42 protein-coding genes, 2 tRNA genes and 2 pseudogenes (1 of these 46 running past the window's edge) are annotated in these 57,671 nt (G+C 41.8%); 21 read left to right on the plus strand and 25 right to left on the minus strand.

What is annotated here, in order from left to right; translation table 11 throughout:
- Nucleotides 1-68: 68 nt before the first annotated feature.
- From PUQ00_RS12065 to PUQ00_RS12075, 3 genes are all read right to left on the minus strand, one after another.
- A complete protein-coding gene (locus PUQ00_RS12065; protein ID WP_300416409.1) occupies nt 69-2,282 on the minus strand; it encodes a polysaccharide biosynthesis tyrosine autokinase in 2,214 nt (737 codons plus the stop codon).
- A 624-nt stretch (nt 2,283-2,906) separates the two neighbouring features.
- Nucleotides 2,907-3,866, minus strand: a complete 960-nt coding sequence (locus PUQ00_RS12070; protein ID WP_300416411.1) for a ribonuclease Z — start codon at nt 3,864-3,866, stop codon at nt 2,907-2,909.
- A 254-nt stretch (nt 3,867-4,120) separates the two neighbouring features.
- A complete protein-coding gene (locus PUQ00_RS12075; protein ID WP_300416487.1) occupies nt 4,121-5,689 on the minus strand; it encodes a glycosyltransferase family 39 protein in 1,569 nt (522 codons plus the stop codon).
- 543 nt (nt 5,690-6,232) lie between these two features.
- Between PUQ00_RS12075 and PUQ00_RS12080 the strand changes: the two genes are divergently transcribed.
- Nucleotides 6,233-7,972 carry a hypothetical protein gene (locus PUQ00_RS12080; protein ID WP_300416413.1) on the plus strand — a complete coding sequence of 580 codons (1,740 nt, stop codon included), beginning with the start codon at nt 6,233-6,235 and terminating at the stop codon, nt 7,970-7,972.
- 194 nt (nt 7,973-8,166) lie between these two features.
- Nucleotides 8,167-8,835 (plus strand): class I SAM-dependent methyltransferase, encoded by a 669-nt coding sequence (locus PUQ00_RS12085; RefSeq protein ID WP_300416415.1) that lies wholly within the window; start codon nt 8,167-8,169, stop codon nt 8,833-8,835.
- A 696-nt stretch (nt 8,836-9,531) separates the two neighbouring features.
- On the opposite strand, the gene PUQ00_RS12090 is transcribed toward PUQ00_RS12085, so the two are convergent.
- The 3 genes from PUQ00_RS12090 to PUQ00_RS12100 all read right to left on the minus strand — a co-directional run bounded on the left by PUQ00_RS12090 (nt 9,532) and on the right by PUQ00_RS12100 (nt 13,644).
- On the minus strand, nt 9,532-10,356 hold the full coding sequence (locus tag PUQ00_RS12090) for a M90 family metallopeptidase (protein ID WP_300416417.1): 825 nt from the start codon (nt 10,354-10,356) through the stop codon (nt 9,532-9,534).
- Between the two features lie 442 nt (nt 10,357-10,798).
- Nucleotides 10,799-12,721, minus strand: a complete 1,923-nt coding sequence (locus PUQ00_RS12095) for an Hsp70 family protein (RefSeq protein WP_300416419.1) — start codon at nt 12,719-12,721, stop codon at nt 10,799-10,801.
- Between the two features lie 14 nt (nt 12,722-12,735).
- Nucleotides 12,736-13,644: a hypothetical protein gene (locus PUQ00_RS12100; protein WP_300416421.1), complete on the minus strand. Its 909-nt coding sequence runs from the start codon at nt 13,642-13,644 to the stop codon at nt 12,736-12,738.
- A gap of 191 nt (nt 13,645-13,835) precedes the next feature.
- Between PUQ00_RS12100 and PUQ00_RS12105 the strand changes: the two genes are divergently transcribed.
- Entirely contained in the window at nt 13,836-14,627 is a 792-nt protein-coding gene (locus tag PUQ00_RS12105; RefSeq protein ID WP_300416423.1) for an SAM-dependent chlorinase/fluorinase, read from the plus strand.
- Nucleotides 14,628-14,700: 73 nt separating this feature from the next.
- On the opposite strand, the pseudogene PUQ00_RS12110 reads toward PUQ00_RS12105, so the two are convergent.
- Nucleotides 14,701-14,835, minus strand: a pseudogene (locus PUQ00_RS12110) (SDR family oxidoreductase); the annotation flags it as partial.
- 350 nt (nt 14,836-15,185) lie between these two features.
- On the minus strand, nt 15,186-16,538 hold the full coding sequence (locus tag PUQ00_RS12115; protein WP_300416425.1) for a selenium-binding family protein: 1,353 nt from the start codon (nt 16,536-16,538) through the stop codon (nt 15,186-15,188).
- Nucleotides 16,539-16,626: 88 nt separating this feature from the next.
- On the opposite strand from PUQ00_RS12115, the gene PUQ00_RS12120 reads away from it, so the two are divergent.
- Nucleotides 16,627-16,806 (plus strand): hypothetical protein, encoded by a 180-nt coding sequence (locus PUQ00_RS12120; RefSeq protein ID WP_300416427.1) that lies wholly within the window; start codon nt 16,627-16,629, stop codon nt 16,804-16,806.
- 59 nt (nt 16,807-16,865) lie between these two features.
- Here the strand turns inward: PUQ00_RS12120 and PUQ00_RS12125 are convergent, their stop codons facing one another.
- Nucleotides 16,866-17,609 (minus strand): response regulator transcription factor, encoded by a 744-nt coding sequence (locus PUQ00_RS12125; protein ID WP_292836460.1) that lies wholly within the window; start codon nt 17,607-17,609, stop codon nt 16,866-16,868.
- 157 nt (nt 17,610-17,766) lie between these two features.
- Here PUQ00_RS12125 and PUQ00_RS12130 point away from each other — a divergent pair, with 157 nt between their 5' ends.
- Nucleotides 17,767-18,831 carry an alpha/beta fold hydrolase gene (locus PUQ00_RS12130; RefSeq protein ID WP_300416430.1) on the plus strand — a complete coding sequence of 355 codons (1,065 nt, stop codon included), beginning with the start codon at nt 17,767-17,769 and terminating at the stop codon, nt 18,829-18,831.
- A 74-nt stretch (nt 18,832-18,905) separates the two neighbouring features.
- Here PUQ00_RS12130 and PUQ00_RS12135 read toward each other — a convergent pair whose 3' ends face one another.
- From PUQ00_RS12135 to PUQ00_RS12145, 3 genes are all read right to left on the minus strand, one after another.
- A complete protein-coding gene (locus PUQ00_RS12135) occupies nt 18,906-20,177 on the minus strand; it encodes an ATP-grasp domain-containing protein (RefSeq protein WP_300416432.1) in 1,272 nt (423 codons plus the stop codon).
- A gap of 149 nt (nt 20,178-20,326) precedes the next feature.
- Nucleotides 20,327-21,430, minus strand: a complete 1,104-nt coding sequence (gene galK / locus PUQ00_RS12140) for a galactokinase (RefSeq protein WP_300416434.1) — start codon at nt 21,428-21,430, stop codon at nt 20,327-20,329.
- 102 nt (nt 21,431-21,532) lie between these two features.
- Nucleotides 21,533-21,700 carry a hypothetical protein gene (locus PUQ00_RS12145; RefSeq protein ID WP_300416436.1) on the minus strand — a complete coding sequence of 56 codons (168 nt, stop codon included), beginning with the start codon at nt 21,698-21,700 and terminating at the stop codon, nt 21,533-21,535.
- 254 nt (nt 21,701-21,954) lie between these two features.
- Here PUQ00_RS12145 and PUQ00_RS12150 point away from each other — a divergent pair, with 254 nt between their 5' ends.
- A complete protein-coding gene (locus PUQ00_RS12150; RefSeq protein ID WP_300416438.1) occupies nt 21,955-22,950 on the plus strand; it encodes an aldo/keto reductase in 996 nt (331 codons plus the stop codon).
- A 100-nt stretch (nt 22,951-23,050) separates the two neighbouring features.
- A complete protein-coding gene (locus PUQ00_RS12155; protein ID WP_300416440.1) occupies nt 23,051-23,635 on the plus strand; it encodes a TetR family transcriptional regulator in 585 nt (194 codons plus the stop codon).
- Between the two features lie 10 nt (nt 23,636-23,645).
- Here the strand turns inward: PUQ00_RS12155 and PUQ00_RS12160 are convergent, their stop codons facing one another.
- Together PUQ00_RS12160 and PUQ00_RS12165 are read right to left on the minus strand one after the other, a co-directional pair.
- Nucleotides 23,646-25,073 carry an MlaD family protein gene (locus PUQ00_RS12160; protein ID WP_300416442.1) on the minus strand — a complete coding sequence of 476 codons (1,428 nt, stop codon included), beginning with the start codon at nt 25,071-25,073 and terminating at the stop codon, nt 23,646-23,648.
- A gap of 222 nt (nt 25,074-25,295) precedes the next feature.
- On the minus strand, nt 25,296-26,078 hold the full coding sequence (locus tag PUQ00_RS12165) for an ABC transporter ATP-binding protein (protein ID WP_300416444.1): 783 nt from the start codon (nt 26,076-26,078) through the stop codon (nt 25,296-25,298).
- Between the two features lie 610 nt (nt 26,079-26,688).
- On the opposite strand from PUQ00_RS12165, the gene PUQ00_RS12170 reads away from it, so the two are divergent.
- On the plus strand, nt 26,689-27,735 hold the full coding sequence (locus PUQ00_RS12170; protein ID WP_300416446.1) for a low specificity L-threonine aldolase: 1,047 nt from the start codon (nt 26,689-26,691) through the stop codon (nt 27,733-27,735).
- Nucleotides 27,736-27,830: 95 nt separating this feature from the next.
- On the opposite strand, the gene PUQ00_RS12175 is transcribed toward PUQ00_RS12170, so the two are convergent.
- The 3 genes from PUQ00_RS12175 to PUQ00_RS12185 form a co-directional block, all read right to left on the minus strand.
- Nucleotides 27,831-28,268 (minus strand): thermonuclease family protein, encoded by a 438-nt coding sequence (locus PUQ00_RS12175; RefSeq protein WP_300416448.1) that lies wholly within the window; start codon nt 28,266-28,268, stop codon nt 27,831-27,833.
- A gap of 303 nt (nt 28,269-28,571) precedes the next feature.
- The gene (locus tag PUQ00_RS12180) at nt 28,572-29,840 is read right to left on the minus strand and encodes a GAF domain-containing sensor histidine kinase (RefSeq protein ID WP_300416450.1); all 1,269 of its coding nucleotides are present in this window, start codon (nt 29,838-29,840) and stop codon (nt 28,572-28,574) included.
- A complete protein-coding gene (locus PUQ00_RS12185; RefSeq protein WP_300416452.1) occupies nt 29,837-30,265 on the minus strand; it encodes a hypothetical protein in 429 nt (142 codons plus the stop codon). Before PUQ00_RS12185 ends, PUQ00_RS12180 begins: the two co-directional genes overlap by 4 nt.
- A gap of 379 nt (nt 30,266-30,644) precedes the next feature.
- Between PUQ00_RS12185 and PUQ00_RS12190 the strand changes: the two genes are divergently transcribed.
- From PUQ00_RS12190 to PUQ00_RS12205, 4 genes are all read left to right on the plus strand, one after another.
- Nucleotides 30,645-32,654 carry an amylo-alpha-1,6-glucosidase gene (locus PUQ00_RS12190; RefSeq protein ID WP_300416454.1) on the plus strand — a complete coding sequence of 670 codons (2,010 nt, stop codon included), beginning with the start codon at nt 30,645-30,647 and terminating at the stop codon, nt 32,652-32,654.
- A 199-nt stretch (nt 32,655-32,853) separates the two neighbouring features.
- On the plus strand, nt 32,854-35,562 hold the full coding sequence (locus tag PUQ00_RS12195; protein WP_300416456.1) for a glucosidase: 2,709 nt from the start codon (nt 32,854-32,856) through the stop codon (nt 35,560-35,562).
- Between the two features lie 907 nt (nt 35,563-36,469).
- Nucleotides 36,470-37,903 carry an ATP-binding protein gene (locus PUQ00_RS12200; RefSeq protein ID WP_300416458.1) on the plus strand — a complete coding sequence of 478 codons (1,434 nt, stop codon included), beginning with the start codon at nt 36,470-36,472 and terminating at the stop codon, nt 37,901-37,903.
- A 25-nt stretch (nt 37,904-37,928) separates the two neighbouring features.
- Nucleotides 37,929-38,603 (plus strand): response regulator transcription factor, encoded by a 675-nt coding sequence (locus PUQ00_RS12205; protein WP_300416460.1) that lies wholly within the window; start codon nt 37,929-37,931, stop codon nt 38,601-38,603.
- 3 nt (nt 38,604-38,606) lie between these two features.
- Here PUQ00_RS12205 and PUQ00_RS12210 read toward each other — a convergent pair whose 3' ends face one another.
- From PUQ00_RS12210 to PUQ00_RS12220, 3 genes are all read right to left on the minus strand, one after another.
- Complete coding sequence (locus PUQ00_RS12210) at nt 38,607-39,617, minus strand: phosphonate dehydrogenase (RefSeq protein ID WP_300416462.1); 1,011 nt, start codon at nt 39,615-39,617, stop codon at nt 38,607-38,609.
- A 432-nt stretch (nt 39,618-40,049) separates the two neighbouring features.
- Complete coding sequence (locus PUQ00_RS12215) at nt 40,050-40,364, minus strand: RNA-binding protein (protein ID WP_300416464.1); 315 nt, start codon at nt 40,362-40,364, stop codon at nt 40,050-40,052.
- 264 nt (nt 40,365-40,628) lie between these two features.
- Nucleotides 40,629-41,168: a phycobiliprotein lyase gene (locus PUQ00_RS12220; protein WP_300416466.1), complete on the minus strand. Its 540-nt coding sequence runs from the start codon at nt 41,166-41,168 to the stop codon at nt 40,629-40,631.
- 684 nt (nt 41,169-41,852) lie between these two features.
- On the opposite strand from PUQ00_RS12220, the gene PUQ00_RS12225 reads away from it, so the two are divergent.
- From PUQ00_RS12225 to PUQ00_RS12240, 4 genes and pseudogenes are all read left to right on the plus strand, one after another.
- Nucleotides 41,853-43,118 (plus strand): efflux RND transporter periplasmic adaptor subunit, encoded by a 1,266-nt coding sequence (locus PUQ00_RS12225; RefSeq protein WP_300416468.1) that lies wholly within the window; start codon nt 41,853-41,855, stop codon nt 43,116-43,118.
- Nucleotides 43,119-43,281: 163 nt separating this feature from the next.
- Nucleotides 43,282-43,503, plus strand: a pseudogene (locus PUQ00_RS12230) (efflux transporter periplasmic adaptor subunit); the annotation flags it as partial.
- Nucleotides 43,504-43,551: 48 nt separating this feature from the next.
- Nucleotides 43,552-46,869 carry an efflux RND transporter permease subunit gene (locus tag PUQ00_RS12235; protein WP_300416469.1) on the plus strand — a complete coding sequence of 1,106 codons (3,318 nt, stop codon included), beginning with the start codon at nt 43,552-43,554 and terminating at the stop codon, nt 46,867-46,869.
- 713 nt (nt 46,870-47,582) lie between these two features.
- Entirely contained in the window at nt 47,583-47,999 is a 417-nt protein-coding gene (locus tag PUQ00_RS12240; RefSeq protein WP_300416470.1) for a hypothetical protein, read from the plus strand.
- 78 nt (nt 48,000-48,077) lie between these two features.
- Here PUQ00_RS12240 and PUQ00_RS12245 read toward each other — a convergent pair whose 3' ends face one another.
- Complete coding sequence (locus PUQ00_RS12245) at nt 48,078-49,136, minus strand: glycosyltransferase (RefSeq protein WP_300416471.1); 1,059 nt, start codon at nt 49,134-49,136, stop codon at nt 48,078-48,080.
- Between the two features lie 1,351 nt (nt 49,137-50,487).
- Here PUQ00_RS12245 and PUQ00_RS12255 point away from each other — a divergent pair.
- Nucleotides 50,488-51,192: a mobilization protein gene (locus PUQ00_RS12255; RefSeq protein ID WP_300416489.1), complete on the plus strand. Its 705-nt coding sequence runs from the start codon at nt 50,488-50,490 to the stop codon at nt 51,190-51,192.
- A 186-nt stretch (nt 51,193-51,378) separates the two neighbouring features.
- Here the strand turns inward: PUQ00_RS12255 and PUQ00_RS12260 are convergent, their stop codons facing one another.
- Together PUQ00_RS12260 and PUQ00_RS12265 are read right to left on the minus strand one after the other, a co-directional pair.
- The gene (locus PUQ00_RS12260) at nt 51,379-53,436 is read right to left on the minus strand and encodes a potassium channel protein (RefSeq protein WP_300416473.1); all 2,058 of its coding nucleotides are present in this window, start codon (nt 53,434-53,436) and stop codon (nt 51,379-51,381) included.
- Between the two features lie 58 nt (nt 53,437-53,494).
- The gene (locus tag PUQ00_RS12265) at nt 53,495-54,268 is read right to left on the minus strand and encodes a glucosamine-6-phosphate deaminase (RefSeq protein WP_300416475.1); all 774 of its coding nucleotides are present in this window, start codon (nt 54,266-54,268) and stop codon (nt 53,495-53,497) included.
- Nucleotides 54,269-54,509: 241 nt separating this feature from the next.
- Here PUQ00_RS12265 and PUQ00_RS12270 point away from each other — a divergent pair, with 241 nt between their 5' ends.
- The 3 genes from PUQ00_RS12270 to PUQ00_RS12280 all read left to right on the plus strand — a co-directional run bounded on the left by PUQ00_RS12270 (nt 54,510) and on the right by PUQ00_RS12280 (nt 55,668).
- Nucleotides 54,510-55,208, plus strand: a complete 699-nt coding sequence (locus PUQ00_RS12270; protein WP_300416477.1) for an HAD-IA family hydrolase — start codon at nt 54,510-54,512, stop codon at nt 55,206-55,208.
- Between the two features lie 251 nt (nt 55,209-55,459).
- Nucleotides 55,460-55,531, plus strand: a tRNA-Thr gene (locus PUQ00_RS12275).
- A 65-nt stretch (nt 55,532-55,596) separates the two neighbouring features.
- Nucleotides 55,597-55,668, plus strand: a tRNA-Thr gene (locus PUQ00_RS12280).
- Nucleotides 55,669-55,726: 58 nt separating this feature from the next.
- Here PUQ00_RS12280 and PUQ00_RS12285 read toward each other — a convergent pair.
- Both PUQ00_RS12285 and pyrE read right to left on the minus strand, forming a co-directional pair.
- Nucleotides 55,727-56,206, minus strand: coding sequence for a response regulator (locus tag PUQ00_RS12285; protein WP_300416479.1), 480 nt, complete (start codon nt 56,204-56,206; stop codon nt 55,727-55,729).
- Nucleotides 56,207-56,809: 603 nt separating this feature from the next.
- A complete protein-coding gene (pyrE, locus tag PUQ00_RS12290) occupies nt 56,810-57,433 on the minus strand; it encodes an orotate phosphoribosyltransferase (protein WP_300416481.1) in 624 nt (207 codons plus the stop codon).
- A gap of 100 nt (nt 57,434-57,533) precedes the next feature.
- Between pyrE and PUQ00_RS12295 the strand changes: the two genes are divergently transcribed.
- Nucleotides 57,534-57,671 carry the 5' portion of a hypothetical protein gene (locus PUQ00_RS12295; RefSeq protein ID WP_300416483.1) on the plus strand. 297 nt of this gene lie beyond the right edge of the window, so 138 of the gene's 435 nt are visible here — the first part of the coding sequence; its start codon is at nt 57,534-57,536; its stop codon lies off the right edge, out of view.

Here is a 57,671-nt window from a genome sequence, read left to right on the forward strand (position 1 = left end):
TGCCCAATGCCCAATGCCCAATGCCCAATGCCCAATGCCCAATGCCCAATGCCCCCGACTTCTTCAGTCTACGATGCCAATACCTTTTGAGAATTACTCACTTCATTAGCGATAATTCCAATTAAATTCAACTTACTCAAAATTTCTGTAGCTTGGGTCAGTTCAGTTCGAGTCACTTTACCCATGCGCTCTACCATTACAATACCATTACAAAAAGATGCCACAATCCTGGCATCAACCGTGCCTAAAATAGGTGGAGAATCTATCAATACTAGGTCATAACTTTGCTCAAACAACTCTATTAGTTCTTTCATCCGTTGAGAACTGAGCAACTTCACCGTGTCTTCTGCTTGCGGCCCAGCAGTCAAAATATCAATAGAGGGGTGAATGGGCTGGATGTAATCTTGAAAATGAGTAGTTGTCTCATCAACTAATAATAGAGATAGTCCCCAGTCATTGGATAGTTCCAAGATTTTGTGCAGGCTAGGATTCTGCAAATTAGCATCAATAACTAATACCCGTCGATGCATCCGGGTAGCGCTAGCCACAAGCCCTAATACTAAGGTTGTCTTTCCTTCTTTTGGTAGTGCTGAAGTCAACATCAGCGACTTTAAGGGTAAGGGATATTTTAATATTTGAATATTTTGATAGATCATGTCCAGGGTTTCATGGACGGGTAATCTAGTATTGGCTTCCATTACAGAAGAATTTGAGCTTCGCCCCCCATTCCAAGGCAGTTCCAGCCGCCGCTTTTTCACATCATGCAACAGTAGTTTTGGTACTGACCCTAGTACACGTAAGTTCGTCAGTTTCTTTAAATCTGCCGCACAATAAATAGCGTCATTAAACTTTTCCAAAATCAGGGCTGCTAAGATACCTAAAATCGGCCCAATTACCGCTCCCCCAACCAAAAGTAATAATCTGTTGCTCCCCATATAAGTACCCAAAGCCGGTTCTGCCAAAACTTGCCAGTTATATCCTTCCTGAGCAATTTTCAGTCCCAAGGACTGTTGCGCCTGAAGTAGTTGTTCAAGGGTTTTGCGACTACTTTCTACCTTTGGTAGCAGACGGTTATACTCTGCTATTAAACTTGGGTATTTATTTACTTCAGAGCGTAGTCGCTGTTCTGACTCGGCTAGATTTTTTTCATTGGCAGTTAGTCCTAAGACAGTTGTTTGCACCAGAATAAACTCGTCTAATAGCGTTGGCTCAACCCCTACCATTTGCCCTTTGAAGAGCGGTTCTCCCTTATTGCTATTAGTAATAGCTTTTACCTCTTCTCGTAATAGCGACAATTGACTTTGGCGTTGCTGCTTTAGCTTTTCTACCGATGGGTAATCGTCTGTATAACGCAGCCGTTCCTTAGCCAAAGCTAGTTCAGTCTTTTGAATTTCACTCAATAGTACTTGGTAGCGGCTTGACTGATTTAAACGAGAAGAAATTAGTTCATTCTGTTGGGAAGAGGATGCTATTTGTTGCTCTAGATTATCGTAGCGAGCGTTTGCATCTTGAAGGTTGGCACGAGTGCTTTGTAGCTGTTGTTGAATATCGGCTAGAGATTCTAGCAGGATTTTACTTTGGACTTCGGGATCGAGTAATTTATGTTTCTTACGAAACTGTTCTAAATTTTTCTCAGCTTTACTCACCTCTTTTTTTATCTCAGGTAGGCGAGCATTTACAAAAGCCAGTCCCTGATTCAGACGTTCTTGTTGTTGTTCTTTGTTGTAGTTTTGATAGACTTTCTGTAGAGCTTGAAGTACTCTTTGTGCTTTAACTGGATCGTCATTATTGAAGGAAACTTTAAATACTTGACTAAAAACTTTATTAGCTCCTATGCCTCCCTCTTCTGGAGTCACTTCTAAAGATGCTTTTTTGTTCTTTTCTGTTTGACTATTGATATCTTCTAAGGTAATATCAGAATAATCAGAATGAAGTAGAGCTACGGCTTTCTGGAGTAGCTTAGAACTCAGCATGAGTTTCATCTGAGTAGTGGAATCAAAAACTTGAGAATTGGAATTAGTAACCTGAGTATCTGCCCCAACTGGGATATTATTTGACTGTGCCCCTTGAGATAAATTAGAACTCACCAATATCTGCATATTGCTCTGGTAAGTAGGTTTGGCAATGACAGCCAACAGGCTAGCAGCCGACATAACTAGACAGGAAACCCCCAAGATTAGAAAGCGTCGGCGAAACAAAATAGTAGATAGTTGTCTGATGTCAACTCCGCCTTGTGCTGAAGTAGTAACCTGTTGCTCTTGATTCAGACTAGTCTTAGCCACTATCAAACTCCTCTAATATCGAAACACTATATTTATTTGGAAGATTTATGAGAAATGTGAAATGATTTTTTTACACCTAATAGCCGCAACAATATACTTGATTATTCTTCCAACGATGACAAGCTCACTTGGCACAATATTATGCCAAGTGGTGCTTTCATGTTCATCAATTCAGGCATATAAATTCTTAATCAGTGTTGGAAGAATAAATTTTCAATAAATATTTTATTTCAGCAAGAAAAATCTTGACGAAAAATTAATTATTTTCCTCAGAATTTAAGTAAAAAATTCTTTGAGTCACAACATACTTAGATATTAAAGTTATTTTGATAACTTATAATCTAAAAAAAATATTGACATAAATATATAAATCATAGTACTTATACATCATTGATACATTTAGTTAACCGTAAATTCTTGGTTAACTAGTTGACTTACTCGTAAAACTAAACTGCTATCTATTTGCTGGATGTTATAAATTGGGCTACTAAACTCCAAGACAGAGGCAGGTTAATTTTAGATTAGAAGGGGTTCAATTTAAAATCTAAAATCGTTCGACTGAGCGTAGCCGTACTCCTTTGGAGAAGCAAGCTACGCGTAGCGTTCCGCAGGAAAGTCCAAAATTTAAACGCCTACCTTAGTTAACTCTACTTCCCGTCGCCTGGGTACTTCATGAATCATGAAATCGTAAGCCATATCAGTACGGGGAAAAATAGCACGGGCTTCCTTGAGGAGATCCTTTAACTCCAAGGTATTTCCAGGAGCATAGCGGGGACTAAAATGACTCATAATCAGCCGATGTGCCCCAGCAGCTAAAGCTGTTTGCGCTGCCATTGTGGTTGTGGAATGCAATCGCTGAAAAGCCATATCTGCATCTTGATGGGCGTAGGTTGCTTCGTGAATTAACACATCTGCATCATGAGCTAATTCCACTGCACCATCACAATAAATTGTGTCTGTACAATAGGCAATCTTTCGGCCAATTTCTGTAGGGCCACATAATTGAGTGCCATCAATCACCCGTCCGTCGGCAAGGGTAACAGTTTCACCGCGCTTGAGTTGACCGTAAATCTGACCAGGAGGAATTTGTAACGCCTTGGCTTTTTCCACATCAAAGCGTCCTGAGCGGTCTTTTTCGGCTACGCGGTAGCCGAAAGCTGTAATGCGGTGATACAAATTACCGCAGCTAACGGTGAAGTCATCGTCTTCATAAATTACCCCTGGACGGATGGCGTGAACTTTGATCGGGTAAGAAAAGTGTGTGTAAGAGTAACGTGAGGCGGCTTGAATGTAATCATTTAATCCTGGTGGGCCATATATATCAATTCGTTGTACATTGCCAGCCAAGCCGCAGGTAGCAAGAAGTCCCATCAAGCCAAAGATGTGGTCGCCATGCATATGAGTGATAAAAATTCGGGAGAGTTGACTGATTTTCAGTTCACTCCGTATAATTTGATGCTGAGTACCTTCGCCACAGTCGAATAACCACAGTTCTGCCCTTTGGGGTAATCTCAGAGCGACACTGGAAACATTGCGCGATCGCGTGGGTACACCGGAACTCGTCCCTAAGAATGTTATCTGCACAGTGTTCTTTAATCTTCCTATTGCTCAATTTGCAGCTGTATTTTCTATAGTGACACGGTTCATGAGTAAAATACTTTTAAGAGGAAGTCGCCTTTTTGAACCCAACACCCAACAAGCATTAGTTGGAAAGTGGTGTCTAAGACAGTACTTTTTCTAAGTCACAGATTATCGTTGAAATCTAAAAAGTAAAACTACCCCCCCACAAAGGTTTCAGCGTCAACTTGAGCGTTGCCAAAAAATCGATAAAGTCGAGCTTAGGGAAGGATTTGAATCAACTGGTACTCTTTTTCTGTACCAATAATGCGGTAAGGTCTAGATAATTTATAAGACTGGTCAGTATAGATAAAAACATAGCTCAAAGCGGGTAGTTGGGAAATAGAGACTACTGGTTGGGGACGAGTAGAAAAATAAAAATTCAGCAGCACTTTGGTTTTAGCGTCTATTTCCACAAAGTAGATCGGATGAGTTTGGATAATTGAGGCGATCGCACTTTGTTGTAAAAAAGTTCTCAAAACAGGGTTATAGTCACTTAACAGACCCATGCTACCCATCGTCGCCAAAGCCAGCCAGCAGGGAATTAACCAACCTGCAATCCAGTAACGAGCTGTGAGAAACTTTTTGCCAAAGTGGTAACGACTAATCCACACCACAGGCAAGATTAACCAACCCAAGCCCATAGCCAAGCCAATAATTGCATACTTGCGGATGTCAGAATCACCCCAACTAAGAACGCCAATACTCGCTATTACAAGTAAAACACCTAACCCACCAAAGCCATAACTCAGATTTCGAGGAAGATTCTTCCTTGCAAAAAGGGTTAATATATTTTTTTTATTTTTTTGAAGAGGTAATTGTGGGGGAATTGCTATTTGATAAATATTGCCTAGCCAGTTTAAACCCACAGATGCAAACCAAGCGATAAACGGATAAAGGCAAAGACTATAGTGAGGTAAACGAGTGGTAAAAATACTAAGTTCTACAAATAGGACAAGTGGAAATCCAACTAATATCAAATGGTAACGAGGAATAGGACGGTGGAGAGTTAAAAATAAACCTAAAAGTCCGAAAAAAGCCCAAGGAAATGCTTTTAAAGGAATATTCCATACATAGAATAGTGGCCCATTATTATCCTGAGCCTCAGAACCTAGCCGCATAACAAACTTAAATAACTCCTCAAAACTCTGATTTCCGTAGTGCAGCCAGCTGAACCATAGCCAAACACAGGTAGGTATTAAACCGACAAAAAAGCCTAAATATAAAATTGGGTTAGTAAGATGACGATGACGGCGATGTTCCCAAATTAAATAAGGCAATAAAGCTATAATTGGCAAAAAAATCATAAAGCTTCTGATTAAGAAACCCAAACCTAAACTTAACCCAGCTATAAAACTCCAAAAATAGCGATATTTAGGATGTAATTCCGTTTTTATTAAAGACCAAATAGCTAAAAGCACCAAAAAAATCATTGGCACATCAGGTGAGCTTAAGCGACAGTATTGCAGCCAGAGAAATTCCACACTTAAAATTGCAGTAGCTAGCCAAGCTAATTTTTTGCCTAGCATAATTTTGCCGATTTCATACACTAGCCAGAAGCTAAAAATGCCAGCAATCATACTAGGAAGACGCGCACTAGTATCACTGATACCAAACAGCTTGTAGAAACTGGCAATTAACCAATAAGGCCCAGGAGTTTTATGATGTGCCTTTTCCCAAGGAGCTATCCAATTACCAGAATCAAACATCAGACGTGCACGCGAAGCGTAAAGCCCTTCATCATGTGCTATCAGACTATTGTGCCCAGAATTAAATAGTAACAAGGGCAGTATCCAAATTAACAAAGTAAAATAAGTAAATCGCAAAGTTTTTCTTAAGGGCGATCGTGAACCAGAATCTAAGTATAAACAAATAGCACAAGCTAATAATTATATAATATCAACTTATGACTGATTACAAAACCTACAAAAAATGAAAAAATAAAAAATAATTTTATTTTTACTCAAAACCCAGCACTTTGCACAAGTTATAAGTAAGTTGGCTCAAATAAACCTAACTATGTAACTAAATCTAAAATGCTCTAAACCCTTGTGATTGCTTGACTTCGCTTTGCTACGCTCGCAATGACATAGTTATAAATTTTCCCACTCCCCTACTTAGCTGAAATCTTACACTGGCAAGGAACACCCCATTCTTTTAACCCAGATAGTTAGGCTTTGATTACCTTTTGTTCTGAGTATAAAACATAGTGCTGCTAAAATTCTTGAGTTTATAAATGGCGTTTACTACTTGAAGATTATACAATCAGAAAAATTCAAGAAAGCTTTTGATTTTACTAATTAACACGATTTATTCAGACATAGACGGGCACAATGCTAATTCCAAAATTACAAAAACTTTTAACAACACCTATTACTCAAAAAAATAGACAAAATCAATCTAGATTGAGTATCATATTTTGGTACAGTCTAAGTATAATTTTTGCTTTTGGTTATATTCTTATGGGGCTGCGACAAGCGTTCAGCAGTAAATATATAATCAGTGACGACGCACGAGAATATATCTCTTGGATGTATCGTTACCTTAACCCAGATTTATTTCCTGGGGATTTAATCGCTGATTATTTTCAGTCGGTGACGCCAATTGGATATGGTCTTCTTTATAAAATCATTGCGGCTTTAGATATCGATCTAATTTTATTTAGCAAAATTTTTCCAATAGTACTGGGACTCATTACAACTAGCTATTGCTTTCTAGTCTGTATAGAGATATTACCAGTACCAATGGTGGGGTTTATCGCATCTTTACTTTTAAATCAAAGTCTTTGTATGCATGATGACCTATTTTCGGCTACTCCGAGAGATTTTATTTATCCTTTGTTTTTAGCTTTTATATATTATTTAATCCGGTCTTTTTGTTTAGGTATATTAAACATTGTACTTGCACTCCAATGTTTAATATACCCTTTAATAAATTTTGTCGATTTATTAATTTTAGCTCTGAGATTATTTCACTGGCAGAATGGGCAAATAACTATTTCTCAGAACCGCAAAGATTTTATTTTATTTGCAGCAGCTATGATGATTGTTGGTATTGTAATTTTACCTTATGCTATTCAATCATCAAAATTTGGCCCGGCAATTACTGCTGCCGTGGCGAGAACTATGCCGGACTACTGGCATGGAGGAAGAGTCAGCTATTTTAGTCATAATATTATTAATTATTGGCTTTTTGGTAGAGATAGCGGTTTTCTTGCTTTAATTTCACCTCCTCAACTATTATTAGGTTTATTATTACCAATTATCCTGAAATTTCAGTCTCACTTTCTCCTAACCAAGCAGCTAAAGGATGAAGTAAAACTATTACTACAGGTAGTAGTAGCTAGTTTAATAATGTTTTTTATTGCCCATGCCTTAGCTTTTCAACTGCACTGGCCTAGTCGTTATACCCATCATACTTTTAAGATGGTACTTGCTCTTGCAGCAGCAATCTCTATTACCTTGATTTTAGATGCTACATTTCGATGGTCGAGACAAAATGGGAGACAAATTTTAATCCTGGGGACTATTATGATCCTTGGTACAGGACTCATTTTGTACCCTAGCAGCTTCAGCTTAAAAGTTTTTCCCAAAACCTCCTATGTAGAGGGTAAAGTCCCAACATTATATAGTTTTTTGCAAAAGCAACCGCAAAATATTGTCATAGCCTGTACTTCTGAAGAAGCAAATAACATACCTATCTTTGCTCAAAGAACAATTTTGGTAGGTAAAGAATATGCTTTACCGATCCAGACAAAATATTACGCTCAATTTCGTCAAAGGATGGTTGACCTTATTAATGCCCAATATACTGAAGATATTAACCAGATTAAAGACTTTATCCAAAAATACCACGTAACTTTTTGGCTATTAGAACGTTCTGCATTCATTCCAGAATATATAACTAAAAACACTTGGCTACAACAATATCAGCCAGCAGCACAACAAGCAAACGCAAAGTTACATAAGGCTCTACCTGTGTTAGCGACATTAATTAACTCTTGTGCAGTTTTGGAGACTGATAATTTAGTCCTTCTCAAAACAGAATGTATCAAGGTCGTAACCAAGACTTGAAGACAATGCCCAATTATAATCAAAGCTATCTGATTTAAATAGCAATGCTGCTGAACTACTTGACTTAACAAAAAAAAGGTTCTTCAGTAGTAATTATAGTTAGTATTGAAGAACCAAATATATTACATCGTGATTGTGAAAAAATACCTGAAATTGCCGCAATTTTCCGAAAAAGTTCTCCAAAACAGAGATTTATGCAGTTAAGACCGAATCAACGCCTGAAATTAGACGACACAGACGATAAGCTATTCTATACCTCTCCCCGCTTTGTCACCCATGTCGATGAAGGATTTATTCAACAGCTAACGGATTTATATCGCGATCGCCTGAAACCCATACTTCAGCTACGCTCAGGACAAGACACCCGCATTTTTGATATGATGAGCAGCTGGGTATCTCATCTGCCAGAAGAGATGCAGTTTTCTCATGTGGAAGGACACGGACTTAACGCCCAGGAACTAGCACGAAATCCCCGTTTAAATCATTACTTTGTCCAAAATCTTAACGAAAATCCGCAGATACCTTTACCAGATGAAGATTTTGATGCTGTTCTCAATTGCGTATCTGTGCAGTATGTGCAATATCCAGAAGCAGTATTTTCCGAAATTTACCGCATCCTGAAACCCGGTGGTGTGGCAATTATCAGCTTTTCTAACCGGATGTTTTTTGAAAAGGCAATTCAAGCTTGGCGAGAGGCTTCAGAAGCAGAACGAGTGGAATTAGTCAAAGCCTACTTCGCCTCAGTTCCAGGATTTACAACCGCAGAAGTTATAGCTAATAAGTCAACATTACCAAATTTCTTGCAGTGGTTGGGTGCAGCTGGAGGAGACCCGTTTTATGCCGTTATAGCTTACCGCAATTAAATTCACTGGCACATCGGGCGCGTAAATCCAGCTACCATCTCAAAGACAAGGGGCAAAATCCCCTTGTTAAAGACCCTTGTTATTTGCATATACATAATTTATTTAAATGAATTATTGGCTAATGAAATCAGAACTAGAAGTTGAAGGTTAAGAGCGATCGCCTCTGGTTGTTAAGAAGCTGCTGGTTTTTTTGGTTCTGGGGTTGCAAATCCGCTACAAGTGTGTTAAACATTTTTGAAGCGTCAAGTGTAGGTTTTGCGTGTTTCTGGAGCCATCCTATTAGCAAGTTGTCGTAGAATAAATGGCACATACAACCCAACATCAATTCCGATTCGAGGAATCGACAATATTGATGGAACCTTGAAGTATTCATAGGTAGCAAGTAGGATGCAATTAGAGACAGCTTTGCTGCCCAAATCTTTTGAGTAAATGAACTACCCCACCTGAATTTTAAAATCAGGTGGGATAATTCACGTGCGGCAAACACTACGTGCTACGCAAAGCTGTAACTGGATTTAGCTGACTAGCACGCAGAGCCGGGAGAAAACCAGCGCTAAACTAGCCAGCCCCCGGCGCTAACCGAAGCCAAAACTCCTGACCAGGCTAACCATTTAACTCCTGTCTTAAATTTCTTTTTACTATTCCGACTCATGCAATCTGAAGCTGAGGTTATATCTGGTAGCTGATGGTCGTAGTTTAAGCCCATTGCACAGGATCTAATTGATAGTAACGTTGAAGTTGCTCATAAAGTGCCGGATGCTTGGACAACAATTGGTGCGGTTTCTCAAAGAATGTCTCAGTCGCTACGGCAAAAAATTCTACGGGATTAGTTGCCCCATAGCTATCCATTACCGTCTTTACGCCTTGTAGGATATCATTACAAAGTTGCTGATATGCTTCTGTCATCACCTTCGCCCAAATAGGATAGTCTGAGTTCCGTTGCAGTATAGGAACTCCTTCAGCTTTACCATCTTCTTGATCCAACTGATGGGCGAATTCATGAAGCACAACGTTACGTCCATCCCTCCAATTAGTAGTGTCTTGTTTCACCTGTTCCCAAGACACTACTAATTGGTCATTTGTCCACGATTCACCCAGTCTTGCCACACGCCTTTCTTCAACAACATAATTTCCGATGGAAGTCGTTTCCTGAACAAAATAAGCATTGGGATAGACCAGAATTGAACGAAGTCTGGGGAAGTACTGCCCACGTTCATTTAGTAGGAGTAAACAGGCGACAGCAGCAAGGGTCAGTTTCATTTCCTCTGTCACCTGTAATCCTCTACAGCCAATAAATTGCTTTTCTGCTAAGAATACTTGAATATGTCCCTGAAGTCGTCTGAGTTCATCGGGAGAAAGACAGGGATAAATGGGAAGATTATTCTCAATAATGGCATTCCAAAGTGGAGGAAAAGGACGATGTTTCAGACGGTTTCTTCGCCTTTTGACTAGAATGGGATTGACTAAAATCCCAGTGATAATCAGCCCAATGATCAGAAAGAAAATTATTGTTTTAATCATTGACTTTTGAGCAGTTTACATATTTAATTTGGGGCGCATCTCAATGAGTGTAAATATACCAGATGAGAAACAAGATTCTTGCTCCCTCTCTTTAGTAAGGAGAGGGGTTGGGGTGCAACACGGTTTAGTTAAGGCTAGCGCTCTTTGTGAAAATCATTTTCTTTACGAACCGCAGAGGCGCAGAGAAGCCAGTGCGTTGCGGTGAATCCAGCGCTGTAGGCGGGTTTCCCGCCGTAGGCGACTGGTGAACCCGAAGGGGGGTTCCCCCCGTTGTAGCAACTGGCGCGACACAGAGAGAAGAGAGAAGAGAGAAAAGAGAAAAGAAAGAGAGAGAGAGAGAGAATAAATAAATTTCTTAACTGAACTGTATTGGGTTAGGGTAAGGTTTTGATATGTACTTCATGCACCTGATAACTACTATATTTAGTGGCGCACATCACCGCTATTGAATCAGAATTATGCAAGATTCAACCTTGGTGGAAAGGGTTTTTTGAAGCCCTTGCTCAACTTTACTAATCATTTTATCAAAAGCCTCTTGATTCGCTGTTAGTTGTTCTTGAAGAACTTTCTCTAACTCAGGTTTTATTTGCTCACACATATCCTCAATTTTTTTATCGCTCAAAAAACTAGAACGAATCCAACTAGGTACATCGACATTTGTCTTGATTACTTCTTGAACACTCTTGCGATTTAGTTCCATTCCTGCTGCCATAACCGAAGCCCCATATACTAATGCAATAGGCCAAGTTAAATGTCCAGTTAATATTAGAGTGATGATGCTAGCCACAGTGCCTCCACCAATTATTACATTGACGATAAACGCCACTGTCTCAGCAATGATCGCATCTCCAATTCGTAGCTCTGGGTTAACAAAATTTGGGTCAATGCTATCCTCGAACCTTAAGCTGCTTCTAGGGATCTGAAACTTTCGACATATTGGATCGGTTTGTGCGGCTAAATCGGGTTGGATTTTATTGCTAAACCAAGAAGCGCATTGATAATTAATTATCTGCACAGCGCGATCGCTTTTGAGCCACTGTTCTGCCCGACTGATTAAAGATGTTTCCAAATCTGCTAAAGTCCGTATTTTGTTTTTTTGCCAATCTTTTAAACCTGGTTTAACTGCGTTGAAAATCAAGCCGTCTGTCAAAGGCTTAGTTAGTGATTCGATTAATTCCGGGATATACCGCTCAATCAAACTTTTAAGCTGATTTGAGGTAAACAGTTTGTTGACTTCTTCTTTAAAAGCAGTTGCACGCAGATCCCATCGTCCTACTCGTGCCAAACCCATTGCAATGCACCGTTCCGGTTCCGGATCAGGGCGAAGCAGCGTTTCTGGTTCGGGAAACATTTCCTGACAAAGAAAGTGCGTAAATTTCATCCGAGATGCACCGCCAGTCATCAGCACAAGTTTCGGCACGATTCCAAGTTTTTCCAGCTTTTCTTTCGCCTCCTTTAAAGAGTCGTGAAACGATCGCATCCAACTATGAAGCGCCAGCTCAGGCAAGGGTTGGTTTAAGATTTCCTCCATGAGCAATTTATTGACTTGGGGAATAAAATAAATCTGTTCATTGATAGACTCGAAGCCACGCGCAAAGGATTCAGGATCGCTGTATAGCTGTTCATTAGAAAAGTAATCTTCTTTAGCTTTGCGGCAAGCAAGTTCACAACGAGCTTGGTGATGCGGATATTCCTGAAATACTTTTTCGAGTAATGTTTTTTGCTCGTGGTTGGCGAGAGTACGGGCAAAAATTGCCTTGTCAATTAGGGATGCTCCCAAAGTATTACTCCCAAAATCTATCGGGATTTCTTCTAAGCTCTTAACCAAAGTAAAATCTGTGGTTGAAGAACCAATATCGACAATTAGCACCGATGCCAAAAGTTTGTCATACTCCAGCTTCCCGGCTTCCTTGGCTTGCATGAAAGCAGCCCGCGATTCGGGTACAACATTTAGTCGGGGAATGCCAGCTTCTTGAAGTATCTTTTGGTATTCTGAGCGATCGCTAACTGACCATCCTGAAGGGCAACCAATGTAAAAATAGTTACCTTCCCCACCTTCAAGTTGTCCGCTTTCTTTCAAAAGGCGGTAGTAGGTTGCCACAAAAGTACTAATTGTTTCCCGATATTTGGGATCGTTGTTTGGTTTTTGCTTGAAAGAGATTGTCAGTTGGGTAACGCCAGCTTGAATTAATGCTTGTTCTCCGACAAGATAACCGAGTTTGGGATGCCAACCAAGAGCTGTAATTTGGTTCTTCTTGTTATTAACCTCCAGCATCTGGGGGGGTTCGATACTTTCCACTATCGCTTTCGCTACAGCCGTTTCACCGTGTCCCAAATCAAAACCGATTGTTTCTAAAATTTCCATACCCTTATTGTCTATTATTCTCTAGAAGAAGAATATGCTGGCTCAATTACCCGACCGCGCCTAATTAAGCGATCGCCTTTCAACAAAGCCGGAGTTATAGTTACGTGATCTTTGGTATCGGGGTCGATACTTGGCTCAAAGTCAAAATACTCGCGATCGCTGTGAGGGTCATTTTGTCGATAAATTTGAGCGTTAATTCCCTGAGACATTAAAATCTGTGGCAGAAGTTTTGCCAGTTCATGAGCCATTTGGGGTTTATCAAGTTTTGATGCGCCCATTAGCCTTTGCAGAAAATTCAATAACTCTGGCAGTTCTTCTATTGCTAGGTCATTTTCATCTTTATTCGATTCTTCTACTCTAGCTACTGCTAGGTCAATAGTGTTGAGAGCATCGGCAAGGTGAGCTAAAAATACTTTGCTATCAACCCGGAGAATCGGTTGAGGTAATTCAAATACCTCTTGAGATATAGAATTATTTTGCTGGTTGTTTGAGTCGAGTTGAAGCACAACTTCTAGTCCTAGAAGTAGAGCGGTTAATAAGATAGCCATCCATGCACCTGGAGTTGTTTTAGTTAAGGAGAACAACGAACCTAAGATGCCTATAGAAATTAGTCCTTGTAGCAGTTTCAGGATTAAAATGTTGGGAAAAAACTTTGTCGCTGCGTTAGTAATTTGCCTTTGCTCTGTTGGAGCCACTTGAGAATAGTTAGCCGCAGCAAGAGTTGCGATGGATTGCCGCAGCGTATCCAGGAAAAAGGAAGCCAGACGAACTTGAGCCAGATTAAGCTTTTCAATGTAAATTCTTTCGAGATGATCGAGTCGGTTTTGAACCAGCTTAACTATCTGCTCAATACTGGTTGTATTATCAATATCTATCTGGAGTTGGTTGCGTTCTTCGGTAAAAAGTGAAGTGATTGTTTTCATTGCGTTGACTAAGACTTTAACGTTATTAATTAGGAGTGAAATGAGCAGTTGTCTGCTGATTTCACCCTGTAATCACATGATGACTGAATAATTGATAATTCCTAATTGATAATTCATAATTGTGTGACATCGGGGATTTAATTATGAATTAGGTTGATTGCAAATTACTACCCATCAAAAGGAGGAGCCGAATGTTTATCTGCGTCATTGCAGACTACGGTACAGGAGATCCGGCATTTACTGAAGTCACACAACGTCTGCTGATGGCTTTTCCCGATGCCCAAATTCATTTGCTTTCGGTTCCAGCATTTAGTACCTTGGCTACAGGATTTTGGATTGCCCAACTGGGACTCAACCCAGGCCCTAGCGATCGCTTAATTTATCATAACTGTGCACCTCGTCAGGATGATCCCGAAGCCCGTCGGGATAATGAAGGTGAAGGACTAACTTATGCTCTTTTATCCAATGGTGTAAAAGTAGTGGGTGTGAATGCGGGCTACACCCTTTCCTTTATCAAAGACTATACAAAGGAGTTGCGAGTGGTCAACGTTTCTCGTGGTGGATCGCAGTTTCGCTCACGGGATGTGTTTCCTCCGGCGGCGGGGGCGATTATGGGTGAAGATTTTAGCCTTCTGGGAGATAGCCTTTCTCGTGAGCAAATCCCAGATGTTCCACCAGATCGAATTGCCTGGATTGATGGCTACGGCAACATCAAAACAACTATTGGGGCGCATACACTCAATTTGGAGCCTCAAACCAAGATCGTGATCCGAATTGGAGATGTGGTCAGTGATGCAGTGTATTCTGATGGCAGCTTCAAGGTATCTGAAGGAACTTTGGCCTTTGCTCCTGGTAGTTCCGGTTGGTCAAGAGGCGATTCCGGAGAACCATTGCGCTTCCTAGAGCTATTTCTGCGAGGAGGGAGTGCTTGGGAGCGCTTTGGCCGTCCCCGTGTGAATCAGCAAGTGACTCGAATTGCCTAAAATCGGGTAGTTGGCTTCTATTACCGTGGCTGAGTGCGTGCTGGCTTTATCGAGTTACCCTGACCAAAAGCGATTAGATTTGTGCCACACCGCCATCGACGAACAATTCGATACTAGTAATATAACTGCTGTCGTCCGAAGCCAGGAACACGACAGCTTTTGCCACTTCATCTGATGTTCCCACGCGCCCCAAGGGAATGAATGCAGCAAAGAATATAAACAAAGTCGGGATAGGGCATTACCACGACTTTAAACGGACGCACAGACAGAGTAAGACTCTGTTTGGTAGCGTCACTCAATTTTGGATTTTGGATTTACGATAGCGCAGCGTTAGCGAGTCCGCGAGCGTCTTTAGGATTGACCTCTCCTTATAAAGAAGAGGCTTGCAATAATGATTTTTTTGATTTTAATCTCCGTAAACGGAGAGGCTTGCAACCTTTTTTAGATTCTAGATTTAGATTTAATCCAAAATCCAAAATCTAAAATCTAAAATTGCCTCGGTCAGTCAGTGAAGCGTCAAGAATCACGCCCGGCTTCAGCCCGGTGAGTATGTCAAACTTAAATCCAAATATCCGAGGTGCAATCACCGCCAGGATAGCGCATCTCATGAGCGCGAGCCGGGCCAGCTGGTTCTTTACCAAAGTCAACGTAGAAATCTTCGTTGATTTTTAATCCCCCGTTTTCGGTATCGCAGTCAATCTGCAACAAATATGAGCCAGACTTGGACAAGTCAGGGTAAAACTGATTATCCCAACTGCTAAAAAGGGAATTGGTGACATAAAGCCGCTTACCATCCAAACTCAGCTGTAGCATTTGTGGTCCGCCAGCCAATTTATGACCTTGAACTTCACCGCTTTTACCCAGCAAACCACCGCACCAAACTTGACCGATGAGTTGAGGATGGGCAGGATCGCTGATATCATATTGGCGAATGTCTCCATGCAACCAGTTGGAGAAGTAAGCGTAGCGATCGCTCATGGAAATTAAGATATCAGTAATTAAGGATGGTACGGGAATCGGCCAGCCTTCTACTTCTACGGATGGCACATCAATCACTTTCTCGACTTGCCAATGACCCTTAGACTTGTGCCAATGCCAAACATTGCTGCTAAGTGCTGCTGCAACAAATCCATGAGTGCTGTCGGGGTTATGGTGAAAGCGCACTTCTAAGGGAATTAATCCTTCTTCTCCTAAGTCAACACTTTGGATAATTTCCCTTGTTGACCAATCCCAGAAATGTATATGATGACCATAGTTGCCAGCGGCTACGTCGTTCAGGTCAAAACCAGCATAAAAGGTTTTGGGTGGGCCCCACTCGCTACTCACCATGACGTTATGACGCGGTTGATACCAAAAGTCATAGTTAAATCGCATGGTATCGGCTTGGTGTTCCCAATGTCCAGCTATCTCAAAATTCTCATCGAGTAACAAAAAGCCACCAGGGCCATTTTCCTCACTGTCGCCCAGCATGGAAATCATTACATGTCCATCTGCAAGACAGTGTACTGTGTGGGGTGCAGTTAAATTGGTCTTTGCTTTAATTTCTTCTGGTTCAATAACTTTATGCAGTTTTGGTGCTTTTGCCTCTGCTACATCAACAATATAAATGCGGCTAGAGCGTAGTCCAGGAATGATACTAAACCGTCGGATTTTACTAGCATCATCGTGACAAGAACTACAAGCATTCCAGCCAAAGTGATGCAATTCATCGCCAATGTAAGGCACTGGTAAGCGATGAATTACTTGGGAGTAGAAGGGGGAGTCGGGGTCAACATCTATAGTTGCCAGATAATCTGGCTGTTCGATACCCGTACCTGTATAAAGAGCGATCGCATAAAGTACTTTTTCCCGTTCCCCCTTGATGGCTGCTTCTGGGGAAGCGTAGCCAGGGCCGCAGCAAGCATGAGTCATAGTTTTACACCTACAATAACCTATGAATTACAATTACTTTTGACACTCTGGAGATTTTAGCCGCGCAGATTCTTTAAACGACAAACTAATGGGTATCTTACATTCTCAAGTGCGTCAGCAAGTAAAAAAAAGCAAAATGGACGTAGGAAAATCTGATGCCTGGACTGGAAAAGCTCCTGCGATCGCTTACTATGTCGATAACGCTTGTAGAGATGTTGCATTGCAACATCTCTACACACCGGAAAATCTCAGCAATAACCTTAATTAAACGGTAAGAAATTAAGAGTTTCTAAGTGATGGCAAAGTTTAAGGGTATTTAGGGTGATTTCATTCAACGACTGTTACTGAAGCCCCTTCAATTGATGGAGGTATACCGGGTAACTCAAGACAGTATCCAGCACCATACACTGTCTTGATATAGCGGGGGTGGCGGGGATCTGGTTCTAGCTTGGTTCTCAAGTGGCGAATATGGACTCGAATCGTTTCTATGTCGTCGTCAGGATCGTAGCCCCAAACTTCTCTGAGGATTTCGCTGGGGGAAACAGTTTGACCGTGGCGTTGCAGTAAGCAGTGAAGTAGCTCAAATTCCAAGTGAGTCAATTTCACTGTCTCATTGAACCATATTGCCTCAAATCTTTCGGGAACCAGAGTTAGTGAGCCATAGTTGAGAATCTCACTATGCTTTGCTGCTTGGGGAATGCGGTCAGTACGCCGCAAAAGTGCCCGTACCCGCGCCAGCATTTCTTCAACTTCAAAAGGTTTGGTGAGGTAGTCATCTGCGCCAGCATTGAAGCCTTCCACCTTGTTCTGAGTTTGGCTCAAAGCCGTCAACATTAACACGGGAATCTCAGAGGTGCGATCGTCGCGACGCAGGCGTTGGCAAACAGTAAACCCATCTACCCTGGGCAACATCAAATCGAGCATGATCAAGTCTGGTTGTAGCTGGAGAGCCAGCGCTTGACCTTTGATGCCGTCTTCAGCTTGACTAACATCGTAGCCAGCCATTTCCAAGTTGACGGCAACTAGTTCTGAAATCGCTGGGTCATCGTCTATGACTAGAATCCTCGGCATTCTTAAAAATTATTACTACTTATTAAGGATAAATAACAACCTTTGTATAGATACAAAGATTTTTGAATCGATTATCAAAAAGGTTTTAAATCTTACATAAATATTAAGATTAAATGACTATGAAATCAAGACTCAACTACACGAAATCTTATAGTCTATGATGTGTTATACTGCCCCCTACAATCCGTCTCGGTTTTTACAAAACGGTGTGACGATGACTGTATACACCGCTTTATGGGGAAGACGTCACTGGGAAAGTACTACTCTCTTACAAGAACCGTGTTATCACGAAAAAATCTTTATTGGTGGCCAAGGTGTGCCAATTTTTGGCTTGGTTGCTATTCCTGAAAATGCTCATAGCACGATTATCGGTACTTATGGCATTACTGGAGAGTTAGAGACAGAATGGTTTTTGAGAGTGTTAGGACGTAAAGCCTACGCTCAAGGATACGCTGTGGTGTTATTTGATTGGCGTGCCCACGGCAAAACTGCCCAATTGTCGCCGACTTTAACTTCTGATGGACTGTATGAGGGGGAAGATTTTGTTCGCATCGCCGCTGCTGCTAAAAAAATGGGATGTCCAGGGAAATTTTGGTTTACAGGGTATTCTTTAGGAGGGCAATTGGCGCTATGGGCGGTGAAGGTCGCTCTTGAGGTGATTAGGGAGCATGGAGATTTAGGACTAGAAGATAGCGATATTGGTGGTGGTATGGTGATTTGTCCCAGTTTGGATTCTGAGCGATCGCTATCTTATCTAGTTACAAAGCCCTTCGGTAGATATTTGGAAGCAGGGATTGCACAGAATTTAAAAAAACTGGCATGGCAAATACATGATGCTCATCCTGGAAGCATTGACCCAGCAGCAATTGAACGGGCGAACAGCATTTGGGGTTTTGATAATGAACTGGTAATTAACCGACTAGGTTTTCCTTCTGTGGAAGCATATTATCAAGCTAGTAGTGCTTTACAAATATTGCCGCAAATCTCGAAACCGACTTTGATTTTATATGCTGCTGATGACCCACTTTTTGACCCAGCCATCATACCAGAATTGCAAGCGGCCTGCGATCGCAATCCCGTAATAGATTTGTTACTGACTCAGTACGGCGGCCATGTTGGCTATTTGAGTAGCAAAGAGTGTCAACGCCAAGGACAAGACTCTGACCCTTGGTGGGCATGGAATCGGATTTTACAATGGTTGGAGCAACAGCGTAATTCCTAATTAAGATTCCTCAGCTTAAATCTGGGTTTACAGGAAAAGCATCTGTAACCTTCTTTTAGAAAATTGGTATTACTTTATGGGAGCCATTGTAATCCCTTATTTTGTAACTTCTGCTCGATATGCTGCATTCCTTCGATAGATTCTCCAGTAGCGATCGCATAAATTTCGGTGTAGATTTTTCCGTATTTGACCTTCTCTAAAGCCGACAGGATAAGCAAGTCTTTGCGATCTAGTTCTGGTTTTAAGGTCACTAAAATTGAATCCAACGTTCCTTCCATGCGGTAGCTACTAGAATATTTAGCTACTTCCTTTCCCAGTCCCAGTAATGTATGACGCTGCAAACACAGAGGAGTTGAGCCGTTGACTCGGAAATTGGCATCGATCGCATAAAACTCTCCGTCTTGATCTTCTAGCACATCGAACCCAATTACCCCAAAATAACCCTGTTTGTGAGCATACTGACCAATGGCAGCAATCATCTCAAAGAATTTGCTCATATCAGTGTTGCGGTAGTCAATCAGTCCTCCTAAATAATTGCCTTGGGGAGTGACGAGTTGGGTGGTAGTACCGATGAGGGTTATCTCTCCCGTTTTGTTGACATAGAACTGTACGCAGTAATTCTGAACCTCTTTGTTGACGAACTCTGAGACAATAATCGTATCAAGCAACTTAATATCAAGATATTTCCTAATTTCTTCAAGGCAATAGTTCAAATCGCTGGGGTTTTTGATGATATAAGTGCCTTCTCCTGAGAGTCCGTGCGATGTTTTGATTAAATAGGGGAATTGTGGTAACTGAATTTCTTCGAGATTGAATTGGTGCAGATTATAGCTCTTGTATTTTGGACATTGCACTCCCAATTCGGCTAAAGTTACTTTGCTGAGTAAGCGGTAATGGGTGTCTGAATCAACAGCGTGTTTTTCAGGTTTTAGATGATCAAAGGGAAATAGAGTGATCAGTTTGTCAAAATGTTCGCTCTGACTGAGGTCATCCAGATAAGTCGAGCCATCCATCATCGACCTATTGGAATAGCTGAAGCCGAAATGCTCTTGCCAGTAGTCAATTAGCGACTTTGGTGGCGGAATAATCACAATTGCGGGAATGCGATCGCCTAATACAGCCAGATTTTTCCAAGGTTCCTTCTGACAAATCTTATCGAAGGAGGTTTTGGTGGCTTCACTACTGCCATCTTGGATAAAATATTTTTTCCGGTTGGGATAAGCAGCCCAACTGCCAGTTGCAGGGTAATTTAGGATAAACCCATAAGATGCCTCTGTGATGTCTTCAGCAAACAGATCAGAAAGAGAATTTCCTTGAAAGTATTTAAAGTTATATTTTGAGTTCATTTAACCCTCCCAGGAACCCCATCTATAGGGAAATGCGGTTGTTGATAGTAAACAAGTCTCCTGATTTTTTAACACCAATTGGACAAAATAAAAATACGCATTCAAACTTGAAAACCCAAATCAAATATAACTTTCTTAATTACGTAACTTTAGGCTGCATCACTTAACTCCAAAAAAGGAACCAAAATTTGTCCGCTATAACCTGCTTGCTTGTATTGTTCAAGGATATGGGTTGTAATCCGAATGGCTTCACCAGCCGCAACCAAAGCTACACAAGCACCGCCAAAACCAGCACCTGTCAGTCTTGCACCAAACACTCCCGGAGTTTTTTGCAACAGTTCTACTAGAGTATCCAGTGCAGGTACGGAGACTTCGTAATCGTCTCTCAAACTGGCGTGGGATGCGTTCATCAATTCGCCAAAGCGCTTAGATGATACTTCCTGCAATACTTCCAAGACGCGGTTATTTTCTGTAACCACATGACGAGCACGCCGCCGTAGAGTTTCGGGTAGTTTTTCTGTTACTTCAGCATCAGTAATATCTCGTAGTGCCTTAACTCCTAGCGATCGCGCCGCCTCCTGACACTCAGCCCGGCGTTGGTTATAACTACTACTTGCAAGGGAACGGGGTACACCACTATCAATAACCAAAATCTCTGCTTTGTCAGGCAAAGGCATCAGACGGCGTTCTAAAGTACGAGTATCTAAAAACAAAATATGCTCAGTATCAGCGAAGCTAGAAGCCATCTGATCCATGATCCCGCACTGTACGTTAGCATAGTGAATTTCTGCTTGCTGGGCGAATTGGGCAACTTCAACATCATCAATGGGAAGGTTCAGAAGTTGGCGTACTGCCCGAAGCGTTGCCACTTCTAAAGCTGCGCTACTAGACAAACCCGAACCCATAGGAACCGATGATTTGACGTAGACACAAAGTGATGGTATAGTGTATCCTGCTTTTTGCAAAACTTCAATACAGCCAAAAATATAACTGGCAAATCCAGAGGGCGGATGATTGATATCTAAAATGCTCACTTGCTCGTTGAAATTTTCCGAGTAAAAGTGATGTTGGCGTAGGTGTAGCCCGCCGCAGGCATCGCTACTGAAACCTAGCTGTACCGTCGTGCATTGAGGAATCGCAGTTGGAAGAACGAAGCCATCGTTATAGTCGGTATGTTCGCCTAGTAAATTTACTCTTCCTGGCGCACTAGCTTGAGTTTCAGGTGGTTTACCAAATACTTCTTGAAAATCCATAATTTTTAACCAATTCTGTGGGTTTAAGTCCCCCGCTTCTAATAAGCGGCAAATTGTGCAGCAGGGTATAAATTCCTGTTACAAAACTTAATTACGAATTACTTAATTGTACAAAGGTACAGAGCGTAACCTTCCTTGTACCTCAACACTAGGAAAATTTTGATCAAAAGTTAGATTTTTCAACTTTCCATCCTTGAGAATCACAAAAGTATCTTCAACCTTTGCCCCTGGTAAACTGGAATTCCAAGCAACAGCAACACCTTGTGTCAAAGTATCAGTAGTAGTTCGATTTACTACGATTTCTGGCGCTAAATATCCAGTGCTTCCTCCTTGGTGATGTTCGCCGATGGCATTGCGATCGCGCTTCAGGTTCTCGCAGACATCGCTAACTACTTTTCCACTGCCAGTTACATCATGTCCGCTTGATTACTTATTAAACCCGAAGAACCCCATCAAATGACAAATATTGATTTTTGTCATTTGTCCGGTTATCATAGTTTTATTACTAGAGTGGGGAATTTGCTATGTTATCGCGTCAACTGGGAAAAAATGGTTTAACAATATCGGCACTTGGGCTTGGCTGTATGGGCATGTCTGATTTTTATGGGCCAGCCGATCGCCAGGAAAGTATTGCAACGATTCATGCAGCACTTGATGCAGGCGTTACCTTACTGGATACAGGCGACTTTTACGGCATGGGGCACAATGAACTGCTGCTACACGAAGCCCTAGCAGGACGGCGGCGCGAAGATGTTTTCATTGCCGTCAAATTCGGGGCGCTGCGATCGCCTGACGGTGACTTTATTGGCTTCGATGGTCGTCCTGAAGCCGTGAAGACTTCACTTGCCTATACATTGAAACGATTGGGAACCGATTACATTGACCTCTATCAGCCAGCCCGAATCGATCCGATAGTACCCATTGAAGAGACTGTTGGGGCGATTAGCGAAATGGTGAAAGCTGGATATGTTCGCCAGATTGGTTTATCTGAAGTGGGTGCAGATACAATTCGGCGTGCTCATGCGATTCATCCCATCACCTGGCTTCAGATTGAATATTCGCTTTTGAGTCGTGGCATTGAGAATGACATCCTCCCGACTGTGCGTGAATTGGGTATTACTATCACCGCTTATGGAGTACTCTCACGGGGGTTATTGAGTGGTCACTGGTCGAAAGAACGGTCTGAGCAAGCGGAAGACTTTCGTGGAAATCTGCCCCGCTTCTCTGGAGAAAATCTGGATCGCAATTTATTGTTGGTCGAAGCCCTTCGTCTGATTGCCCAAGAACAGAGTGCGACGGTTGCTCAAGTGGCAATTGCTTGGGTGCTGTCGCGGGGAAACGATATTGTGCCACTGATTGGAGCGCGGCGTCGCGATCGCTTGAATGAAGCGTTGGGTGCGCTGGATCTGCACTTAACCGAGGATGAACTCGCCCGGATTGAGGCAGCAGTGCCACTGGATGCCGTGGCTGGCGATCGCTATGATGCAGGACAAATGGCAATGCTGGATCAAAAGAGTTAAAAGACAATAGGGTTTAGTTAAAGCTAAAGCTGTTTGCCAAGGAGGCAAAGAGAAGGAAGAAATGCTTAACTGAACTATATTGAGTTAAAAGACCCGTAGCATGAACGATTCACCTTTGACACCGGAGCGGATTCTCGACGCGGCGGAAGACGTTTTGCGTCGTTACGGTCTGGCAAAGGCAACAGTCGTGGATGTGGCTCGCTTTTTAGAGGTGAGCCACGGCACGATTTATCGGCATTTTCCTAGCAAGGCTGCCCTGCGCGATGCCGTAGCAGAACGGTGGCTGCATCGAGTTTCCACCCCGCTAGCGGCGATCGCTCAAGAGCCGGGTTCTGCTGTTGAACGGTTGCACCGATGGTTTGAGCAACTGATCGCTCTAAAACGTCAAAAAGTCCTGGATGATCCAGAGTTGTTTGCAACCTATTCAGCGATCGCCCAAGAGGCGCAAGGGGTAGTTCAAGCTCACATTGATGAACTAGTAAGCCAAGTCGCTGCGATCGTTGAGAGCGGTATTTCCAGTAACGAGTTTAAGGTAACAGATCCGCAGGTAGCAGCGAAGGCAGTCTTTCAAGCGATGGTTCGGTTTCACCATCCAGCTCATGCATCCGAATGGAGTGATCCAGACATCGACACGGACTTTGCCCAAGTATGGCGCTTGATACTTGCTGGTCTTGTGGTGGGTTAAGCTGTATTGCCTATTTCCCCGTCTCCAGTTGCTCCCGTTGCTTACCATACTCCCGCAGCTGCTTCAACAGGTCTTCTTGGGATGAATTCGGAATAGACGGACTGGGGGTTGGTTGAAGGTTGGTGTCGGTACTGAAAAAATTAGCAGGTGAAGGATTAATTTCATAGACGGGTAGGGACTTGTCATTGAACATCGCCTGTTGGGATGGTGCTGGGGTAGGAATTAGATTATTTGGTTTGCTCACAGCAGCTTTTACCGAGTCTAGAGTACTAGCAACTTGCACTTGTTGCTGCATCTGTTGTGTAGAAGATACTAAACCACTTAGACCATTCACCAATTGCCGCAGATTTTTGCGGAAAGTCGGATCACCTGTCAATTCATCCAAATCAGATGTAATTTTTTGGCTATTTTCAAACGTTACTCGTGCTGAATCTAAAGTTTGTTGCAGCAACACCACATTCTTTGGATCATTTAAGGTTTTAGAAGCATCGCGTAAATTAGCTGAGGCTTGGGCTGCATTTGCTGAAAGAGTTTCTAAATTGTTGAGTAATTTTCCTTGAGTCAATCGATTGATAGATGGTGATAAGCTACTGACTGTAACACGCAATTGGTTGCTGGTTTCGGTGATATTGTTCAAAGCTCCAACCAGCGCCGAGCGATTTGTTGTCAACAGATTATCCAGGTTGTTCAGCAAACGATTTGCTTGAGTTGCAGTTGCACCGAATTTATTTATAGTTTGAGTCGCCGATGTATTAAGTTGGTTTGTCGCCCGTTGCACTGAATTAGCTGTGGCTGAAAATGTATTTAGTTGTTGTCGTAAGTTTTTGGTCAAACCTCGGAGATCCTGACTTAGCTCAGTAAAACTGGATGCTGCGTTTGTGGTACTTTCTAGAACCCTATTGACATTTCTATAAAACTTTGGATCATTATATACAGTCGCTATCTCAGTTGAACTGCGAATTAGTTCATCAACACTGATCCCAACCTGACCTTTTAACCGAGAGCCATTACAGACTATGAGATTAGCATCACAACTTTTATCTAGGGGTTTAGCAAGCACAACCCCAGCAGGTAAGGTTGATTTTGGTGTGATGTCGATAATACTTTCGCTAATTAATCCGCTTTGATTAGCTTCCACCAGGACATTCCGGGGGATAATTAAGTCAGCTTGGGCAATTTCAATCTCTACATCAATGGCATTTGGCTTTGGTCGAACCTGGGAAATAGTTCCTACCTTAAAGCCACGATAGCGAACTGCTGCTCCCTTTTGCATTCCGCCAGCGTTAACAAATTCTACAATAACTTTGTATGAACGGCCGGCAGCACTGAATCTATTTAACCACAGAAACAGTAATCCAAATACTCCTAGTCCTAGCAGGAGTAATAACCCCACAGAGCCTTCTCTAAATGTTCGCCCAGACGCGAAGCTGCTTGTCATAAATAAGACCTCGCATTTTTTTGCCTCCACCAACAACCAATTAGAAGTTAGGAGTTAGGAGTTAGGAGTTATGAGTTATGAGTTAGGAGTTATGAGTTATGAGTTATGAGTTATGAGTTATGAATTATGAGTCGAATTTAACTCCTCACTCCTCATTCTTAACTCCTCACTGCTCATTCTTAACTCCTCACTCCTCATTCTTAACTCTTTACTTTTAAGTTTCTAGCCGAGGAATTGAATCGGCCCTTCCACACTTCCACTGGTAAATTGTCTGATCAACGGATTTTCTGTGCTGTGTATTTCACTAACTGTACCCTGCCACTGCACTTTACCTTCATAGAGAAATATAATTCTATCAGCGGTACGGCGGCCAGTGCTGGCTTGGTGGGTAACAACGGCATAAGTACCACAAGTTCCATGTGATCTTTGCAAATAACGGATTAAATCTTCGATTACTGTTGAGGCAATGGGATCAAGTCCGGCTGTTGGTTCGTCGTATAGTAGAACTTCTGGTCCTTCTGTGGGACTATCGGGGTTAGACATAATTGCCCGGGCAAAGCTTACCCGTTTTCGCATTCCCCCGGAAAGTTCGGCTGGGTAGAGGTGGCCTATTCCTGGCAAACCTACCATCTCCAATTTTTCTGTTACCAAATCTCGAATGCGCGATCGCGGTAGCTTTGAATTTTGATAAAGTAAAAATCCCACATTCTCGTCAACCGTCAGCGAATCAAATAACGCCGCCTGCTGAAACACCATGCCAATGCCAACCTGCTGCCCTCCATCCTCAATCAAACCGTCTCGCCGCACTCCTTGCACATAAATTTCTCCTTCATCGGGATTAAGCAACCCCGCCATCACCCGTAAAATAGTTGATTTACCAGTCCCTGATGGGCCAATAATCCCCAGTGCTTCTCCCCGGTAAATGGTCAAGTCTATATTATCTAGAACTTTATGGCTACCAAAGGACTTAGAAACACCTTTCAGTTCAATCAATGGTTCAGTCATTAGTCATTAGTTATTAGTCATTAGTCTTTGGTGAGCCAGTGCCTTGGGCGGGTTCCCCAATTTTTAACCCTACAAGAGTGATGTCATGGTTATTCTATTGGTTGAGCATTTTATGTTACATTATAAGTATACGATTAGCATTTTGATTAGCAAACTTTATTTTTTTAGCATAATATTTAGTTATTTGCGATGTTTAACGTCCCAGAATCCCCTCAACGCAAAGCTGACGAAGACACCCTAATAATCTAATTTCTCGGCAACGGGAAACTAAAACTCCAGTTTTCTTTGGAGATTAGTAAAATCATTTAATAGTATAAATACGCATAGTACTTGCTGCTATAACTACTTAGAGAAAAGCTCCGACAACGAAAACTAATTAACAGGTTAATGCAATATATAGCAATTATATTTTATTTGTGAAAATCAAAATGTTCTGGTTATCGGCTTTTTAGATAAGTCGAAAATCGTGTTACTTACGAATGATTAAGTAGGTCTATAGAAACATTTAGTTTACTACCATCCAAAATTCTTGTAGTTAGCAAGAGTTGGCAAGTGCTAAAATTATTCACTAATATTGTCACAATTACTAAGAAAAATCAACATAGAAATTATGAATAATAAATCAGAGCAGTTTGCAAGTGATAATTCATCTGGTATTTGTCCTGAAGCGCTGGAATATATGATTAGGGCAAATCAAGGTAGTGTTCCAGCCTATGGAAATGATCAATGGACTCAAAAAGCCGCAGATTATTTTCGGGAACTCTTTGAAATTGATTGTGAAGTATTTTTTACCTTTAACGGTACAGCCGCAAATTCTTTATCTTTAGCTGCCCTGTGTCAGTCATATCACAGCGTCATTTGTCATGAAACATCTCACATAGAAACAGATGAATGTGGCGCACCTGAATTTGCGTCTAATGGCTCTAAACTGTTACTTGCTCAAGGTAAAAATGGCAAGTTAACATCAGAGGCGATAGAGGCAATTGTTACTAGACGTACTGACATTCATTATCCCAAACCTAAAGTTATTAGCATCACACAATCAACTGAATTAGGAACGTTATATTCTGTTGAAGAACTTCTGAAAATTAAAGAAGTTGCGAAAAAATATAACTTAAAGATTCATATGGATGGCGCTCGTTTTGCAAATGCAGTTGCCGCTATGAATAAAAGCCCTGCTGAAATTACTTGGAAAACTGGAGTAGATGTATTGTGCTTTTGTGGTACAAAAAATGGAATGGCATTAGGTGAAGCCATTCTTTTTTTCAACAAAGAGCTAGCAGAGGATTTTGATTATCGATGTAAGCAAGCAGGTCAATTAGCCTCAAAAATGCGGTTTATTTCTGCTCCTTGGTTAGGCTTATTGGAAACTGGTGCTTGGCTAAAAAACGCCAGACATGCCAATCAATGTGCTGATTACTTAGAAAATCAACTATTAAACATAGAAGGTGTTAACTTGATGTTTCCTAGAGAAGCCAACGCCGTGTTCGTTAAACTACCAGAACAAGTCATTCACACCTTAAAAGCAAAGAATTGGCAGTTTTATACATTTATTGGTGTGGGAGGAGTACGTTTTATGTGTTCTTGGAATACAACCAAATCAAGGATTGATGAATTGATTAGTGATATTAAAAACGCAACTATTTACAAAAATTGAATATGAAAAATATAAAATAATTAAATAAGTACAGCAATCCTAAAACTGCCCCAACTTAGGCGAACGCAATTAGTTATAACTGACAATGCAAGTCCTTACTTAGCATGGAACTTCAACTGCGCTTTTGATTGCTGCCACAATCCCAAGTGCTTATTTTTGGCATTAGCTTCTGCAATTAAAAATTCGGTTTTGCTCTCGTAGCAATTTTGTAAAGATTCTCGGTCAACGACAGCATTACCTGACTCTACCAAAAGGAGATTTACTGACCGATTATCCACAAACACTTCACCAACTGTGTGACCACTTTTGAGTTGCTGTGTGCTTCTAATCACGACAGGAGTTTGACGTGGTAGTAGCTGTTTTAGCCTTTGTACTGCTGCTAAAGCATAGGGCTGGCCAGTCGCCTCTGGTGCGTTAATACACGCTAGCCTGATTGGAATTGTTTGTCCTGCATTATCTTTAACCAAAATTGTGTTCCCGTCTGCAACACCAACTACTGTAGCTAGCACCAAAATTAATTCAAGTAATTCCATTATTTTGTCTGTAATATTTTAGGCATAATATAATTTTAGGTCAGTACTTAGGTTATTATTGTGATTTAACTTACAATTTTTAAGTAAAAGTAATAGATATTACCTGTACTGGTAAAATGGATTTGCAAACCGAGTGCGATCGCCTGTAAAATAATCCTAAATTGTTTATGAATACTCAATTTAATAAATTTAAATGTAGGGGAGCCACTGCGTCATCTACGTCAGGAAAGTTTTCTGTAATATCTTACAATAATTATTGATGATATTTATTACAAAAATCTGGTATTGATATCAATCAAAACTTCATTGAAGAACTAAAGGTAATTGAAGACTCACAGTAGTACCTGTCATCAGGTCAGAAGAGATTAACAGTTCTCCATTATGAGCATTGACGATGCGTTTGGTAATAGCAAGTCCTAGCCCAGTACCACAAGCTTTTGTGGAGAAGAATGGCACAGAAAGCTTGGCGAGAACTTCTGATGGAATTGGCTCACCGCAATTGTGGACATTAATGCAGACTTTATCTGTATGCGAACAATCTACTTTCCATTTCACAACATCTCCTGGTGCAACTGCCTCGCAAGCATTGCGGACAATGTTGATAAATACTTGTTTAAGTTTATCCTTATCCCCCAAAATTTTTACCGTAGGCAACACCGGAATAAATTCAATTTGTCGTTCCAGAGCTTCTGGCATTTCACGAATACTTACCAACAACTCATTAATGAATTCATTCACATCTAATTCACAAAGCTGCAACACTTGGGGCTTGGCGTAGAGCAAAATTTCACTCAGCAGACGTTCCAGACGACTAGCTTCGCTCAGTGCTAATGCTAATCGCTCTTGAGCAGATTCAGTCAGAATAGTTTTTCGGAAATACTTTAATCCCATAATCATTGTAGTCAAGGGATTACGAATTTCATGCACAATAATGGCAGCAAATTCACCAATAGCGGCCAGTCGTTCCTGTTCTAAAAGCTTGGCTTGAGCTGCCTGTAATTCTGCGGTACGTTTTTCAACCTCAGCTTCCAAAATATGATTAAATTTGCACTGTTGTTGATAAAGATGATAGTTGTCAATTGCTGTTGCAGCTCGTTCAGCAAACAATTCCACAATTTGAATGTCTTCTTTTTTAAAATTACGTGGTTGGTGATTAAAAGAACAGATAGTACCAATAACTTCACTTTCAGCAGTCGTCAATGGTATCCCTAAATATGCACAATAACCTTCTGGAGCCTGTCCATACTCTGGGTGTTTTTGAGCATCTTCTACTGCTAATGAGTGACCCATTTGGATAACAGTGCCAGTTAGTAAACCATGTAGTGAATAAACATGTTCGCCCTCGCCCATTTCAAGACTACTCGCTAAAACAGTTTCAAATCCCTCTTGGCAAAAGGTAACAACTGTCCAATCAACTCCAATAAGTTCGCTGACTCCGCAGGCAATATTGTGCAAATAGCTATCCAGTTCGCCAGTTCGATAGTTCAAAGAAGACAAACGTGCTATGATTTGTCGCTCACGCTGCCAAGTTTGGTTGTGCAACAATATTTCGTCATCACTAGTTTTGCTCATGGATGCCTATTGCATGGTGTAAGTCCGATAAAATTCATATTTTCATTGGACAGTTTCGAGGTAAAAACGTTTAAATGCTCTCGTTCTTCCGGAATTAGCTCAATGTACCAATAGCCATTTATTTCATCTGCAAACCAATTAATTATTGCAAGTGCTGGTTGCCCAAACTCGTCATCTTTTACTCCAAAAAATTTGCAGAACTTTGCACCTAATTGACCAATTTGACCAGAAGAGTCACCATCATATCCCGCAGCTTCAGATAACTCCCAAATGCGTAATCTGCGATTGTCCTTCATAAAGTAACAATGCTGATACAGCTTATTCAAGATGGCTTTGTGTCCCGGAGTCAATCCTTCATAAATTGAGTGGAATGCCTCCAGATATTTTTCCTCTGAAGGAATACAACGTTCAACATTTTTTAACACTCTATTCTTCCCCTTTTGATTTACCAGAATGTAAAAATTCGGTGGCAATCAGTTAATATGATCCTTTGCCCACCTCACAAAGAGGATAAAGTTGTATATACAACCTTTGATGTCAAAGGAGAATTTAATGTACGTAATTAATCAATCTCTTAAAGAATCGTTTAGAGACATTTTAACTTCTATTTACAGAAATCTCTTACCAAAGATACTAGTATTTAACATTACTTAAGCTAATAAATTTTCGCCCTGATTAGCAGTTAAGATTTTAGTTGGGATTAACCGGAAATTGCGCTTTTATTAACTCTTAATACCAGTCTCAGCAGAGTAGAGGATTCATAATCGATAATCCAGATAGTGATCGCCAAAAAAGTGTTGATTTATGTGTATTGAATTTGGGCGGGAAATCTGCGGCAATCTTGACACCGCAGAATCGCGGGAGTGGTTAGTTACTAACGGTATTGGTGGTTACGCCTCTGGGACTGTGGCAGGTTTATTGACCCGCCGCTATCACGGACTACTGGTAGCAGCATTGAAACCACCTCTGGGTCGCACCTTACTGCTGGCAAAACTAGATGAAACTGTCCTGTATGACACTCGCTCTTATTCTTTACACACCAATCGTTGGGCAGATGGTACTGTCAGTCCCCACGGTTATCGACATATTGAACGTTTTTCTCTGGAAGGTACAATCCCCGTATGGCATTTTGCTGTTGCCGATGCTTTATTAGAAAAACGGGTGTGGATGCAACAAGGCGCTAACAAAACTTATGTTCAATATATTCTGCGTCGTGCCACCCAACCACTGAAGTTGACGCTCAAAGCAATGGTCAACTACCGCGATTATCACGGTGACACCCAAAGCAACGGTTGGCAGATGTCTGTTGAGCCGGTGGAACAGGGAATTTGTGTAACTGCTTATCCGGGTGCTGTACCACTGTATCTGTTGAGCGATTCGCCTAAAGGTGATAGCTACGGTTCACGCGGTAGTGCATCTCCTGTTCACAATTGGTATTATGGCTTTGACTTAGCAGTTGAACGCTATCGAGGATTGAGCGACAAAGAAGACCATCTCCACGCTGCCACTTTTGAAGTTACACTGAATCCTGGGGAAGCGATCGCCTTTGTAGCCAGCACAGAAAAACAACCAAATCTCAATAGCGAAGCCACACTTAAGTTACGTCGCACTCAAGAGCAGAAGTTAACAGGGCTTTGGAATAGTAACCGATCCCTGAACACTAAGGAATCACCTAGCTGGATTAACCACTTAGTACTAGCTGCTGACCAGTTTATTGTTAACCGCCCAGTGCCAGAAGACCCCCAGGCTAAAACTATCATTGCTGGTTATCACTGGTTTAGCGACTGGGGACGCGACACAATGATTAGTCTACCTGGTTTGACAATTTCGACTGGTCGCCCAGAGGTAGCACGCTCAATTCTTCGCACCTTTGCTAGATACGTAGACCAAGGAATGTTGCCCAATCGCTTTCCCGATGCGGGTGAAGAACCAGAATATAATACAGTCGATGCCACTCTCTGGTACTTTGAAGCAGTCCGCGCCTACTACAGCGCTACAGACGATGATAATTTGCTTGGTGAACTTTTTCCAATACTTGCAGACATCATTGATTGGCACTGTCGCGGTACACGCTACAACATCCACCTCGATCCTGCCGATGGTTTACTTTATGCAGGTGTTGCAGGTGTACAACTGACCTGGATGGATGCCAAAGTTGACGATTGGGTAGTTACGCCCCGAATTGGCAAACCGATTGAAGTTAATGCTCTCTGGTATAATGCCCTACGGACAATGGCAAAGTTTGCCCGTCAGCTTGGTAAACCACACCAAGAATATGAGGCAATGGCAGACCGTGCTCAGTATAGATTTTCTCGCTTCTGGAATGAGGAGACAGGTTATTGCTATGACGTGATAGACAGTCCTGATGGTGATGATTGGGCGTTGCGACCTAACCAAATATTTGCTGTTTCATTACCAGAAAGTTCGCTCACACCTGCCCAGCAAAGGAGTGTGGTGGAAGCTTGCGGACGAGTGCTGCTGACTTCTCATGGCTTGCGATCGCTTACCCCCGAACATCCTCAGTATCAGGGTAAATACGGTGGTAATCAGTATCAACGTGATGGAGCTTATCATCAGGGGACAGTTTGGGGTTGGTTGTTGGGGCCATTCGTCTTCGCACACCTGCGCGTCTACAAAAATCCTGAGCAGGCTCGTCAATTTTTGGAACCAATGGCTAATCATCTGACTGCACACGGACTTGGTAGTCTCAGCGAAATTTTTGATGGTGATGCCCCGATGACTCCACGGGGATGTATTGCCCAAGCGTGGACAGTAGCTGAGGTTTTACGTGCTTGGTTGGCAACAGAGAGTTGATGCGGGGAATAAATCAGGACTTAAGGATTGATTTAGCAATTGAGTTAGCCCAATTGTCACCCCTTCCTGTGTCCCAAATTAAAGTTAACATTTCACTATCAATTATTAATCAAAACTTCAGCGCTATCTTAGATAAAAACGGGATACTCCAAATAGCAAATTAACTAAACCAAAATACAGGTATGCACAGGGTGATATTATGACAAATCTAACCGAAGAAGAAATTAGATTAGCAGAAGCCTTGAGTCACAAAGCCCATTGGCGCAGATGGGGGCCATATTTGAGCGATCGCCAATGGGGAACGGTGCGCGAAGACTACAGCCCCAATGGTACCGCCTGGGACTATTTCACCCACGATCAGGCTCGTTCTCGCGCCTACCGTTGGGGTGAAGATGGTATTGCTGGCATTTCCGATAATCATCAACGGCTTTGTTTTGCGATCGCTCTTTGGAATGGCGAAGATTCTATTCTCAAAGAAAGAATTTTTGGTCTAACTGGTAGCGAAGGGAATCATGGGGAAGATGTTAAAGAATATTACTTTTATCTTGACAATACCCCTACCCATTCCTACATGAAAGCGCTTTATAAATATCCTCATAAAGCCTTTCCCTACTCCCAATTAGTCGAAGAAAATCAACGTAGAAATCGTCAAGAACCAGAATTTGAATTACTAGATACAGGTATATTTAATGAAAATCGCTACTTTGATGTATTCGTTGAATATGCCAAAAATTCTGCTGAAGATATTCTCATCCAAATTAAAATAGTCAACCGAGGTCCGGAAGCAAAGACACTACACCTGTTACCTACTCTCTGGTTTCGTAATACTTGGTCTTGGAATGGGCATACTAGCAAACCTACTTTAAAAGAGGTCGAATCGGGTAATGGCTTTCATGTGGTTGAGGTGTTTCACTCAACTTTAGGTAAAAGGTGGCTGTATTGTCAGGAAGCAAACGAAATTCTCTTTACAGAAAACGAGACAAATTATCAGCGATTATTTGGCTCTCCTAATTCATCTGCTTATGTCAAAGATAGTATTAATGACTACATCGTTCAGGCAAAAAAAGAGGTAGTCAATCCAAATAAAGTTGGTACGAAAGCATCTGCTGATTATTTCTTAACAGTGGGTGCAGGTGAAACCAAAATTATTAAATTGCGATTGAGTGATATACCCAATTTAGTTGAGCCAGTTGATCAAGAATTTGATACAATCTTTTCGGAACGACAACAGGAAGCAGATAAATTTTATCAGCGCGTCACGCCATTTCCGCTCAGTGAAGATATGCGAAATGTGCAGCGACAAGCATTTGCGGGAATGCTGTGGGGCAAGCAATATTATCACTATGTTTTAGAGGATTGGCTAAAGGGCGATCGCAATACACCACCGCCACCTCCAGAACGCGAACAAGGCAGAAATCGGGAATGGTTCCATCTTTACAATGAAGATATTCTTTCTATGCCTGACAAATGGGAATATCCTTGGTTTGCGGCTTGGGATTTGGCATTTCATACTATTCCTTTGGCAATGATTGACCCCGATTTTGCTAAGTATCAGTTGGATGTTTTAACACGGGAATGGTATATGCATCCTAATGGGCAAATTCCTGCCTATGAGTGGGCATTTGGTGATGTTAATCCCCCTGTTCATGCTTGGGCAACTTGGCGGATTTACAAGATTGAACAGAAGATATATGGACGAGCAGATCGACAGTTTTTAGAACGGGTGTTTCAAAAGCTGATGGTCAATTTTACTTGGTGGGTGAATCGCAAAGATGCTGAGGGTAAAAACATCTTTCAAGGGGGATTTCTCGGTTTGGATAATATTGGTGTATTTGACCGCAGCACAACTTTACCTACAGGCGGATACATCAACCAATCTGATGGTACTAGTTGGATGGGGATGTATTGTTTAAATATGTTAGCGATCGCTCTAGAATTAGCAAAGACTAATCCTGTTTACGAAGACATTGCTAGCAAGTTCTTTGAGCATTTCCTTTATATTGCCGATGCGATGAATAAAATTGGCAAAATGGAAGCCAGTTTGTGGGATGATTCAGATGAATTTTACTACGATATGCTGCACCTAACTGAACGAGAAATTCCTTTAAAAGTAAGATCAATAGTAGGATTAATTCCTCTGTTTGCCCTTGAAACTATTGAACCAGATACTTTAAAAATGCTTCCTGGTTTTAAAAAGCGATTGGAATGGTTCATCGAAAACCGTCCTGATTTGCGGCAAAATGTGGCTTGTATGCAAACAAAAGGAGTGGGTGCGAGGAGATTACTAGCGATTGTTTCCAGAGATAAGCTCAGAAGTATTCTGCAAAAAATGCTGGATGAAAGTGAGTTTTTTAGCCCTTATGGCATTCGGGCAGTTTCTAAATTTCATGCTGAACATCCTTATATTTTTGATGTCAATGGTTCGCAATTTCGGGTGGATTATGAACCGGCTGAATCTAGTAGTGGTTTATTTGGTGGTAATTCTAACTGGCGCGGCCCTGTTTGGTTTCCAGTGAATTTCATCCTAATTGAATCTCTACAAAAGTTTCATTATTATCTAGGAGACGATTTCAAAGTTGAATGTCCTACAGGTTCTGGTCAAATGATCACACTTTGGGAAGTTGCATCAGAATTATCTCAAAGGTTAACCAAAATTTTCTTACAAAATGCCTCTGGTCAACGTCCTGTTTATGGTAGAATACAAAAGTTTCAAAATGATCCACACTGGCGAGATTTGATTTTATTCCATGAGTATTTTCATGGTGATAACGGAAGCGGAATTGGAGCTAGTCATCAAACTGGCTGGACAGGTTTAGTTGCGAAATTAATCCAGCAATGTGGTGAATATGAAACACAGCATCAAGAAGCAGAAATAGAGAAGGACAAAGAAGCGATCGCTCTAACATAAAGACATCCAAATCTGAGCCTCTCTAACCCTGATTAAAAAGGTTTGTCGTTACCCATATCTTTTTAATCTCTCATTTCATTGCTAACCCGCCTTGGAATAAATTTTTGGGCGAAATGTGGTTCAGCAAGACACTTTGACTGTTACAAAAATGTGGTTAACCACAAGAGGAGCAAGTGAAGTGGGTTAGGGCGATCTTCTGGGGACAAATATCACGATATTGAATTAAAGGAGACGAATAAATTCAGGAATACTATTGTTTTCTAAAATATACTATCTCTATTAAAGAGCAAGATTTACTTAGGAGCATCTCAATGAGTGCAAATATACCAGATGAGAAACAAGATTCTTGCTCTCTCTCCGTAGCTTCGGAGAGGCTTGGGGTGAGGTTTTACAAGGCTTTTTACATTCATTGAGATGCTCAGATTTACTTTCAGTCCTTGTGTTCATACAAGAGTACAAAGATAAAGCAGACATGAGTATAAATTTTAAGGTAATTCTCAGCGTAAACTAATTTAATTATTAGTGAATCAATTTATATTATTCTTATAAAAAGATTTATGGAGTTGAGAATTTGACTTTTCACGGTATCTGGAAAACCTCTCTCTAAATCTCTCTTCTACAAGGAGAAAGACTTTGAATTTTCCCCTTAGAGTGTCGGGAAGGGGGCTAGGGGGTTAGGTCTTTCGTGGGCTTTTCCGCATGACGTGAAAAGTCAGGTTAAGAATGCAATAAAATAAAAATATTTAGCAATCTTTTTGGAATAGCTGCCCTTTTCACTGTAGGGATGCAACAGAGGTAAGTTCAAATCAGCTAGAACTAAAGATGTAGCACTTGATACTAACTTTACGTTTAGCAGTCCGATTTTATTGATAAAGCCTTTTTAAACACCTTAAACGCAACCAGAACAGTGAAGCAAATCAGAAAAGTTTGGATAAATATAGACCCATTTTCTTTACAGTCACGCCTCACAGTTGGGATTGCAGCATTTTCAGCTTTGGTATTAGGTAGCCTAGCTACATGGACTAGTTGGAAAATGCAGCAAATTTTAGTTGATAGTCATAAGAATAACATAGAAGAAATCGCCAAGCGCTTACCGCGAGATGTACAACTTTATAGTGAAATGATGCAACCTGAAACTGGTTTGCAAAAGGCTATTAATAATTTGGCAAATACCAACATATTATTATGGTTAAAAAGTCCTGATAATAAGATTTTGGTAAAGTCTGCCACTTTAGATTTATTATCTGATACTACGGTAGCTGAATTAATGTCTCTGACTAAAATGCAGATTAAACCACAAGTTTACAAAGTAAACCAAAGCTACTTTGTTTTATGCGGTAGTTCTGTGCAAGTGCAGGGGAAGTTACTGGGTGAGTTATTTGTAGTAAAAGATATTACCCACGAACAGAGAATGTTTGTGGTGATGGTACAGAGTTTAGCTATTACTAGTGTTTTAGCAATTATTATCCTAACTACTGCGATCGCATTTTATATTAAGCGTTCTCTGCAACCTCTGCGCCAGTTAAATCAAATGGCTTCTATGATTTCTGCTGAAGATTTAGGACAAGCACAGCTATATTTTGATAATGCACCCAGCGAAGTCAAAGAATTAGCTCAAACCTTAACCATGCTGTTATCGCGTCTCTCCCAATCTTGGAAGCAAGAGCGCGAATTTGTGAGTAATGTTTCTCACGAGTTACGTACACCCTTAACAATTGTACATGGTTATTTGCAAAGTGTCTTGCGAAGACAGAATAACTTAACCCAAACCCAACAAGAAGCTTTAGAAACTGCTGCATCGGAAGCTGAACGCACTATCCGCCTGCTACAAGATTTACTTGATTTAGCACGAGCAGATAGCGGTTATTTATACTTTCAAATGAAATCTTATGTGTTGAATGACTTAGTTGAAGAAGTTGTAGTGATGGCAGAAAAATATAGCGATCGCCTGATTACAATCGAGTCAAAATTTTATCCAATTGAGGTAAAAGTAGACTACAGTCGCCTGAAACAAGTACTATTGAATTTAATTGATAATGCTGTTAATTATTCGGAAGCTGATACACCCGTAATTTTTAAATTAAATCAGCTTCAAGACAAGGCAATTATTCAAATTTGTGACAAAGGTTATGGCATTCCTTTACAACAGCAAGCACGGATTTTCGAGAGATTTTACCGCGTAGATGAATCCCGCTCTCATGCTACTGGGGGTTGTGGTTTGGGTTTATCGATTGTCAAAACACTTGTAGAAGGTATGGGTGGTAGTGTAAGTGTGCAATCAAAGTTAGGGGAAGGGAGTACGTTTACAATCAGTTTACCTACATATAGCAATTCTATCTGACATTACCTGCTTTAGGAGCAAAAATATGACAGCACATATCCTGTTGGTGGAAGATGAAGTCAAACTGGCGCGATTTGTTGAATTAGAACTTAGTAGCGAAGGATACCAAGTAAGTGTCGCCCATGATGGCATCGCTGGTCTAACCCTGGCGCGAGACTCATCCCCAGATTTAGCGATTTTGGATTGGATGCTACCAGGACTGACAGGCTTGGAAATTTGTCGCCGTTTGCGAGCAACAGGCAATACAGTACCAGTAATTTTGTTGACAGCAAAAGATGAAGTCAGCGATCGCGTGGCAGGATTAGATGCAGGAGCGGATGATTATGTGGTTAAACCCTTCAGCATTGAAGAGCTACTAGCTAGAATTCGTGCCCATCTCCGCCGCACCCAAGAAACAGATGAGGATTTGTTGCAATTTGAAGATTTAAGCTTAAATCGCCGCACCCGTGAAGTATTTCGGGAGAAACGAAGCATTGAGTTAACGGCAAAAGAGTTTGACTTATTAGAATATCTTCTTTCACATCCCCGTCAGGTATTTACTAGAGACCAAATTCTAGAGAAAGTTTGGGGTTATGACTTCATGGGTGATTCTAATATTATTGAGGTTTATATTCGTTATCTGCGACTCAAGTTGGAAGAAAATCATGAAAAGCGTTTGATTCATACAGTCCGTGGTGTAGGTTATGCACTGCGGGAGTAATCATCAGAAGTCCTGTTGAAGACAGATTGGACAATTAATTGCTCCTTGAGGAGAATTACCTTGTAAGGCTTGTAAAATATTTTGAGATGCCTCTATAGCAATGTCACGTCGTAAATCATCTACCGCAGATCCTAAATGAGGAGTAAAAAAGGTTTGGTCTTGTTTCTCTAACAGAGATCGAGGAATTTCCGACGGCCGATCGCCACGGGCCCAATCTTCTAGTTCAAAGACATCAGCTGCATAACCTGCTAAATGTCCAGAGGCTAAAGCATGACTGACCGCTTGTTCATCAACTACTGAGCCGCGACACGGATTGATTAAGAAACTTCCTGGTTTCATATGTGCTAAAGATGTCTCATTTATCAGATGAAACGTTTGCGGTTGCAGAGGAACCATTAGTACGACAAAATCACTAGTTGCCAATAGCGTATCTAGAGAAACCTGTGACAAACACCAAGCTGCTGCTTTTTCCTTGGCTAAAGGCATCGCATCGGTGTAAATCAGGTTCATTTCAAAACTGGAAAGCCGTTGAGCGAGGGCTTGCCCCAGACTGCCCATACCAACAATTCCCAGTGTGCGGTTTGCTAATCCCATACCGTATAGATGCGGTCGCCAACCTGCAAATGTGCCTTGACGAATCAAGCGATCGCCTGGTAACATCTGGCGGGCTAACCCGATGATCAGTCCAATCGTCAACTCAGCCGTTGGCACAGCTAATAAGCTAGGGACGATCGTGAACCAAACACCTTGACGGGTGCAGACATCAACATCAAAATTATCGTAACCCTTCAATGCTGCGGCAATAATCTTCAATTTTGGACAAGCTTTCAGAAACGCCTCATCGATTTGATCTGGCATAAAAACCATCAAAGCTTCAGCGTTCTGTGCCAACTTGAGAATTTCTTCACGCGGTAAAGTGTCTCTGGTTGGATTTGCAACTACTTCACAATACTCACTTAAGTTTGTAATAATTTCCGGGTGAACCCAGTGTGTAATTACAACTTTGGGTTTCATCAGCAGCCTCCTAAACTAAATGTTTCCTGAGATAATTACTAAAACTATCAACCAGAATGACCATTTTTTGTAAGCTTGAGAACAGGGAGTGATCGCGATCGCTAATTAATTTGGCTGCTGGGATGAATGCCAAAGCGTCTCAACCGAAATTATTTAGAGTCAAAGTTTTCCGTAGAAAAGGCTCAAGCATTTCTACCTGAGCCTTTTTTAGATTCAATTAAGTTACTTTGGTTTATCAAACAGAATAAAGGTGCCAGTCGCCAGAATTCACTTGGGTATTTTGTGCGACTGGTGGATGAATAAACGGCGTTTTTGCACCCCCACCAAATTTTCTTGTTTTGTGGTCAACAAGAAAGTGGCGGGTCTGAATCCCCCACTGATTGCATTCTGACTCCTGAATTCTGACTTCTGAATTCTTCTTCAATTAGCTTACTAGCGGTTACGGTTGTAGCCACCGCCACCACCGCCACGATTACCACCACCGAAGGAGGAACCACCTCTGTCTTCTCTGGGCTTGGCTTTATTTACTTTCAAGTCACGACCAAGCCATTCAGCACCATCAAGGGCTTCAATGGCTTTTGTTTCTTCATCTTCTGAACTCATTTCCACGAAAGCAAAGCCGCGTAAACGACCTGTTTCACGGTCAGTAGGCAGCTGAACACGTTTTACAGCACCATATTCTGCAAAAACAGCACTCAGCGCATCTTGTGTAACTTCATAGGAGAGGTTACCTACGTAAATTGACATTAAATGTCTCCAAAATCATAAGTTTGTAGAGATTTAGATTTCGGAGAGAAGTCTGTAATACCAAAAGGGAAAAGCCTGTCAATACTAAAAACAAACACTGTCGCCGAATTAATTCTCATTTCACTTCCCATGATGGCATAACAACTAACTTTCTAGGGAAAAGTTTGAAAAACTGTTATAAAAAGTTATGTTGCCAATTGATAGCTAAGTGCTGGCTAGTCCCAAAACGGGTGAAGCTATAGGGAACCGCACCCACGAGATAAACTAATCCACTCTCTTTTCTAAATATTGACCAATCATCAACTGCTCACTAGCACGGGAAATAATGGTTTGTCTGGTGCGGTATTTGCTGCCAATTAGCTTTAACTCTTCCTCAAACACTGAACCATTGTATTCAGTTCGCAAAAACAGTGTTTTAGGGTTGGAGAAATAATACTGGGCGGTGACTGGTTTGGATATGGCAAAACCGCGATCGCGATACAATATGTTTCCCATAGCCCCAAATAATGTTGAACCTTGTGACTCTTTCCTTGCCTTCAACACGTCTGTACTTTCCCATGTAACTGCGGCACCACAGATCAAACTACCTGTATCAGGCAAATCGTGCATTTGAGCTAGCTTTTGCAATTGATCACAGCCCTGCTCTAGAAAATTGATCGTAACTATACTCTCCATCTCCTTGGTTTCTTCCTCTGGGAGGGTGTAGTAGCGTCGTTGCGATTGCCACTTCCCCATTGATTCCTGGAAAAATTCGGAAATCTGGGATTCGTCAGCAGTTTGTGCAATTTTTAGCAATGATGTCACTCGTAACTTCCCTCACCTAAGGTCATCTGGTGGCTGTAATACATATCGCCCTTTTCTTTGCTGTTTATGCGATGTCTACGACGAGCTACGCCTACGCTTGATCGAAATCTTACAGCGTTAAAAAAAAGCAATATATGTTTACTATTCTTAATATATTAGATCAAGCGTAAAAATTGCTCTGACTTTTCACGGGATCTGGAAAACCTCTCTCTAAATCTCTCTCCTACAAGGAGAGAGACTTTGAGTTTTCACCCTTAAAGTGTCGGGGAAGGGGGTTAGGTCTTTCGTGGGCTTTTCCAGATAACCTGAATTGTGAGAAAAATTGCGAGGCATTTGGCTATGTAAGCCTAAGCATAGTTAATTGATACTGCCCATTTGAGAATTAGGGGCGTAAAAGTCTTATATCTTCAGGAAACGCAAGTCTTCTACTAGCGGCAGATTGCAAGAAATTTAAAAATATTTATACTAAGTAAAGAATTGCATCGTCAGCTAAAATGCTGGCTACTTGATGTGATGAGTTAAAGTGGTGAGAATTTTTCGTGATAAAAAGTAGTTTTTGATACAAAATTCTGCAAGAAGATAGATAATTGACTCTCGCCGCTTTTCATTAGTCATATGTCTCAAAATTACTTGGTAATGCACGGCTGTTTAACCCCAAAAGCTCCCCAAATAGGAGAAAAATAAATGATTTTGGACAGAAATAAGCCGCAAAAGCAGGCGAAAATCTCACCTTTCGCAACCGCTAACCAGGTAATTAATACCCAGTTAGATTCAGTTGTGAAGACTGATATGGCTGTCGCAGATGTAAAAAGTAGTTTTGACATAAAGGTGTCTTCCCCTATTGCATCCATATTATTGATTCCCTGCTTGCTAGGGATAGGACTGCTAATAGCGAATTGTGGATCGCTGCCCAAGGAATCGGCTGATGCAGAATCTCAGAGTCCTGGTAGTGGGCAACGTGGTGGTGCAACGGCTGTAGATGTGGCGATCGCTCGAACTGACTTGCTGCAAAAACAACCAGAATATATAGGTAATACAATACCCTTTCGGATTGTATCAGTGCGATCGCAGGTAGAAGCGCGGTTGTTAGCTTTGAACTTAGATGTCGGCGATCGAGTAAAACTTGGGCAAAACGTTGGGCAGTTAGATGATGCCATACTTTCGACCCAATTAAAGCAAGCCCAAGCAGAACTAGCAGCCCTGAAATCAGAAGTAGCGAGGGCAACCAATCAGGTAAGCAATGCCCGTGCAGACGTAGAACGGGCGCGGCTAGAAGTGGTACAAGCTCAGGCAGACTCAGAACGCCAACAGAAACTCTTCAAAGCTGGAGCGATCGCTGAACAAACTGCCCAGCAATCACGTACCCAGGCAAAAACGGCCGCCCAGGTATTGCGGGCAGCTCAAGAGCAAGTGCGTACAGAACAGCAAGCCGTCGCTGCCGCCCAAGGTAGAGTACTTGCTGGGCAGGCATTGGTTGCTCAAACCAAAGAGCGCAGCTCTTACGCTCGGCTGATATCCCCCATCACTGGCGTAGTCACAGAAAAGGTGACAGAACCCGGCAATCTTCTCCAACCAGGTAACGAAGTCTTAAAAATTGGTGACTTTAACCGTGTGAAAGTCGTGGTACAAGTTTCCGAGTTAGAACTGGCACAAATTCAGGTTGGGCAGTCTGTACAAGTCCGCTTAGATGCCTTCCCCAAGGAAAGATTAATTGGTAGAGTTACGCGCATTTCCCCAGCTGCCGATGCCACATCTCGCTTGATACCTATAGAGGTAGTGATTCCCAACAATCAAGCCAAGATTGGTAGTGGACTGCTGGCGCGAGTCAATTTTGAAACCCAGACAACACAGCGCGTAGTAGTGCCGCAAACAGCTATCCAAAAACAAGCAGGGAGTAATAACTCCAAGGGTAGAGGGGAGACGCAAACAAATAGACTTATCCACAAATAAACCTCAAAATAGCTGAAACCCTTACATAGCTGGCTTTTTAGCTTATATAAAACAGGAACCTCTAAAACCCTCTCCAGAGCTAGGTTTCAGCCAAATAAAGTTCTCATTTCCGGATAAGTCTAATGTACGGCAGAATTCCCCATCTAACACATCTGGTATGACAGAGGCAAAGTCACAAGACCGAAGTGGGACAATATTTGTCGTCAAAGACACAGAAGGCAAAACGAAGGTAACAACACGAGCCGTAATGTTAGGAAAAAAGGCTGATGGTAGAGTGGAAATTTTATCTGGTTTGCAAGCGGGAGAGCGCTATGTTGTTCGTAGTGGTAAGGCGCTAAAAGAAGGTGACACTGTAAGTCTTTCAATTCTTTCAGAAAAGCAATAGTGAGCAATAAAAAAAATACTCAGTAGTCACCACTTATCACTTAGTATCATGCAACAGGCAAATAATAATGGTAATGGCGGATTTAGTCTCAGCGCGATCGCTATTCGCCAACACATTGGTACACTCATGCTCACCGTGGCAGTAATTGTCATTGGGATATTTTTTCTTACAACGATCCAAGTCGATCTCCTACCGTCAATTACCTATCCACGAGTTAGTGTGCGGCTAGAAGCCCCTGGTATTTCACCGGAAGTAGCAGTAGATGAAATCACCAGACCCTTAGAAGAAACTTTATCGGCAACCGAGAATGTAGTGCAAGTTTTTTCCCGTACCCGTGAGGGACAGGTGAATCTGGATTTATACTTCCAACCAGGGGGCGATATTGACCAAGCCCTAAACGATGCGACTGCTGCTTTTAACCGAGGTCGAGGACAACTGCCAGATACGATACAGGAGCCGCGCTTATTTAAAGTCGATCCTTCCCAATTGCCGGTTTATGAATTGGCGCTGACATCTGCCTCGTTGCCGGGTAAAGATTTACGCGTATTTGCTGATGAAGAGTTAACGCGTGAACTCAGTGTAGTGCCAGGAGTCGCTTCAGTTGATGTATCTGGTGGTGCTGAGGAAGAAGTACGAGTGCTTGTTGACTTAAACCGATTGCAAGCTTTGGGTGTGGGCTTAAATGATGTCTTAGATGAATTAACAGCCCGTAACCAAGATACTTCTGGTGGCCGGATTCTGGGGCAAAATTCCGAGCCATTGACTCGGACTATAGGACGCTTCCAAAATGCCAGGGAAATTGAAAATATTTCCTTGGAAGTTTCCTCTTCTTCCCGTGCTACCACCAATACCACTACTACAACTACTACCCCTGCACCTTCCCGCCGCGTTTATTTGCGAGACTTTGCAGAGGTAATTGACGATACAGAAGACCAGCGAGTATTTGTTTATCTCAACCGTCAGCCTGCGGTGAAATTTTCAATTCAAAAGCAGCCTGAGGCCAATACAATCACCGTTGTAGACGCTGTGAAGCGGCGAATTGAACAATTACGACAATCGGGTTTAATTCCAGCAGACATGAATTTGAGTCCCACCACAGATGAATCTGTCTTCATCCGCAATTCTTTAAATGATGTCATCTTTTCGGGAATTTCTGGGGCATTGTTAGCAGCAGCAGCAGTGTTATTGTTTTTGGGATCATTTAGGCAAACATTTATTATCAGTTTGACGATTCCGTTGTGTACTCTGGCAGCGATCGCTCTAATGAAAATATTTGGCTTGACTTTGAATGTTTTTAGTTTAGCAGGGTTGACATTAGGAGTCGGTCAAGCAATTGATACATCGGTTGTGATTCTAGAAAACATTTCCGAAAAAGCAGGGATGACTCCCAATCAGAGAGAGAGAAAAGGGAATGGGGAATGGGGAATGGGGAGTGGGGAAAAATCCTCCACTACTCCCTACTCCCCAATCCCTACTCCCCAATCTCTAATCGAGACTGCGATCGCAGCTTCCCAAGAAGTAGAATCTGCTTTAGTTGCTGCTACAGGTGCCAACTTAGTTTCTGTAGTGCCATTTCTCTTAATTGGCGGCTTTATTGCACTGCTATTTAATGAACTGATTCTAACAATTAGCTTCGCAGTCGCAGCCTCCCTTGTCGTTGCGATCACAATCGTGCCGATGCTATCTTCTCGACTTTTGGGAATTCGCTGGTCTAGTCGGATCAGTGAATTTTGGCTGCTTAGACAATTTAATCACCGATTTGAAGATGCTACGCGGGGATACGGTAGTTTCTTAACCAGAGTTTTACGCTATCGGCTCCTCGTAGTTACTGCTGCTTTGCTAATTTTAGGCGGTAGCAGCTTCTTTATGTTTGGTCAAATTCCCCAAGAAATTTTACCCCGCATCAGTACTGGTCAAGCTAACTTGAGAGCGCAATTTCCGCCTGGTACACCTTTAGCAACTTCTGAAAAAGTTATGCAAATTGTCGATGACATTTTGCTCAAACAACCAGAAACCCAGTCTGCTTTCACAACTGTGGGTGGTTCTTTATTTGGCAGCAATACCACAGAAAATCCTTTACGTGCCACTAGCACTATCAGTCTAAAACCAGGCATAGATGTCGAAGCTTTCGTCAAAAAAGTAACTCAGGAATTTAACAAACTCAATTTAGCAGGAATTCTGCTGCGCCTCAATCCTGGTCAGGTGCGGGGTTTAATCTTGAGTAATTCCCCAGTCCAAGGGTCAGACGTTGATGTGATTCTACAAGGTGAGAATGAAGAAAATTTAACGCAAGCAGGTGCACAAGTGCTGCAAGCATTGCAGGAAAGGGCAAAATTAGCGACATTCCGACCAGATGCCGATCCCCGGCAACCGGAAATCCAAATTCGCCCTGACTGGGAACGGGTTTCGGCTTTAGGGTTGAGCGCCGGGCAAATTGGTGCAACAGTTCAGACAGCAATTGAAGGTTCAGTTCCGACGCAAATTCAACGCGGTAATCGTTTAGTTGATGTGCGGGTGCAGCTAAATAAACAAGCGATTCAGCGTCCTTCTCAGCTAGAGCAATTACCGCTATTTACAGAAAACAATCAACTAATCCGCCTTTCAGATGTTGCGAACATTGAAGAAGGTCAAGCGCCTGGTGAAGTGCAACGGATTAATCAGCGCCAAGCTTTTATTGTCGCAGGAAATCTCACCCAGGGAGCTAGTCTTGGTGAAGCGATCGCAGAAGTCAACAAGGTACTCCAGGATGTAGACTTACCTGATGGGGTTTCAATTGTCCCTAGTTCTGCCCAAGAAACTAATCAGCAACTTCAAGATGCTTTAAAAACTTTGGGGGCGTTGGCAACATTTTTAATTTTTGTAGTCATGGCGGTGCAATACAATTCGCTGATTGACCCATTAGTAATTATGTTCACCGTACCACTGGCGTTAGCTGGGGGAATTTTTGGACTTTACATTACCAAAACTGCAATTGGCGCAACTGTAATTGTTGGTGTCGTCCTGCTGGTGGGAATTGTGGTGAACGCGGGGATTCTCATGGTAGAACTAGCGAACCAAATTCGGGAAGAAGAAGGTTGTACTCGCCAAATTGCGATCATGAAAGCTGCTCCTCAACGCTTGCGCCCAATTATCATGACTACAGTTACCACTATCTTGGGATTGTTTCCTTTGGCATTGGGTATTGGCGAAGGTTCGGAGTTTTTGCAGCCTTTAGGAATTGTAGTTTTCTTTGGGATGGCGATCGCAACAATGCTGACACTATTTATCATCCCCTGTTTTTATATTCTGCTGCACGATTTGCTAGGTGGAAATTGGGCGAAGCCAGTGTTAAGCCGGTTGCGTGGATTTACGAAAAAATTCATTTGAATCCCTGGTCAGGATTAACGCAAAACAGTGTACACAGTTTATCGAATTACCCAAAACAAAAACCTCACCCTGTCCTGACTTTAATTCCTCTCCGAACCCACGGAGAGGGAGCAACAATCTTATTTCTCATCTGGTATATTTGCACTCATTAAGATGCTTCCTCAGCATACTTACACACTGAGGATCTAAATCAATTTTTTCAAACTCACATATTGCCCAATCTGTCAACGCATAACTTCTAATTTAGATTTTTTATAAAGATTGCGTGAAATTGCTAGTTATGATGATAAAGCATTACAAGAATTGCTTTATAAATCAACCTATGAGTAAATATAAACTCAGTCAGCAGGCACGCCTTAACCACTATTTATCTAGCAGGTAGATAGCAGTTGAAAAGTGAGTTTTTGTTGTTTGATTTAAGCCACGCGGTATAGTATTCTCTCAATCAATATTAAGAGGACAGAAATATGACCACAATAGCAACCAAAATAGCCTTATCTGTTTTAGGAGCAGCAGGAATTAGTTTTTTGTCCTGGACACCAGCAAGAGCCGTTATCTTGGTATAACCCATCGTCACGACTAAAAATCAAGACATCCTCGACAGGAAAAACCCAAGAACCCTTACAGACTATCAACCAGGGGAAGTAATAGAATATGGTGTTCCAGATGTAGCCAATAACTTTCTAAATGCCACCGGGTACGATATAAATAGCTTGGTTTTTGATTTAAAAACGCTGTCCTATAGTAATCGAAATTCCACTCCACCACTTGATAATGAACTAGTGCAGTGGGGAGATGTAAATGGAGATGGGAAGATTGGTTACTCTACTAACTCTGATCTAAAGGATATTTTTACAGACATTACCATCAATGGTAGTACTATCACTTTTAGTGGTGGCGTAATTCCAAATGGAACCCTGTTTTACAATCCATTCGCTACTCTTCCTAATCTAGCGCCAGGTGCTGGAATCATTCCACCAGTGCCACCAGAGCAAGCGGATAAAGATGGGCCGATCAGAGTGGCTGCTTATTACACTGCTGTTCCTCAATCAACTAGCGTTTTGAGTGTACTGGTCTTTGGTGCTTTAGGCGTAGCTTTAAAATTAAAGCGATCGCAACACTCTTGCTGAGGACTGAGAATTGGGGACTAGCATAACATAACCGACAAGCACCAATGCCCAATGCCCAATGCCCAATGCCCAATGCCCTCATTCTGTAATTAATTCACGATACACTACCAGTGTTTCCTGATGGACGCGGGCAACACTCAGCCACTCTAGGTTTTGATTTGCCCGTTGTTTCCATTCGTGCAGCATATCGGCATTACTCAGTAATTGTACTAAAACTCCAGCCAAAGCATTACTATCTTTTGCTGGTACTAAAAGACCTGCTTGCCCATTGTCCAAAGCTTCAGGAATACCGTCTACCTGAGTGCCAATGATTGCAGTTCCAGCTTCCCTAGCTTCCGAAAGTACCAGAGGACAAGGGTCACGATGGGAAGCCAATACAAATATGTCACAAGATATAAGATAGCGTTGTGGTTGCGGCTGGAAGCCTTCAAAATGAATGCGTTCTTTTACAGAAGTTGCTTGCGCTTGTGCCTCAAATAGCTGTTTATCAGGGCCATTTCCTACCAAATAAAGATGCGCTTGGGGAAAATCTGAGGCAATTTGGGCAAAGGCAGCGATTAACTCAGTAATTCCTTTGCGTTGATACATCCCGGCTACGGTAGCGATCGCTGGACGGTTTAATGGTAAAGGTTGATAATCTTCTATTTGTCGCGTGCGGGGACTGCCCAAAGTTCCGTTGCATACCACCCGCAACTTATTTTCTGGAATACCGCGCCGTGCCATAGAATTTCCTACAGCTTTGCTGACGGCAATTACCCTGTCAGCTAAACCCATCAGCAGGCTAGCACGTTGAAATTCGTTGTGTACTGTGGAAACTAAAGCATACTTATGCCCTTTAAAAATACGTGCTAGTATGACTCCGGTCATCATATGGGCATGAACAATATTAGGGTGAAATTCAGCTGCGAGCGCTCGATAACGCCTAGCTGCTTTGATCATACTTATCGGTTTCCTGGTTTGATCTAGTTGGTAGTGTTTGACACCACAAATATCTAGTAAAGTCTCGTATTCACCACCAGCAGAAATAACCGCTACATGATGACCAGATTTTGCCTGTAAACAAGCCAGATCCACAGCCACATTCACAATACCGTTACCTATTTCTTGAACGTGGTTCAAAATATGTATAATTCGCATAATCTTTGAGATATGTATAAGAAATCAAGATAAGTAACTGAGTATCAATCAACATAATTATTTAGGTCTTCAGTGACAACTCAAAAGTAGTCAGTAGTGCATAAAATTCACCACTTGCTACTGACTAAGAGCACTTCTAACCAGTTACTTAGCTTAAAGACTTATTCAGTAATGGCTAGATAAATCGGGGTAAAACTCCAAAATTCTGAAAACTCCATTCAACACAGCGATTGCCAAAACAGAGATAGGACTTACGCACAATCTACAAATTCTTCTGTTGCGATCGCCTGACTAAGCGCACCCGCCGCCGGAAGCACAGGGAAGAATGAGCAAACTTTGGGTATTCCCGTAATGAATGACCGAGCCTTGCAAGCGCTGTTCAAAATGGTATTAGAGCCAGAATGGGAAGCGCGATTTGAACCTAACTCATACGGGTTCAGACCTGGGCGCTGATGTCATGATGTAAGAAAGGCAATATTTTCCAGCATTCATAGAAATCCAAAATTTGTTTTGGACGCTGACATTGCAAAATGCTTCGACCGCATCGACCATGAAGCACTGCTAAGAAAATTAAATACATCTCCCACCATCCGCCGACAAATTCGAGCATGGTTAAAAGCGGGGGTGATGGATGGTAAGCAGTTGTTTCCAACATCTGTTAGCGAAGCGCGCGCGTACTCGCGCGACGGGTACGCCGTAGGGTGGGGTCATTTCTCCATTACTAGCTAATATTGCCATTCACGGGATGGAAGAAAGTCAACACCCTAGTCAAGTTGCTTCTCTACGAGACGCCAAAGGCGAACGCTCCAATTAAAAATTATTAATTAAAAAGCGTTGGGAGAGCCAAACTCCCCTCTGGGCTTGCCTAACGGCAGGCTGATGCCAAAGTCGAGGGGTTGGGAAAGAGAGGTTCTTCCAGGATTACTGAATTGGTGTTCTAGTTACCCCAAGGAGTTTGAGAAACGACATCTTCTCTGGGGAGTTTCTGAAAGTGGAAGGGATAAAGGTCACGTACTGGTTGATTCAGTGGATCTGCTTTAGTTAATATGTATAATCTTATCAATCACATAACAGGGTGTGGTGATAGGATTAATTAAATTTTGAGCCAATTCAACAGAACGAATGGTACGCACAACCCCAGGACAGAAAATTCCTATTGATTTCTGCAAGCGACTGTTCTTGAGATTTCTTTAGAAAAACCAACTTCAGAGATTCAAGTTCAGCAAGAATCAAAGGATGAGATAAAGGCATCTCAGAAAACTACCAAAACTACTAGGCGGCAACCGCCAAAAAGTTCTAAGCCTGGGTAAAGATGTATCAACTTTAATAAGTATTAGTAGAGGTGGCTGTAATGCCGACAATTCATTTGGTGGATGGTGAAAAAGGCGGGGTAGGAAAGTCTCTCTTTACTAGGACAATGATTCAGTATTGTCTCGATAAGAAAATCCCGTTTGTACCAGTGGATACAGATAGGTCGAATCCAGATGTAGCAGGGGTGTATAAGGAGATATGTAAGTATGCTGTGTTTAGTGAGAATGAACGACAGGCTGATAAGGCAGATAAAATATTTGAGTGGGCGGTAGAGAAGCCAGTAATTGTGAATTTAGCCGCACAATCGCATAGAGCAGTACAAGGGTGGATTGACTCTAATCAATTATTTGAACTAGGGAGTTCGCAGGGAGTGATGTTTTGCAAATGGTTTGTATCCACAGGAGGATACGACAGCATGAACCTGTTTGCTCAGTCACTGAATACCTACGGTGAGAGAATCCCTCATATTCTGGTGAGGAATTTAGGGCTGTGTGATGATTGGGAGCATATAGAGTCAGATTCAAACTTTCAGAAAATAGTAAATAAATATAAGATAAAAGTTATAGATTTTCCGAAGTTAGCATATAGAGAAAGAAACATAATTGACCAAAATCGCCTGACATTTGCGGAGGCAAGAGAGTATAAAGAATTTGGAATAATTGGGAGACAGAGAGTAGTGAATTTTCTGAAGCTTGCTTATAGTGCTTTTGAGAAAGTAGGTATCTGGTATGAAAAAGTTGAATAGCAAAGCCCTAAAGAGGAATGGCACGCTTGTTTAGTTATTTGTTCGGCTGAGGCAGTTTTTACTGGAGTTTTAAAACCTTGTGTTGCATAAAAGTTTGTGGTAAGTGCTTCAGCCCTTACTACAAGCCAATTTAATTAATTTTAAATTGCGTAACATAGTTTGATTTTTCGTGCCGACTTAATTAATTTAGCTATTTGATGGTTGCCCAATGAAGATTACATTTGCCAAAACTTGTATTTTTGTTAACTCGCGCACCAGACGTTGCGCTTGATGTTTATAAAGTGGTATTGGCAAGACTATAGGCAAATTATTCATCCATTGCCTAGCAGTAGTGGAACTACATCCCGTAATCAAAACAATTTCTTCAGCACCATACATAATAGCATTTGTAGTCAGAGCTTTTTCTATCTGCACCTGCCAAAGGCGAGGCAGCATTTCACCCCATTCAATTCGCTGTAAACTAGTACTTGTGGCTAAAACAATCAAGCGATCGCCAGCATGAAGTTTAACATCATACCAGGGCATTAAAGAGTAATTATCTTGCCGATATTTCTGGTAGAGAATTGGCACAACATTGTAGCCATAGGCTATTTCAGATAGAAGCAACCCATTCAGAGTATCGCCATCTTCAATCTTGTATTCCGTCACCATGATTATTTGCTCGTTTAAGTGAAACAAGCTAAGTACATTTTCTCCAAAGGCAGCGCAAGCAAAGACTTCTGCCGACAAAGCCGCGCCACACAGAACTTGAGCATAGGAAAACAGAGGGGCGACATTATCACTAAATTGGCGGTCTTGAGAGCGGATAATTAAGCTAGTGGCGGGGTTCATTGCATGAGCCATTAAACCAATTTCCAGATTTTCCATGTTATCGTCCCCAACTAAAACGATGCTTTTGGCATGGGAGAGATTCACCTTAGTGAGTGCTTCGGTAGCATTGCCAACAATAAGGGGCATATCGGGTAAAGTATCTTGGTCGAGAGCAGTAGGATGAATTCCTACTAACGGCTGGTTGAGTTCTTGCAAAAGAGCAGCCACTCTCTGTCCCAAGCGATTTAAGCCAATAATCACCACATGGTTGCGTTGTGGGATGGGAGGACGGGAATTGAAAAACTGGAATCTGGAAGTGACAAGGGCATCAGTTACCAGTGCATATAATACTCCTACGAAAGCTTGACCTGTCAACGTCAGTCCCAGGCTAAACAATCGCAACCACCAAGGCATATGGTCTGAGGGTTGTGGTTGCGATGTAAACTCAACGCTGCCAAATAAATCTCCGTATCCTCCCAACAGCAAGACTCCTGTTGCATAGAAAGCTTCTTCGAGGGAGATGTGAGGATAATATAAGCGATAAAGAACTATTCCAACCAGCCACAGAATAAGTACAGTAATGGCATAGATTGTCGCAATTCGCCGGATTTGATTTTGGCTTTGGTAGTAAGATTGCCAAAATTGCGCTATTTTATCCTTGAGATTTTTCGCTGTGATGCCTTGGATAAACTGTTGCCACTGCCACCTTTGACGATGAGATTTCCGGTGTTGCTCAGATAAAGCTAAATCGTATGCAACATCAATGTAAACTAGTGTGTCTCCTACCTGCACTTCTGCCTCTGGGTTCCAGCCAAACAATTCTTTTGGTGGGTGAGATGAAACAGGTCTGTGACTCAAGATGCGACGAGTTGTAAGATTCAGTCTATGTACTGGCTTGCCATTACACCAGCTATCCTTCGCTTCTACCTGGTGCTTTATTACTTGCAATAGTTCCCCTTCTAAGGTGAAATATCCAATAGCTTCAGAGCCGAGGGCTGTCAGAGCGAAGGCATGAGCTGAAAGATGAGTCGGCTCAAAGGCAACAAAATTGCCGAGATTTTCCCACAAGAGTTTATTGAAATTTTGTTTGTCAGAACGTACAATTAGGCGAACGTGCGGATTAAGACGCCGTGCTGCAAACGCAGCTTCGATATTTATCCGCTCATTTCTGGTAACTAAAAGTATTGAACGACACTGGCTTATACCTGCCTGCTCTAAAACACTTGGCTGGCGGCAATCTCCGATGATTAACTTTTCTAGTAAGCTTGGTACTTCTAGAATTTCCCAATGTTCGGGCTGCACATCGTCAATAGCACTGACTTTAACATCGTACTCCTTTAGGACTGCAACACAATGTTGCCCTAAACTTTGGAGTCCGCATACTAAGAAAAGGTCTTGGGGTTTTTTTTGATTGCTGGTAGGAGGGGGATGCACTTTCTGTTGATAGCAGTATTCGATACTGTTAACAGTATGTGTTTACTAGGATTATATCTCAAGAAAGCAAACTCGCAGAATTTACGTCTAAAAATAACGTCGCTTGGGATTGTTGACGGAGAATAGAAGCCGGACAATCTGTACTTATAGCTCCTTGCAACATCTCTTTTACCACATTTGCTTTACGTTTTTCTGGAGCCAAACAGATAATTTTTTTAGCTGAACAAATTGTCGAGATGGTGACAGTAAAAGCATATTGTGGGACAGTTTCTAGATTTGGAAAGTGACCTGTGCTTACTTGTTGTTGACGGTTCACTGTATCCAGTTTCACTAGTTTCACACTGTAAGGATCTTGAAAATTTGCTACTGCTGGATCGTTAAAAGCCAAATGTCCATTTTCGCCAACACCAAGACAGCATAAGTCAATTGGTTGTGCTTGCAGTAGTTTAGTGTAGCGATCGCACTCTGCCATTGGTTGCAATGTATCACCTTCTATATAGTGAAATTGCTTAGGAGTAACCCGCTTCTCTACACGTTCTTGCAAATAACGCCGGAAACTGGCAGAATGGTCAGCAGAAATTCCCAAATATTCATCTAGATGGAACAGAATAATTCGTGACCAATCTAGATCACCCAACGCAATCAAAGCATTCAGAAATTTGAGTTGGGAGTTACCTGTTGCTAATAATACAGCAGCTGTATCCTGTTGCTTGAGAACTTGCTGTAAATACTTTTGCGCGATTTCGGCAACATCCTGGGCCATTTCGACTTCAGAGTTGTAAATCTGTACTAGTAGATCATCAACGCGAAAAAAGTTTGTAGCAGCTAGCATTTGCTTACACATCTCACTTTCATAAAAAGCCTTGTAAAACCTCACTTTGTTAACGAGAGGGAGCAAGAATCTTGTTTCTCATCTGGTATATTTGCTTTCACTAAGATGCTCCCGATAAAGAAGAGAGATTTTCCAGATGCCGTAAAAAGTCATGTATTGACGAAAGAAGAATCACTAAAGACAAAAACAATGTACACTATTTAAATTAAGTTAACAATTATTTACATTTTACCGAAAAATTATGCTGGCTGCAATTCTTTTTGACCTAGACGGCACTATTGTCAACACTGACCCCATACACTACCGAGCTTGGCAGAAAACGCTGTTAAATTACAACATAGAAATTGACGAGACATTTTATAAATCTCGAATTAGTGGGCGGCTAAATGCAGAAATTGTTAAGGACATTCTGCCACAATTATCAGCAGTAGAAGGGCAAAAATTTGCAGACGAAAAAGAGGCGCTTTTCCGCGAACTCGCCCCGCATCTACAACCACTGAGTGGATTTTCTGAACTACTAGAATGGACAGAGACACATCAGTTAAAACGTGCATTAGTAACTAATGCCCCTAGATTAAATGCAGAATTTATGCTAAAGGTTTTGGGAATAAAAGAAGCTTTCCATATAGTTGTTTTAGCGGATGATTGTATTGCAGGTAAACCCGATCCTGCGCCCTACCAAGTTGCGCTGAATAAGTTGGGGATTACAGCAGAGGAAGCGATCGCCTTAGAAGACTCTCCCTCTGGTATTCGTTCTGCTGTGAGCGCAGATATCCGCACTATTGGTATAGCATCCACCCATGATCCGCAGATTTTACAGTCAGTTGGGGCATTTATGGCAATTCCAGATTTTACTGATTTGCAGTTGTGGACATTGCTAAACTCACTCATCGAGCCAAATTTAAGTGCGATCGCTCCATTAGTCAAGAGAACCCTATAGCGATCGTTTGTATGCAATACACTCTGATTTCACTTCCATTTCTCTGGCGTAAAATGTCTCGGAATCAGTTGTAAAATTCGGACAGCAACTGATTCAGCTAATACAGTCAGTCGCTCTTTGGTAAATTTCTGAAGAGACAGATATTTTTTAGCGATCGCTGCTAGACAAATAAGTTGATTATGGTACAATTAGAAACTGTGATTGCTATTTAACAGCGATCGCCTTGGGTGGGCTACGCCTACACCAAATTTGCCAGCATAGCACAGTGGTAGTGCATCCGACTTGTAATCGGAAGGTCGCGAGTTCAAATCCTGCTGCTGGCTTTCGTTGATTTTGACAGTGCTATTTAAGAGCAATGCCTAACTTGGGCTACGCTTACGCTAAATTTGCCAGCATAGCACAGTGGTAGTGCATCCGACTTGTAATCGGAAGGTCGCGAGTTCAAATCCCGCTGCTGGCTTTTACAAAATAATGATTTAGGTGATGTGTTGCTAACTATAAAAACCGCTCTAATTCTTCTAGTAGCATCTTTTGGTATTTCCACATAGCAATGCGACTATCACGATAGACCTTGGCGATAAATGGAGCAGGATGTTCGCGGACAAATTCTTGCATTGAAACATGGTGTAGTCTTCTTCAAAAGCATAGGCTGTCACCGCAATAATCACCACGTTTTTACCTGTCTCCCTGACTCGAATTTGCCGGGTAGTTTCGTAGCCATCCATCACCGGCTTTTGAATGTCCATCAAAATTAGGTGGGGATGCCATTCTGACCAGAGAGCGATCGCCTCATTTCCATTCTCCTCTGTAATCACCACACCACTGTCGTCTGCCTCAAAGCGGTAGATCATAACCCGATCAAACCCAATCATTGCTTTCACCTCTCTAGCAAGGCTTTGAGCCAGATTCATCAGGCTAGTGGCATTACGCCGCAAGGTCGCTTGACATCTGGGCTGAGGCTTTAACTTGACACCAATGACATCTTGTCCGCCCCACAAGATTGGATAATTTATTTGTTGGAAGTCCCTAAGTTGAAAATAAAGACAAGGAGAATTGCCTTGAATCAGTTGAAGGATTCGCTCAAACTGATACTCAGTAAATCGAAAATTTTTTCAAAACAGCAATATCTACGGTGGGCTACGCCTACGCTAAAAATTGTAACTAAAAATATATCCTTGCTTAATTATAACGGTTCTCAATTGCATAGAATAGATACCACTCGTAGTGGTTAAGTTGATACCAATCAGCAATGTTCCCTACCATCTGTTGCATCCAAACGAGAACTGCTATATATATGTGAAATACCCATTTATACATTTTTTGGCAACACTAGCTAAAACCCTTGATATACAAGAGTTTTAGCCAAAAAATGCGATATTTCTTTGTAAAATCGCAACATTTAATTTATGAATGTACAAGTGCGTATGAATACTTGGATTAAAAGTTTTTACCCGATTAATTCAAGTTGCTATTTTTTATTAATGCGTAAGTCATAGAATTTATGTTTTAGTCTCTAACTGAACCCTATTGTTTCATATTCAGGACTTCTACCAAATTGTAATTCTTAATTACGAATTACGAATTAGCATAAGTCCTATTGTTCATGAATTCGCAAGTTGTCGGAAGCGTTTTTGAACTTCCTGAATCGAAAACAAAGTTTTAAACTTTAACCCAGCTGATTGATACAACTCACCTCCTCCTTGTTCGCGGTCTACCAATGAAATTACTTGATTTACGGTATAACCTGCTTCTTTGAGACGGTGAACTGCTTTCAGAGCAGATTGCCCAGTTGTAACCACATCTTCCAAAACTACTACTTTTGCACCTTTTGGTAAACTGGGGCCTTCTATATCAGCTTTCGTCCCATAACCCTTGGCTTCCTTGCGAATAATCAGCGCTGGTATCGGTCGGTTTTCATAAACAGAAACTACACTCACTGCTGTCACAATTGGGTCAGCCCCCAATGTTAAACCACCCACAGCCTGTGTATCTACAGGTAATAAAGGAAATAGTAACCGTCCAACTGCCAAAGCGCCTTGAGGATGGAGTGTTACCTCCATCTTATTCACGTAATAAGAACTACGTAGCCCAGAAGCAAGAACGAAATCACCTTCTTGATAAGCAAGCTGGCAAAATAAATCTAGTAGCTTGTGGCGTAAGGTAGTCAAATCAGGAGTGGTTGCCCAAATATCTGAGTGGTTAAGAGTTTCAGTAGGATACGTCATTACAAAACATTAAAAGTTGTGCTACACCAAAGGTTGAACTCATAAGAGTTCTGAACTTAAGCATAAATTAAGATTGCCCAAAAATTGAGGAGTCACAAACGTGCGTATTAAATTAAAAACCCTTGGTGGTTTATTAGTGTTGCTTGGTGCTGGTATTGCTTTTCCCTCTGTTGCATCTGCCCAAACACAAACACCCAGTTATGAAACTACGAATGATGTATTTGAACGAGCTTTTTTT

The organism is Nostoc sp. S13, assembly GCF_029379315.1.
GTDB lineage: Bacteria > Cyanobacteriota > Cyanobacteriia > Cyanobacteriales > Nostocaceae > Nostoc.

Excerpts from the sequence above, each read along its gene's own strand:
- PUQ00_RS12080 (WP_300416413.1), top strand. The coding sequence starts at position 6,233 with ATGCTAATTCCAAAATTACAAAAACTTTTAACAACACCTATTACTCAA.
- PUQ00_RS12085 (WP_300416415.1), top strand. The coding sequence starts at position 8,167 with ATGCAGTTAAGACCGAATCAACGCCTGAAATTAGACGACACAGACGAT.
- PUQ00_RS12090 (WP_300416417.1), bottom strand. The coding sequence starts at position 10,356 with ATGATTAAAACAATAATTTTCTTTCTGATCATTGGGCTGATTATCACT.
- PUQ00_RS12095 (WP_300416419.1), bottom strand. The coding sequence starts at position 12,721 with ATGGAAATTTTAGAAACAATCGGTTTTGATTTGGGACACGGTGAAACG.
- PUQ00_RS12100 (WP_300416421.1), bottom strand. The coding sequence starts at position 13,644 with ATGAAAACAATCACTTCACTTTTTACCGAAGAACGCAACCAACTCCAG.
- PUQ00_RS12105 (WP_300416423.1), top strand. The coding sequence starts at position 13,836 with ATGTTTATCTGCGTCATTGCAGACTACGGTACAGGAGATCCGGCATTT.
- PUQ00_RS12115 (WP_300416425.1), bottom strand. The coding sequence starts at position 16,538 with ATGACTCATGCTTGCTGCGGCCCTGGCTACGCTTCCCCAGAAGCAGCC.
- PUQ00_RS12120 (WP_300416427.1), top strand. The coding sequence starts at position 16,627 with ATGGGTATCTTACATTCTCAAGTGCGTCAGCAAGTAAAAAAAAGCAAA.
- PUQ00_RS12125 (WP_292836460.1), bottom strand. The coding sequence starts at position 17,609 with ATGCCGAGGATTCTAGTCATAGACGATGACCCAGCGATTTCAGAACTA.
- PUQ00_RS12130 (WP_300416430.1), top strand. The coding sequence starts at position 17,767 with ATGATGTGTTATACTGCCCCCTACAATCCGTCTCGGTTTTTACAAAAC.
- PUQ00_RS12135 (WP_300416432.1), bottom strand. The coding sequence starts at position 20,177 with ATGAACTCAAAATATAACTTTAAATACTTTCAAGGAAATTCTCTTTCT.
- galK (WP_300416434.1), bottom strand. The coding sequence starts at position 21,430 with ATGGATTTTCAAGAAGTATTTGGTAAACCACCTGAAACTCAAGCTAGT.
- PUQ00_RS12150 (WP_300416438.1), top strand. The coding sequence starts at position 21,955 with ATGTTATCGCGTCAACTGGGAAAAAATGGTTTAACAATATCGGCACTT.
- PUQ00_RS12155 (WP_300416440.1), top strand. The coding sequence starts at position 23,051 with ATGAACGATTCACCTTTGACACCGGAGCGGATTCTCGACGCGGCGGAA.
- PUQ00_RS12160 (WP_300416442.1), bottom strand. The coding sequence starts at position 25,073 with ATGACAAGCAGCTTCGCGTCTGGGCGAACATTTAGAGAAGGCTCTGTG.
- PUQ00_RS12165 (WP_300416444.1), bottom strand. The coding sequence starts at position 26,078 with ATGACTGAACCATTGATTGAACTGAAAGGTGTTTCTAAGTCCTTTGGT.
- PUQ00_RS12170 (WP_300416446.1), top strand. The coding sequence starts at position 26,689 with ATGAATAATAAATCAGAGCAGTTTGCAAGTGATAATTCATCTGGTATT.
- PUQ00_RS12175 (WP_300416448.1), bottom strand. The coding sequence starts at position 28,268 with ATGGAATTACTTGAATTAATTTTGGTGCTAGCTACAGTAGTTGGTGTT.
- PUQ00_RS12180 (WP_300416450.1), bottom strand. The coding sequence starts at position 29,840 with ATGAGCAAAACTAGTGATGACGAAATATTGTTGCACAACCAAACTTGG.
- PUQ00_RS12190 (WP_300416454.1), top strand. The coding sequence starts at position 30,645 with ATGTGTATTGAATTTGGGCGGGAAATCTGCGGCAATCTTGACACCGCA.
- PUQ00_RS12195 (WP_300416456.1), top strand. The coding sequence starts at position 32,854 with ATGACAAATCTAACCGAAGAAGAAATTAGATTAGCAGAAGCCTTGAGT.
- PUQ00_RS12205 (WP_300416460.1), top strand. The coding sequence starts at position 37,929 with ATGACAGCACATATCCTGTTGGTGGAAGATGAAGTCAAACTGGCGCGA.
- PUQ00_RS12210 (WP_300416462.1), bottom strand. The coding sequence starts at position 39,617 with ATGAAACCCAAAGTTGTAATTACACACTGGGTTCACCCGGAAATTATT.
- PUQ00_RS12215 (WP_300416464.1), bottom strand. The coding sequence starts at position 40,364 with ATGTCAATTTACGTAGGTAACCTCTCCTATGAAGTTACACAAGATGCG.
- PUQ00_RS12225 (WP_300416468.1), top strand. The coding sequence starts at position 41,853 with ATGATTTTGGACAGAAATAAGCCGCAAAAGCAGGCGAAAATCTCACCT.
- PUQ00_RS12235 (WP_300416469.1), top strand. The coding sequence starts at position 43,552 with ATGCAACAGGCAAATAATAATGGTAATGGCGGATTTAGTCTCAGCGCG.
- PUQ00_RS12245 (WP_300416471.1), bottom strand. The coding sequence starts at position 49,136 with ATGCGAATTATACATATTTTGAACCACGTTCAAGAAATAGGTAACGGT.
- PUQ00_RS12255 (WP_300416489.1), top strand. The coding sequence starts at position 50,488 with ATGCCGACAATTCATTTGGTGGATGGTGAAAAAGGCGGGGTAGGAAAG.
- PUQ00_RS12265 (WP_300416475.1), bottom strand. The coding sequence starts at position 54,268 with ATGCTAGCTGCTACAAACTTTTTTCGCGTTGATGATCTACTAGTACAG.
- PUQ00_RS12270 (WP_300416477.1), top strand. The coding sequence starts at position 54,510 with ATGCTGGCTGCAATTCTTTTTGACCTAGACGGCACTATTGTCAACACT.
- pyrE (WP_300416481.1), bottom strand. The coding sequence starts at position 57,433 with ATGACGTATCCTACTGAAACTCTTAACCACTCAGATATTTGGGCAACC.